Source organism: Methylomonas rosea, assembly GCF_024505055.1.
GTDB classification, from domain to species: domain Bacteria; phylum Pseudomonadota; class Gammaproteobacteria; order Methylococcales; family Methylomonadaceae; genus Methylomonas; species Methylomonas rosea.
Genome location: NZ_JANIBL010000010.1, coordinates 1 through 57671, shown reverse-complemented (window position 1 = coordinate 57671; position 57671 = coordinate 1). Strand labels below are relative to the sequence as shown.

General features: G+C 50.8%; 50 protein-coding genes and 1 pseudogene (1 of these 51 running past the window's edge). 27 read left to right on the top strand and 24 right to left on the bottom strand.

Annotation, left to right across the window (positions count from 1 at the left end; genetic code table 11):
• The 5 genes from NP589_RS04925 to epmB form a co-directional block, all read right to left on the bottom strand.
• Positions 1-18, bottom strand: partial view of a sigma-54 interaction domain-containing protein gene (locus NP589_RS04925; RefSeq protein WP_064007775.1) — the beginning only. The gene continues 936 nt to the left of window position 1, outside the view; only the first 18 of its 954 coding nucleotides appear in the window; the start codon lies at positions 16-18; the stop codon falls past the left edge of the window.
• An 11-nt stretch (positions 19-29) separates the two neighbouring features.
• Complete coding sequence (locus tag NP589_RS04920; RefSeq protein WP_020485298.1) at positions 30-755, bottom strand: sulfite exporter TauE/SafE family protein; 726 nt, start codon at positions 753-755, stop codon at positions 30-32.
• A gap of 89 nt (positions 756-844) precedes the next feature.
• Positions 845-1768: a diguanylate cyclase domain-containing protein gene (locus NP589_RS04915; protein ID WP_064037849.1), complete on the bottom strand. Its 924-nt coding sequence runs from the start codon at positions 1766-1768 to the stop codon at positions 845-847.
• A gap of 4 nt (positions 1769-1772) precedes the next feature.
• Positions 1773-5771, bottom strand: coding sequence for a PAS domain-containing protein (locus NP589_RS04910; RefSeq protein WP_256605986.1), 3999 nt, complete (start codon positions 5769-5771; stop codon positions 1773-1775).
• Between the two features lie 99 nt (positions 5772-5870).
• The gene (epmB, locus tag NP589_RS04905; protein ID WP_256605985.1) at positions 5871-6857 is read right to left on the bottom strand and encodes an EF-P beta-lysylation protein EpmB; all 987 of its coding nucleotides are present in this window, start codon (positions 6855-6857) and stop codon (positions 5871-5873) included.
• 73 nt (positions 6858-6930) lie between these two features.
• Here epmB and efp point away from each other — a divergent pair, with 73 nt between their 5' ends.
• Positions 6931-7500, top strand: coding sequence for an elongation factor P (gene efp / locus NP589_RS04900; RefSeq protein ID WP_020485302.1), 570 nt, complete (start codon positions 6931-6933; stop codon positions 7498-7500).
• Positions 7497-8489 (top strand): EF-P lysine aminoacylase EpmA, encoded by a 993-nt coding sequence (gene epmA / locus NP589_RS04895; RefSeq protein ID WP_256605984.1) that lies wholly within the window; start codon positions 7497-7499, stop codon positions 8487-8489. The genes efp and epmA overlap by 4 nt, the downstream gene beginning before the upstream one ends.
• A 77-nt stretch (positions 8490-8566) precedes the next feature.
• Here epmA and NP589_RS04890 read toward each other — a convergent pair whose 3' ends face one another.
• The 3 genes from NP589_RS04890 to NP589_RS04880 all read right to left on the bottom strand — a co-directional run bounded on the left by NP589_RS04890 (position 8567) and on the right by NP589_RS04880 (position 11252).
• Positions 8567-8842: a hypothetical protein gene (locus tag NP589_RS04890; protein ID WP_256605983.1), complete on the bottom strand. Its 276-nt coding sequence runs from the start codon at positions 8840-8842 to the stop codon at positions 8567-8569.
• Between the two features lie 264 nt (positions 8843-9106).
• Positions 9107-10897, bottom strand: coding sequence for an aspartate--tRNA ligase (gene aspS, locus NP589_RS04885; RefSeq protein ID WP_256605982.1), 1791 nt, complete (start codon positions 10895-10897; stop codon positions 9107-9109).
• A gap of 91 nt (positions 10898-10988) precedes the next feature.
• Positions 10989-11252, bottom strand: coding sequence for an FmdB family zinc ribbon protein (locus tag NP589_RS04880; protein ID WP_256605981.1), 264 nt, complete (start codon positions 11250-11252; stop codon positions 10989-10991).
• 113 nt (positions 11253-11365) lie between these two features.
• Between NP589_RS04880 and pyrC the strand changes: the two genes are divergently transcribed.
• From pyrC to hemJ, 6 genes are all read left to right on the top strand, one after another.
• Positions 11366-12403: a dihydroorotase gene (pyrC, locus tag NP589_RS04875; protein ID WP_256605980.1), complete on the top strand. Its 1038-nt coding sequence runs from the start codon at positions 11366-11368 to the stop codon at positions 12401-12403.
• A 204-nt stretch (positions 12404-12607) separates the two neighbouring features.
• Positions 12608-14188 carry an ArnT family glycosyltransferase gene (locus tag NP589_RS04870; protein ID WP_256605979.1) on the top strand — a complete coding sequence of 527 codons (1581 nt, stop codon included), beginning with the start codon at positions 12608-12610 and terminating at the stop codon, positions 14186-14188.
• A 76-nt stretch (positions 14189-14264) separates the two neighbouring features.
• Positions 14265-14990: a glycosyltransferase family 2 protein gene (locus NP589_RS04865; protein WP_256605978.1), complete on the top strand. Its 726-nt coding sequence runs from the start codon at positions 14265-14267 to the stop codon at positions 14988-14990.
• Positions 14991-15041: 51 nt separating this feature from the next.
• Positions 15042-15419, top strand: coding sequence for a lipid-A-disaccharide synthase N-terminal domain-containing protein (locus NP589_RS04860; protein WP_256605977.1), 378 nt, complete (start codon positions 15042-15044; stop codon positions 15417-15419).
• 127 nt (positions 15420-15546) lie between these two features.
• Positions 15547-15999, top strand: coding sequence for a DUF4124 domain-containing protein (locus tag NP589_RS04855; RefSeq protein WP_256605976.1), 453 nt, complete (start codon positions 15547-15549; stop codon positions 15997-15999).
• A 17-nt stretch (positions 16000-16016) separates the two neighbouring features.
• Entirely contained in the window at positions 16017-16442 is a 426-nt protein-coding gene (gene hemJ / locus NP589_RS04850; protein ID WP_256605975.1) for a protoporphyrinogen oxidase HemJ, read from the top strand.
• Here the strand turns inward: hemJ and murU are convergent.
• Together murU and NP589_RS04840 are read right to left on the bottom strand one after the other, a co-directional pair.
• A complete protein-coding gene (murU, locus tag NP589_RS04845) occupies positions 16439-17137 on the bottom strand; it encodes an N-acetylmuramate alpha-1-phosphate uridylyltransferase MurU (protein ID WP_256605974.1) in 699 nt (232 codons plus the stop codon). The genes hemJ and murU overlap by 4 nt on opposite strands.
• A complete protein-coding gene (locus NP589_RS04840) occupies positions 17134-18135 on the bottom strand; it encodes an aminoglycoside phosphotransferase family protein (protein ID WP_256605973.1) in 1002 nt (333 codons plus the stop codon). The genes murU and NP589_RS04840 overlap by 4 nt, the downstream gene beginning before the upstream one ends.
• A 95-nt stretch (positions 18136-18230) precedes the next feature.
• Here NP589_RS04840 and NP589_RS04835 point away from each other — a divergent pair, with 95 nt between their 5' ends.
• The 3 genes from NP589_RS04835 to NP589_RS04825 are packed head-to-tail and all read left to right on the top strand — an operon-like array spanning position 18231 to position 22902.
• Positions 18231-21056: an LPS-assembly protein LptD gene (locus tag NP589_RS04835; RefSeq protein WP_256605972.1), complete on the top strand. Its 2826-nt coding sequence runs from the start codon at positions 18231-18233 to the stop codon at positions 21054-21056.
• 7 nt (positions 21057-21063) lie between these two features.
• A complete protein-coding gene (locus NP589_RS04830) occupies positions 21064-22350 on the top strand; it encodes a peptidylprolyl isomerase (protein WP_256605971.1) in 1287 nt (428 codons plus the stop codon).
• 6 nt (positions 22351-22356) lie between these two features.
• Positions 22357-22902 (top strand): DbpA RNA binding domain-containing protein, encoded by a 546-nt coding sequence (locus NP589_RS04825; protein WP_256605970.1) that lies wholly within the window; start codon positions 22357-22359, stop codon positions 22900-22902.
• Between the two features lie 39 nt (positions 22903-22941).
• On the opposite strand, the gene NP589_RS04820 is transcribed toward NP589_RS04825, so the two are convergent.
• Complete coding sequence (locus NP589_RS04820) at positions 22942-25269, bottom strand: TonB-dependent receptor (protein WP_256605969.1); 2328 nt, start codon at positions 25267-25269, stop codon at positions 22942-22944.
• Positions 25270-25676: 407 nt separating this feature from the next.
• On the opposite strand from NP589_RS04820, the gene rnd reads away from it, so the two are divergent.
• Positions 25677-26825, top strand: a complete 1149-nt coding sequence (rnd, locus tag NP589_RS04815; RefSeq protein ID WP_256605968.1) for a ribonuclease D — start codon at positions 25677-25679, stop codon at positions 26823-26825.
• Between the two features lie 199 nt (positions 26826-27024).
• Here the strand turns inward: rnd and NP589_RS04810 are convergent, their stop codons facing one another.
• The 3 genes from NP589_RS04810 to NP589_RS04800 all read right to left on the bottom strand — a co-directional run bounded on the left by NP589_RS04810 (position 27025) and on the right by NP589_RS04800 (position 32809).
• Positions 27025-31116, bottom strand: a complete 4092-nt coding sequence (locus tag NP589_RS04810) for a bifunctional diguanylate cyclase/phosphodiesterase (RefSeq protein ID WP_256605967.1) — start codon at positions 31114-31116, stop codon at positions 27025-27027.
• Positions 31117-31141: 25 nt separating this feature from the next.
• Positions 31142-31798, bottom strand: coding sequence for a TMEM165/GDT1 family protein (locus NP589_RS04805; protein WP_256605966.1), 657 nt, complete (start codon positions 31796-31798; stop codon positions 31142-31144).
• 81 nt (positions 31799-31879) lie between these two features.
• On the bottom strand, positions 31880-32809 hold the full coding sequence (locus tag NP589_RS04800; protein WP_256605965.1) for a ZIP family metal transporter: 930 nt from the start codon (positions 32807-32809) through the stop codon (positions 31880-31882).
• Positions 32810-33085: 276 nt separating this feature from the next.
• Here NP589_RS04800 and NP589_RS04795 point away from each other — a divergent pair, with 276 nt between their 5' ends.
• The 3 genes from NP589_RS04795 to nadA all read left to right on the top strand — a co-directional run bounded on the left by NP589_RS04795 (position 33086) and on the right by nadA (position 35250).
• A complete protein-coding gene (locus tag NP589_RS04795; RefSeq protein ID WP_256605964.1) occupies positions 33086-33640 on the top strand; it encodes a DUF2780 domain-containing protein in 555 nt (184 codons plus the stop codon).
• 47 nt (positions 33641-33687) lie between these two features.
• Positions 33688-34077, top strand: coding sequence for a hypothetical protein (locus NP589_RS04790; protein WP_064007797.1), 390 nt, complete (start codon positions 33688-33690; stop codon positions 34075-34077).
• 78 nt (positions 34078-34155) lie between these two features.
• The gene (gene nadA, locus NP589_RS04785) at positions 34156-35250 is read left to right on the top strand and encodes a quinolinate synthase NadA (protein WP_256605963.1); all 1095 of its coding nucleotides are present in this window, start codon (positions 34156-34158) and stop codon (positions 35248-35250) included.
• A gap of 463 nt (positions 35251-35713) precedes the next feature.
• Here nadA and NP589_RS04780 read toward each other — a convergent pair whose 3' ends face one another.
• The 6 genes from NP589_RS04780 to NP589_RS04755 all read right to left on the bottom strand — a co-directional run bounded on the left by NP589_RS04780 (position 35714) and on the right by NP589_RS04755 (position 42802).
• Positions 35714-36883: a hypothetical protein gene (locus NP589_RS04780; RefSeq protein ID WP_256605962.1), complete on the bottom strand. Its 1170-nt coding sequence runs from the start codon at positions 36881-36883 to the stop codon at positions 35714-35716.
• A 185-nt stretch (positions 36884-37068) separates the two neighbouring features.
• On the bottom strand, positions 37069-38493 hold the full coding sequence (locus NP589_RS04775; RefSeq protein WP_256605961.1) for a DUF2252 domain-containing protein: 1425 nt from the start codon (positions 38491-38493) through the stop codon (positions 37069-37071).
• A 103-nt stretch (positions 38494-38596) separates the two neighbouring features.
• On the bottom strand, positions 38597-39880 hold the full coding sequence (locus tag NP589_RS04770) for a hypothetical protein (protein WP_256605960.1): 1284 nt from the start codon (positions 39878-39880) through the stop codon (positions 38597-38599).
• A gap of 57 nt (positions 39881-39937) precedes the next feature.
• Positions 39938-40930: an Lnb N-terminal periplasmic domain-containing protein gene (locus NP589_RS04765; RefSeq protein WP_256605959.1), complete on the bottom strand. Its 993-nt coding sequence runs from the start codon at positions 40928-40930 to the stop codon at positions 39938-39940.
• Positions 40931-41029: 99 nt separating this feature from the next.
• Entirely contained in the window at positions 41030-41383 is a 354-nt protein-coding gene (locus tag NP589_RS04760) for a hypothetical protein (protein WP_256605958.1), read from the bottom strand.
• Between the two features lie 117 nt (positions 41384-41500).
• Positions 41501-42802 carry an alpha/beta fold hydrolase gene (locus tag NP589_RS04755; RefSeq protein WP_256605957.1) on the bottom strand — a complete coding sequence of 434 codons (1302 nt, stop codon included), beginning with the start codon at positions 42800-42802 and terminating at the stop codon, positions 41501-41503.
• Between the two features lie 77 nt (positions 42803-42879).
• Here NP589_RS04755 and NP589_RS04750 point away from each other — a divergent pair, with 77 nt between their 5' ends.
• On the top strand, positions 42880-43143 hold the full coding sequence (locus NP589_RS04750) for a hypothetical protein (protein WP_256605956.1): 264 nt from the start codon (positions 42880-42882) through the stop codon (positions 43141-43143).
• 88 nt (positions 43144-43231) lie between these two features.
• Here NP589_RS04750 and NP589_RS04745 read toward each other — a convergent pair whose 3' ends face one another.
• Positions 43232-44566, bottom strand: a complete 1335-nt coding sequence (locus NP589_RS04745) for a YbaY family lipoprotein (RefSeq protein ID WP_256605955.1) — start codon at positions 44564-44566, stop codon at positions 43232-43234.
• Positions 44567-45010: 444 nt separating this feature from the next.
• On the opposite strand from NP589_RS04745, the gene NP589_RS04740 reads away from it, so the two are divergent.
• From NP589_RS04740 to NP589_RS04730, 3 genes and pseudogenes are all read left to right on the top strand, one after another.
• Entirely contained in the window at positions 45011-45685 is a 675-nt protein-coding gene (locus NP589_RS04740; protein WP_256605954.1) for a POTRA domain-containing protein, read from the top strand.
• Entirely contained in the window at positions 45658-45891 is a 234-nt protein-coding gene (locus tag NP589_RS04735; RefSeq protein WP_256605953.1) for a hypothetical protein, read from the top strand. The genes NP589_RS04740 and NP589_RS04735 overlap by 28 nt, the downstream gene beginning before the upstream one ends.
• Positions 45860-46902 (top strand): annotated as a pseudogene (locus NP589_RS04730) (IS3 family transposase); the annotation flags it as partial. The gene NP589_RS04735 and the pseudogene NP589_RS04730, both read left to right, overlap by 32 nt.
• Before the next feature lie 189 nt (positions 46903-47091).
• Here NP589_RS04730 and ylqF read toward each other — a convergent pair.
• Complete coding sequence (ylqF, locus tag NP589_RS04725; protein ID WP_256605952.1) at positions 47092-48009, bottom strand: ribosome biogenesis GTPase YlqF; 918 nt, start codon at positions 48007-48009, stop codon at positions 47092-47094.
• 285 nt (positions 48010-48294) lie between these two features.
• Between ylqF and gap the strand changes: the two genes are divergently transcribed.
• Together gap and pyk are read left to right on the top strand one after the other, a co-directional pair.
• Positions 48295-49308: a type I glyceraldehyde-3-phosphate dehydrogenase gene (gap, locus tag NP589_RS04720; RefSeq protein WP_256605951.1), complete on the top strand. Its 1014-nt coding sequence runs from the start codon at positions 48295-48297 to the stop codon at positions 49306-49308.
• 9 nt (positions 49309-49317) lie between these two features.
• Entirely contained in the window at positions 49318-50751 is a 1434-nt protein-coding gene (gene pyk / locus NP589_RS04715; protein WP_256605950.1) for a pyruvate kinase, read from the top strand.
• A gap of 70 nt (positions 50752-50821) precedes the next feature.
• Here pyk and uvrD read toward each other — a convergent pair whose 3' ends face one another.
• Entirely contained in the window at positions 50822-52987 is a 2166-nt protein-coding gene (gene uvrD, locus NP589_RS04710) for a DNA helicase II (RefSeq protein WP_256605949.1), read from the bottom strand.
• 101 nt (positions 52988-53088) lie between these two features.
• Between uvrD and NP589_RS04705 the strand changes: the two genes are divergently transcribed.
• Entirely contained in the window at positions 53089-53325 is a 237-nt protein-coding gene (locus tag NP589_RS04705) for a YgaP family membrane protein (protein ID WP_256605948.1), read from the top strand.
• 60 nt (positions 53326-53385) lie between these two features.
• Here NP589_RS04705 and NP589_RS04700 read toward each other — a convergent pair whose 3' ends face one another.
• Complete coding sequence (locus tag NP589_RS04700; protein WP_064037820.1) at positions 53386-53826, bottom strand: FxsA family protein; 441 nt, start codon at positions 53824-53826, stop codon at positions 53386-53388.
• 72 nt (positions 53827-53898) lie between these two features.
• On the opposite strand from NP589_RS04700, the gene cutA reads away from it, so the two are divergent.
• The 5 genes from cutA to NP589_RS04675 all read left to right on the top strand — a co-directional run.
• Positions 53899-54216 carry a divalent-cation tolerance protein CutA gene (gene cutA, locus NP589_RS04695; RefSeq protein WP_256605947.1) on the top strand — a complete coding sequence of 106 codons (318 nt, stop codon included), beginning with the start codon at positions 53899-53901 and terminating at the stop codon, positions 54214-54216.
• A complete protein-coding gene (locus NP589_RS04690) occupies positions 54198-56414 on the top strand; it encodes a protein-disulfide reductase DsbD (protein WP_256605946.1) in 2217 nt (738 codons plus the stop codon). The genes cutA and NP589_RS04690 overlap by 19 nt, the downstream gene beginning before the upstream one ends.
• A complete protein-coding gene (locus NP589_RS04685; protein ID WP_256605945.1) occupies positions 56411-56938 on the top strand; it encodes a TlpA family protein disulfide reductase in 528 nt (175 codons plus the stop codon). The genes NP589_RS04690 and NP589_RS04685 overlap by 4 nt, the downstream gene beginning before the upstream one ends.
• Positions 56939-57050: 112 nt before the next feature.
• Positions 57051-57512 (top strand): type II 3-dehydroquinate dehydratase, encoded by a 462-nt coding sequence (gene aroQ, locus NP589_RS04680; RefSeq protein WP_256605944.1) that lies wholly within the window; start codon positions 57051-57053, stop codon positions 57510-57512.
• Positions 57502-57671, top strand: a 170-nt coding sequence (locus tag NP589_RS04675; protein WP_504137417.1) for a DUF8684 domain-containing protein, incomplete at its 3' end; no start/stop codon positions are given. The genes aroQ and NP589_RS04675, both read left to right, overlap by 11 nt.

Below are 57671 nucleotides of genomic sequence, written 5' to 3'. Positions count from 1 at the left end.
AGGATCGAAGTTATCCACTGTAAAACCTCTCAAAACGTCATGATGTGTTCAACGCGCATAGGGTAGAGCCATGGGAAGGCTGCCAATAACGCAAAGATAATAAACAAGGCTGCCACCGCGTGTTTAAAGTGCCGGATTTTAGAAAGCCTCGCCAGTAATGAGGTCATTATACCGACACCCATCACGGCAGGTAAAGTGCCCAATCCAAAAGCCAACATCGTGAGTGCGCTGTGGGTAATGCTGCCCGTGGTAACTGCTAGTGCCAATGCCGTATAAATCAGGCCGCAGGGCAGCCAGCCCCACACCATACCAAACAACAAAGCTTGGGTGCGGTTTTGTACCGGAATCAATCGGCGGCCGAATGGTTCGATCAGTTTCCAGAAGCGTGCGCCCATTTTTTCTATGTAGGCAAAGTAAGGGAACCAACCGCCGAGGTAAAGTCCGGCACCTGCCATCACCACGGCCGAGAGGAGCTGCAAAAATCTGTGCGCTTGGCCTTGAGCAAAAGGTAGCGTTAAGAAGGCCTCCAGGACTCCAACTAAGGCGCCGGCCATCGCGTAGCTGAGAACCCTCCCGATGTTGTAATTCAACACGATACCGAACAGACGGCGTTTATCGTTGCGAAGTTCGGGTTTAAGACTGTAAGTTAGGGTGCCAATAATGGAGCCGCACATGCCTATGCAATGCAGGCTGCTGAATAAACCCATTACAAACGCGGCAAGATAGGAAGCATTAAAGTCGAGGTAAAGATGCATAAACAAAAAGCCGGGGTAATGAGGTATTGAGTGAATTAGCGAGGATTATAGACGCTTTCCGAAACGCTAACGACGCGCAGATCTTTAAATTAACCGCTGTTGGATAAGTTATTCGCGCAGATGCGATTTCTTCCTTGATGCTTGGCCTGATACAACGCGTCGTCCGCCGCTTTCAGTAAACTGGCAACATCGTCGAATGTGTGGGCCTGTAAGGTCGCAACGCCGATGGATATGGTCACGAAAGTGTTTGGGTTGTTCTGCGTATGGCGTATCTTTAGATTCTCTATGGTTTCGCGGTACTGCTCGGCACGCATTAGGGCGCCTATGCTGTCGGTGTTGGGAAGCAGGATGGAGAACTCCTCACCGCCCAGTCTTGCCACTAAGTCTTCGGGCCTATGGGTAATTTTTTGTAAGGCGCGCGCCACCGTTTTCAGGCATTCGTCGCCCATGGGATGCCCAAAGTAGTCGTTAAATTGTTTGAAATTGTCGATATCGGCTATTAACAACGAGAGCGGCATGCCCGTGCGTTTGGACTGATTCCATTGGCGTTCCAGGGCGGCGTCAAATGCTCTGCGATTGGGGATTTCCGTCAGTCCGTCCAGCGATGCCAGTTTTTCCAACAAATCGGATTTGGTTTTTAGCTGAATTTGGGTTCGTACTCTGGCTAACACAATGGATGGCGAAAACGGTTTGGTGATGTAGTCGCTACCGCCTATTCGAAAGCCATGCACCTCATCTTCTTCCGAATGTTTGGCGGTGAGGAAAATAATCGGAATATTGCGGGTTTTATCCGCCGACTTGAGCTGATGGCATATTTCATAACCATCCATGTCGTCCAGCATGATGTCCAGCAGGATCAGGTCGGGAAGTTGGCTGGTGGCGATATGTAAAGCCAGTTCGCTATGCACGGCTACTTTTACCGTGTAATGGGGTTCGAGAATGTTCTTGATAAGATCCAGATTTTCCGGGCTATCATCCACCGCCAGAATGGTATGCGTGTTTCTATTTTCCATTTTCCTATATCCCATGTTCCAGTATGTGATTGAGAGCTTGCGCGGCATCTACAAACTGGTAATTGGCAATTTGTTTTTTGATGGGCAATAAGGTTTGCAACAGGGCTTTTTCATCGATATGGCGCATAATCCGATCAAGTTGCTGGTCCGAGTCGGAATCGAAGGTTTGCAGTTTATCTATCAATATGGCCAATTGTTGTCGAGTTTCCAGTGTCGAATAGCGCGGTTCACCATTGCCGAGGCTCTCGCTGTTGGCCAAATTACTGTTGATACTACTGATAACCTTGGTCATCTCCAGTGTTGTCGCTGCAATATTGCTATCGATATGCGGGACATCGGCAATATTGGGGCGGAAATCTATTAGCGACTCTTCCAGCCGTACTAAGTGGCTTTGCAATTGTAGCGCGCCGAGCGAGCCGACCAAACCTTTCAAAGTATGGACTAATTGATATGCTTTGTCGTACTGGTTGTGTGTGAAGGCTTGGCCGATTTCGTTCATTGTATCCGCATGATTTTCAGCAAATTTTAGTAATACTTTTCGATAAACGGTTAGATTGCCGGCCGTATGTTGTAATCCGGCGAAGGTGTCTATGCCGTAAAGATAAGGCAGCGGATGACTTTCCGGCTCCTCGCTGTTCGGAGAGGTCAGGGTCTTTCCGTCAGCTCGGGGTAGAATCCACTTCGCCAGCGTGGCGTAAAGCGTCTCCGGCAATATCGGTTTACTAATGAAATCGTCCATATCGGCTTGAAAGCACCTGTTGCGATCATTGCTCATCGCGTTGGCGGTCATCGCTATGACCGGCAAGGTTTGGCAACCGGGCATGGCTCGTATCAGCTTGGTGGTTTGATAGCCATCCATTACCGGCATTTGCACATCCATTAACACGCAGTCGTAAGCGGTTTGTTGCAGTTTGCTCAAGGCAATTTCGCCGTTTTCGGCCACGTCGACTAGCAAATGCGCTTGTTCCAGCAGTTCGATGGCTACAATTCGATTTACCTCGTTATCTTCAACCAGCAAAACTCTGGCGCCGCTGATATGCTGCAATTTACTGGTATCGAGGGGGAGCTTTTGTTGGTATTGCGCGTTGCGTATCGACGCGAGGCTGGTGATGCCGAGTTTGACGCTAAAGGTAAACGTCGAGCCGAGGTTTTCTTGGCTGGAGACGCTTATCGTTCCGCCCATTTGTTCTACCAATTGTTTGGAAATGATCAGGCCCAAGCCTGTGCCGCCGTAATGGCGCGTAACACTACTGTCGCCTTGGCTGAATGCCTGGAATAGTTTGGCTTGTTTTTCCGCATTCATACCGATGCCGGTGTCGCTGATACTAAACTGCAAACAAGTCTGTTGCGCGGAGCGCCTAAGCTCGGTGAGCGCGACTTTTACCTCGCCATGTTCGGTAAACTTGATCGCGTTCCCGATCAGATTGATAAAAATTTGTCTTAGACGCTGTGGGTCGCCAACGACAGGGAGAAAAGTTTGAGTCTCTGGCGGGCGAATCAATTCTATGCCTTTGCTGGCGCAGAGTTCGGACATCGTGGAAAACACCTTATCCAGCATTTCTCCCAGTAAAAAAGGTACGGATTCCAGATGCATTTTTCCGGCTTCCATTTTGGAAAAATCCAGAATATCGTCAATGATGGTCATCAACGAGCGCGAGGCGGTTTCCACTCTTTCCAGGTAGTCGCGCTGTTTTGCGGTGATACTGCTGTTCAGACATAATTCAACCAAGCCGATAATGGCATTCATCGGCGTGCGGATTTCGTGGCTCATATTGGCGAGAAATTCGGATTTTACTCGTGTCGCCTGTTCCGCCTGCTGCTTGGCTTCCAGCAGCCTTTGCTCGGTTTGCAGCCGGTCGGTGATGTCTTGCATGGTGCCTTGAACGCCAGTGATTTTATCACTGAGGTCGCGAATAACTTGTCCACGCTGATGGACATGACGAACTTGGTCGTTACCGAGAACGATCCGATGTCTGAAATCGATACTGCCGCTACTGATCGCGTTTTGCATCGCCGTTTTAAAAAAGCTTTGGTCGTCCGGGTGAACCAGTGTGCTTAAAATGCTGGAAAAGGTGGGGGTAAAAACAACTTTACTGGTTGCAGTAATCCGATACATTTCGTCCGACCAGCTAAAGTGATTATCCGGCAAATGCCAATGCCAGTCTCCAATATGGGAAATACTTTGCGCATCCAGTAAGCGTTGTTTTTGGTCTTGCAGTGCATTGATGGCGCGGCTGCGTTCCAACTCGGCGGTAATTTGCAACGCAAATAATTTCAGGGTGTCTGTGGCAAAGTTGGTATCAGGAATTGGCCGACAGTAGGATACCGATATAAATCCGAAACTATTTTGTTGTTTGTCGAGCAATGGAATGCCCAGATAACCTTGAATTTGTTGGCGCCGCAGCCAGTCGGCGTCGGGGAATTGCTCGGCTACATTGTGTTCGACGCAACAAATAGCCCCAGCGGCAACCTCGCGGCAAGGCGAGTTATCCAGGCTAAATTCGCGATTACCGACAATTTTGCCTTTTGCGCAAAGCGATAGGCTGCGGGCGCGTCCACTGTCCAGTGTTTCGGCAATTAATGCAAAGTCGGCTCCCAGGGTTTCTACGGTCAATAGAGTCAGATTATCCAATAGCGAACTAGCATTTTGCGGCTGGTTACTGGATACGATATTCCTAATCACGCTAGTTTGCTGGCGCTGCTGAGTGATGTCGGTAACCAGACCCTGATAATCGATAATCCTGCCTTGCTCGTTGCGCACCACCATTTTTCGGTCTTGCACCCATTTTATGCCGCCGTTTTGGGTGACGATGCGATAGGGTTGATGCGCTATTTCGGAACAGTCCGGATCGTTGCGGCAGGTGCTTATTTCGCGAAGGAAAACCCCGACATCGTCGGGATGGACCAGGTTGAGATAAAACAGATTGCCGGTTATCAATTGTTCGACATTATAGCCGAACAGCTGGCGGGCATTCTCAGTGGCGAATTCTATCGGTAATCCTTCCGAATTATTCCATTTCAATACCACTGCGGCGCTCTGGCTAATAATTTGATAGGCGCGTTGCAGATTGTACTCCGACTGCTTACGCACGCTGATGTCTTGGTGCGTGCCGCATAGCCGGCTGGGGCCGCCGCTGACAGGGTCGTGGGCTACAACGGCGCCGGACCCTTGTATCCATACCCAATGGCCGAGTTTGTGGCGCATGCGAAATTCCACTACATAGGGACGGCCGGACTCTATGTGCTTGGCAACCACCTCTTTAACTCGTTGTCTGTCGTCCGGATGCAGGCGTTTGTCCCAGTCGCTGACATAGTTATCCAGTTCGTCATGGCTGAGGCCGAGCATTTCCAGCCAGCGTTGATTCACGGAATGTTTGCCACTTAGATAATTCCAGTCCCAATAGCCTAACTGGGCGCCGTCTATTACCAGGGCCAATTGTTCCTCAATTTGCTTCCGAGGTGTGATGTCGATATGGAACTGGATTAATTCGCTGTTGTTATGCGTGGACAGGCGGGTAAGCGAGATTTGCTGCCAAGTTTGATTTGGAAAGGCAAAGTCGCTAGCGGGCATAGCCTTGCCGGCCTTGATATGTTGGCATAAGGGACATGCTGTTTCGGCATGGTTGGTCGGGTGAAACCAGGCGTGTATAGCTTGTCCCGCTAATTCCCCTGGGGACTTGCCCACCGACAAAGCCGCAGCCTGGTTGGCATTACGAATGATGCCCCGATTATCCACCACGATGGCGGATTGGGCGATATGGTCGTAAAAGTTGCCGATTGGCGCCAGTCCGGATGACGGATGTTGCCGATTCGACAACAGTTCGCTAAAAATCAGCAAGACAGCCAGTCCAGGCAGCAAAACTATCAATACTTCGGTCAGTTCCCCAGAGCCATTTATGCTCTGATACAGCACAACGGTAATCTCGCATATCAACAGTAAACACACTGCTACCAGCACGAACCGGCGTATCTGATTGGCAGTGTTTGCGAGTTTATCTGTCATAGTTTGCTGATGTCGGGAATCAAACCGGGAGGGTCGGGAAAAATCTTAGCCCGGCTATCGGCAAATGTGAATCCATGTCGCCGGAAAACTGTCCGGTGGTCAGCAAATTGGGATTTTATACGCTGCTCCGGCCCGTTCTTTAACCAGTTTAGGAACCAGATAGCCGGGCAGATGGCTTTGCATATCTACTAGTAATTGCCTAGCGGCGGTTTCGGATACTTCAAAATGGCCGGTGCCGCTGGCGTGATCCAGCACATGCAGGTAGTAAGGCAAAATGCCCAGCTCAAACAGCTTCTCGCTCAGTGCGCAGAGCGTCGTGCCAGCATCGTTAATCCCCTTCAACAGGACGCTTTGATTTAATAAAGTGATGCCGTGGCGGCGTAAATCGCTACAAACCGCACCAACAGCAGGGCTCAGCTCATTAGCATGATTGGCATGAAATACCAGCACAATTTGTTGCGATAGGCTGGATAAGGCGTTCAACAGTTGTTGGGTGACGCGCATCGGCAACACGATGGGCACCCGGCTATGAATACGAATACGTTTGACATGTTCAATCTCCCCTAGTTTTTCCAGTAGCTGGCCGAGTTTTTCGTCATTTAGCAGCAAGGGGTCGCCGCCGCTGAGGATTACTTCGCTGATTTCCGGATGGTTGATAATGTAGCTAAGTGCTTGTTGGACTTTTTGTGTCGACAACTGCAACTCCGCATAAGGGAAATTGCGCCGAAAACAATACCGGCAGTGCACTGCGCAAGCGCCGGTGCTAATCAACAATACTCGGCCATGATACTTATGAATGATGCCGGCTTCGGCGACCGCGCCGAGATCGCCCACCGGGTCATGGCTGTAGCCCGGATAGTCGATCAGTTCGTTCTGAGTCGGCAGCACTTGTCTTAGCAAGGGGTCTTTCGGATCGCCGGGGCGCATGCAATCGGCAAAGCCGCGCGGGACACGAAGCGGAAAGGCTTTGAAATCCGGTAGCAATGCCACGCTGTCTGTTGGAATATGCAGATAGTCACAAAGGGCTTCGACGCTGGTAAATGCCTCGGCAAGTGCCTGTTGCCAGCCGGCGGTTTGGGTGTTCAATGCTGCTCCGGTTTCCGATTAAAAATCTTATCCATTATAATCGTCCGACTATTATTTGTTTCACGAGGAAAAAATGGCGACTTTTAGCACCAACGAGTTCAAGGGCGGTTTGAAAATCATGCTGGACAACGACCCTTGTTCGATTATCGAAAACGAGTTTGTTAAGCCGGGTAAAGGGCAGGCGTTCAATCGAGTCAGGATCAGAAATCTGAAAACCGGCCGGGTCATCGAGCGTACCTTCAAATCCGGCGATACCGTGGAAGGTGCGGATGTCGTTGATAAAGAAATGCAATATTTGTACAGCGATGGCGAGTTCTGGCATTTCATGGTGCCCGATACCTTCGAACAGTATCAAGCCGATAAAAACGCTGTATCCGACGCTATCAAATGGCTGAAAGAACAAGATGTTTGCACAATGACCCTGTGGAACGACTCACCGTTGTCGGTAACGCCACCGAACTTTGTGGAATTAACCATCACCGAAACCGATCCCGGCCTGAAAGGCGATACCTCGGGTGGCGGCGGCAAACCGGCCACGCTGGAATCCGGTGCCGTGGTGCGCGTACCCTTGTTTGTGCAAATCGGCGAAGTGATCAAAGTCGATACCCGTACCGGCGAGTACGTTTCCCGCGTTAAAGAGTGACGGTAAGCTGGCAGCCGAGCTGCCCAATTGAGCATTTGCGCACTCGCGCGCAAATGCTGGCGGCGATACGGCGTTTTTTCGAGGCACGGGATGTGCTGGAAGTCGAAACGCCGCTACTGTGCCCGGCTACCGGCACCGATCCGCAGCTGGATTTTTTCAGCAGTCAATTTAATTTCCCCCCCAACAGACCAACCCTGTTTCTACAAACGTCGCCGGAGTTCGCGATGAAGCGGCTGTTGGCCGCGGGCAGCGGCAGTATTTATCAGGTCTGCAAGGCGTTTAGGAACGGCGAAGCCGGACGCTATCACAATCCGGAATTCACGATTTTGGAATGGTATCGGGTTGGCTACGATTTGCGGCAATTAATGGTGGAAGTTGCCGAATTGTTGCAGCAGCTATTGCAGTCCTTTTCTGCCGTATTGCCAACCAAGCAAATCAGCTACCAACAGCTATTTTTGGATTCCACCGGCTTGGATCCTTTGATTTTTTCCGTTGAGGACTATCGAGACTGTGCAGCCGCGAATTCGCTTCCGGAGGCTGTTGAACTATGCGGGGACGATCATGCCTTATGGCTGGATTTCATTTTTAGCCATCGCGTCCAGCAGATGATGGATAAGGATACGATTTATCTGCTGCATGGCTATCCGGCCATCCAGTCTTCGCTGGCGCGCTTGAATGTCGATGATTCGCGGATTAGTGAGCGTTTTGAAGTGTTCATCAATGGCGTGGAACTGGGCAATGGTTTTTATGAACTCGCCGATCCGCTTGAACAGGAAGCGCGTTTTGATAAGGAAATTGCCTATCGGCTAAGTCATGGTTTGCCGGCGGTTGCTAAGGACGACGCATTTTTGCAGGCATTGAAATTCGGTTTGCCGGATTGCAGCGGGGTAGCGATAGGCCTGGACCGGTTGCTGATGATTGCTCTGGGCAGTGCGTCTATTAGTGATGTGCTGGCTTTTCCAGTCGCGCCCTTTGAGGCTAAATCTTGAAAAGTCTGAAAAAACTCCCCCTTCGCCGAAGGGGGATGTAGTCGGTAGGTTTCCCTAAAAACGATTAATCGATTTGCCTAGTAGGGCCAGCTTAGCGAACTTTTTTGTTGGTCCGGGTGGTCTGCGGCATCTAGCGCCGTTTGTATGTCGTCTTCGAAAAAGCGTCTAAGGCCGCGGCCAAGGCGATGCGCCAGCACGGGTAGAGCTTGATCTTTTTCCAGGTAAGCCACTGGTTCGCGACCCTTGCGATAATTGTTTAGCGCTCTTCTGACTGCGCCGCACAGATAGCACTCTGCACCCTCAGGAAGAGTGGCGTTCAAATCGCGAAGTAGATGTGGAGTTATTTTATTCATAGCATCCCCCTCCTCATTCGGAGTGTTGGGCGGTAATCCGTATGCCATGCGAAGATCCGCAACCGGGATCTGTTATTCAATAAAAATAACGTGATTAACTTATCAATATGGCAAAAAAAGTCAACGAGTATTTGGCGCGTTTTTTTGACGTATATCAATACCTTTGTTGACTGTTTGGCAAGGTATTGCCGGTGGTAAGCTTACTAAGATAAGTGTTTTAACAAGAAGAAAGGGCGGACAAGTGTGTCCGCCCTCAGATTTGGCTTAATCCTGCTTTTCGGTCTTGCCGGCAGGGTTACGCAGTCTGATGCCCAGTTCCTTTAACTGCTCGTCGCTGACCAAGGCTGGCGCATTGAATAACGGGCAAGCGGCCGTCTGGGTTTTCGGGAATGCAATGACATCACGAATCGAGCTGGCACCGGTCATCAACATCACCAAACGGTCCAAACCAAACGCGATACCGCCGTGGGGCGGCGCGCCGTATTTCAAGGCATCCAACAGGAAGCCGAATTTTTCGCGGGCTTCTTCGTGGCCGATGCCAAGAATGTCGAATACGGTTTGTTGCATCGCGGTGCGGTTGATCCGGATTGAGCCGCCGCCTACTTCGGTGCCGTTCAGTACCAAATCGTAAGCGCGCGACAAGGCCGTGCCGGGATTGGCGACCAAATCTTCCACAGAGCAGCTTGGCGCGGTAAACGGATGGTGAATCGCGGTGAAGCGTTGGGCTTTCTCGTCCCAGGCAAACATCGGGAAATCCACGACCCACAAAGGTTTCCAGGGGCCGGTCAACAGGTTGCGGTCCAAGCCTAATTTAACTCGCAATGCGCCCATCGCTTCGTTAACGATATGAGTTTTGTCGGCACCGAAGAAAATCAAGTCGCCGTTTTGCGCGCCGACTTTCTCCATCACTTTGGCCCAGACTTCGGCTGGAGCAAATTTGACGATAGGCGATTGCAAGCCTTCGACGCCAGCGGCCAAGTCGTTAACTTTGATATAAGCCAAACCTTTGGCGCCGTAAATGCCGACGAATTTGGTCAACTCGTCGATCACGCTACGGCTCAAGTCGCCGCCTTCCGGCAGGCGCATCGCAACTACGCGGCCGTTCGGATCGTTGGCCGGGCCGGAGAAGACTTTGAAATCAACGCCTTTCATTTCCTCGGCAATGTCCACCAGTTCCAGCGGGATACGCAGATCCGGGCGGTCGGAGCCGTAGCGGCGCATTGCTTCCGAGTAACTGATCACCGGGAATTGCTCACCCAGATCAACATCGATAATGTCTTTGAACAAGCGGCGGATCATTTCTTCCATAATCGCCATAATGTCTTGTTCATTCATGAACGAGGTTTCGATATCCAGCTGGGTAAATTCCGGCTGACGGTCGGCGCGCAAGTCTTCGTCGCGGAAACAGCGCACCACTTGATAATAGCGATCCATGCCGGCGATCATCAGCAGCTGTTTGTAGAGCTGCGGCGACTGCGGTAAGGCAAAGAACGAGTTTGGGTGAGTGCGGCTGGGCACGATGTAATCGCGAGCGCCTTCCGGCGTAGCCTTGGTCAGGTAGGGTGTTTCGATTTCGAAAAATTCGTGATCGTCCAAATACTGACGCAGATTGCGGGTGACGTCGCGGCGGACCTTCATTTTTTGTTGCATCGCGGTGCGGCGCAAGTCGATGTAACGGAAGCGCAGCCGAGTTTCCTCGTTGACTTCGATGTCGCTTTCCAACGGGAACGGCGGCGTTTCCGACTCGTTCAATACTTCGATATGCTTACCCAGTACTTCGATTTGGCCGGTGGACATATTCGGATTATGCGTGCCTTCCGGGCGGTCGCGGACGATGCCTTCGATACGCAGTACATACTCGCTGCGCACGTGTTCGGCAATCGCAAAGCTTTCGGCCATATCGGGATCGAACACCACTTGCACCAGGCCGGCGCGGTCTCTCAAGTCGATAAAAATAACGCCGCCGTGGTCACGGCGACGATGAACCCAGCCGCACAGGGCAACGGTTTGACCTAAATGTTGGGTGTTCAGTTCTCCACACTTGTGGCTACGCATAGTTGTTCTCGGGTTAATCAAAATACGGGGGATAGGTAAAAATTAGGACGTGCTAGTCGTTTCGGAAAAACTGGCAGCTACCACGGGTTTCCTAATGGTTATGGTTGGGGCAGCCGCTGCAACTGCTGGCTTTTTCGGGGGCTTTGTTTTCGCCGGCCACGTTTTTCTTGGTGCCGCTTTTGAAGTCGGTTTCATACCAGCCGCCGCCTTTCAGACGAAATCCGGCTGCGGAAATTTTCTTTTTTAATTCCGCTTCGTTGCAGGCAGGGCAAACGACCAGGGGCTCGGCACCCAATTTTTGCAGTGCTTCGTGTTCGTGTCCGCAAGCATTGCATTGGTATTCGTAAATAGGCATCTGCTTCTCCAGTTGAAAGTGTCTAAATCGGCTTACTAAGGGCGGGGTTTTAAATTTTCAAGGCCCTTAATGTTAGAATAACTGGCTATTTTAAATGAAAACGCCCGGAGATTATGGATAAATTGACCATCCGCCAACCCGACGATTGGCATTTGCACGTCAGGACCGGCAGTATTTTAAAAACCGTGATAGGTCATACGGCCAGGCAATTCGGTCGGGCCATCATTATGCCGAATCTGAAACCGCCGGTTACAACGGTCGCGCAGGCTTTGCTTTACAGACAAGAAATTTTGGCCGCTTTGCCGTCAGGATCGACATTCCAGCCCTTGATGACCTTGTATCTCACGGCAAATACCTCGGTGGAGGAAATCAAAAAAGTGGCCGATACCGAGCATGTTTACGCCTTTAAATTGTATCCAGCCGGTGCGACCACCAATTCCGATGCCGGCGTAGCCGATATTGAAGCCGCGTATCCTTTATTCTCGGCGATGGAGAGATACGGCGTGCCGCTATTAATCCACGGCGAAGTCACCGATGCTGAATACGATATTTTCGACCGGGAAAAAATCTTTATCGATAGTAAATTAAGCAAGCTTACCCGGCAATTCCCGGCGCTACGCATTGTTGTCGAGCACCTGACGACCCAGGAAGCGGTAGAGTTTGTCCAAGTCGCCGGCCCGAATGTCGCCGCGACTATCACCCCGCAACATCTGCTCTACAACCGCAATGCTATTTTGGCCGGCGGTATTCGCCCGCATTTCTACTGTTTACCTATCCTGAAGCGCGAACATCATCGCCAATCCCTAATAAGAGCGGCTACCAGCGGTAATTCCAAATTTTTCCTCGGTACCGACAGCGCGCCGCATTTGACCGGATTGAAAGAAAATAGCTGCGGTTGCGCCGGTTGTTATAGTGCGCATGCGGCATTGGAATTGTATGCCGAAGCCTTCGAACAGGCTGGCGCATTGGATAAGCTGGAAGGCTTCGCCAGTTTTTACGGCGCGGATTTTTACGGTTTGCCGCGCAACTCCGCGAGCGTCACTTTAGAAAAACAAACCTGGATCGTACCGGAGGCCTATGCCGATGCGGATGGAACTATTACGCCATTACGAGCCGGCGAGAGTCTGTCATGGCGCTTAGTCATCGCCTGATTCCTTATGATAAGTGGGGCAATTCAACCTGCTCAGCGGTTTGTTTCAACCGATCCTGTTGCCTTTTGGTTTCGACTTGAGATGTTTCGGGCTTTGCCGTCTGTAATGTTGCTGGCATGAAACTAGCTTAATCTTTTGGCATAACGCTGGCGTGATTCTGGTCGCTTGGATGTCCAGTGGTCGGAATCGATATTTTCTAGAACAATGACCATACCCGAAAAACTGATATACCGTTGGGGCATCCTGCCGCTTTGGCTGCTGCTGACCGCAACCGTTTATTTTCGCTCGCCAATACCCATCGATGAAACGCGCTATCTTAGTGTGGCTTGGGATATGTGGCTGCGCGGCGACTTTCTGGTACCGTATTTGAATGGCGAAACTTATAGTCATAAACCGCCTTTATTATTTTGGTTGATTCAAGCCGGCTGGGGGGTATTCGGCGTCAATCAGTGGTGGCCGAGTTTGGTAGGGCCGTTGGCAGCATTGGCAAATCTTTTGCTGACGCGGAAATTGGCGGAAAAACTTTGGCCGGAGCAGGCGGCAGCCGCTTTGTGGGCGCCGTGGATACTGATGGCAACCTTGCTCTGGACTTTATTCGCCACGTCAACCATGTTTGACATTCTGCTGACCGGCTGGGTGCTGTTGGGAATGCTCGGTCTGCTGGAAGTTATGCAAGGAGCTGAACGTAAAGGTTGGGTATTGGTTGCTGCAGCAATGGGCTTGGGCATTCTAAGCAAAGGGCCGGTGGTTTTATTGCATCTAATCCCAACCGCGGCTTTGGTAGCTGTCTGGGCACCGCGTCAGATTGTCTTCCCCCGCTGGTTTGGCGGTTTGTTAGTAGCAGTCTTGCTCGGAGCCGCTATCGCGCTGGTCTGGGCGATTCCGGCGGCCATGGCCGGTGGCGAGGAATATGCCAACGCAATCCTGTGGCATCAGACCGCTGATCGCGCAGTAAGCACCAAAATCCATACCCGGTCACTGTTCTGGTATCTGCCTTTTTTGCCGATGTTTTTGTTCCCCTGGTTGTTCTGGCCGCATTTCTGGGGCAGTTTGCGCGGGAGCCGATTTTTTAAGGATTGCGGCCTGCGTTTCTGTCTGGTTTGGCTGGTATCAACCTTTGTGGTGTTTTCCTTGTTGCCCAGCAAGCAGATTCATTATTTGATGCCGATGTTACCGGCCTTTGCGTTGTTGGTAGCCAGGGTGGTGGGGCAAAACGCAGAAAAGCCGAGGTTAGCCGGAGAGTGGTTATTGCCGGTGCTGTTCGGCGCAATCGGGATATTTTTAGTTTATTTGCCCAAGGTGCCGGGCTTGTCGAAATTGAATTGGGTCCAGACTGTGCAGCCTGCATGGGGTTTGAGCGTACTGGCTATTGCCATCATTTTAGCGCTGTCGGTTTGGATTAAACGCGGGTTGTCGATAGCAGCGGCATCCACGGCATTGGTGGCGGCGATTTTTGTCGGATTTATATTTTTCTTCCGCTATGCCGGCCCGGCATACAACCTGGCGCCTGCGGCAATGCAGGTAAAAAACTATAACGAACAGCACATCCCTTATGTCTATGTTGGCAATTACCAAGGGCAATTCAATTTCTTGGGGCGTTTAACCCAGCCGCTGCCGGTTATGCCTGGCGAACGGCTTGCCGATTGGGCGGCACAACACGCTGACGGCTATCTGATTTCCCTGGAAAAAAACAAGCCTAGCGACGCCGTATACCTACAGCCGCACCGGGAATATTGGCTGGTATTTCGGCGCGCGGGGCAGGCTGCTGACGTCAAGCCCCTATAACTCAAACCTGTACAAATTTCTTATCTGTGTATAAGCGTTTGATACAATTCACAACTTTTTCAACTTTTACCAAGATATGAAGATTTCTGTAGTGGTCCCCGTTCACAATGAAACGGACAATGTCGAATTGCTGATCGAGGAAATCCATCGCGCGCTGGGCGATGGGGAAGCCTATGAAATGATTTTTGTGGACGACGGCAGTACCGATGACACCGGCGTTAAACTGCAAGGTGCGATGCAGGAATATCCGACACTGCGAGTGTTGACGCATCAGCGCAGTTGCGGGCAAAGCCGCGCGGTACATACCGGTGTCTCGGCGGCGCGCTATCCATGGATAGCCACCTTGGACGGCGACGGTCAGAACGATCCGGCCGATATACCCAATCTGGTCGCGGCCTGGCATGCACAAAACGACAGCCAATTGTGGATGCTGGCCGGTTTTCGGCATAAGCGAAACGATACGGGTTGGCGGAAGTTCTCCTCCAAATTTGCCAACGCGGTGCGGCAGTCAATTTTGCATGACGCCACGCCGGATACCGGTTGCGGCTTGAAGTTATTTTTGCGCGATAAGTTTTTGGCTTTGCCGTATTTCGATCATATCCATCGGTTCTTGCCGGCGTTAATCAGAATGGCGGGCGGGCATGTCATTTCGGTGAAAGTGAATCATAGGCCGAGAAATTTCGGCACGTCGAAATACGGAACCTTGGATCGGGCCTTGGTCGGCATCGTCGATTTGCTGGGCGTGGTTTGGTTGAAAAAACGCCATAGCCTGCCGATTGTCAGCGAGATTCAGCGTGGTTAAGCGCTGCATGCAATCGGATCGTTCCACTACGCATTTTAGGAGTCGTTAATTATGGAAAATGAAAGTGGTATCGTTTATTTTTTTACGCATTTGGCCGATAAATGGCAGCACCATTTATCGATGATGGACTCGAATGACATCATTTGGCTGACTATCGGTTTGGTAGGGCAGGCCTTGTTCATGATGCGTTTTATCGTGCAATGGATACACAGCGAGCGGCACCAGAAGAGCATGATTCCTGTGAGTTTCTGGTATTTCAGTCTGTCGGGCGGTGTTATCGTGTTGGCTTACGGCATCCACCGAGTCGATCCTGTCATCATCATAGGACAGCTACCAGGCACTTTTGTGTACGCCAGAAACTTGATGCTGATTCGCCGCGAACATCGCGATGCGTTGGCGGAAATGACCGAGCAAGACCTGGGGACCTAAACGGTTTGACCGCCTGGAAAATTGCCTAGTCTGTTTTAGCGAGGGCATTTTTCCGAACTATTGAAAACAGACCCGATTTTTACCCTAAACTATGGCCCGGGCAAATGCTGTTTTGGCGAGGTGTGCGATGAGGGTGTTAATTTTGCTGGCGATGGTTCTGAGTTTTCACTCGGCAAGCGCGGAAGTATTCAAATGTATTGGTAAGGACAGTAAAACCGTTTATCAGGCCAAGCCTTGCCAAACCAGCGACAAAACCGTGCAGTTGGATATTCAAGCCAATGAAGCCCAAGAAGCGGCGGCCAAAGCGAAGCTGGAAGCCCTGCAAAACGAACAGGAAGCCGCCAAAGTAGCAAAGCAGGAAGCGGAAAGACGCGATGCGATACTGAAAAATCAAACCGAATCGACAAATGCTCTAAAGCAAAGCGCGATCGCGCAGCAGCAGCAAGTCGAAGCGGAACAACGCCAGGCGGCAGCCTTGGAAAGACAGGCGCAGCAAAGCAATAATCGGGTGCTGATTGTCGCGCCTCCCGCCGCTCTACCGGTTATGCCCGCGCCGGTGACCACCGAAATTTTACGTTAGTTAGCCCCTGGAACCTCATGCTCTGGTTAAAAGCCTTACATTTGATTTTTATGGTGACCTGGTTCGCCGGTCTGTTTTATTTGCCAAGATTATTTGTTTATCACGCAATGAGTGACGACAGTATTAGCAACGAACGTTTCAAGGTGATGGAACGCAAGCTGTACTACGGCATCATGACGCCGGGTATGATTGTCACCTTCATCTTTGGTGTTTGGATGTTAGGCGATTACGCCTGGATGCTTTATTCCGCCAGTGGTTGGCTGCATCTAAAGTTGGGGTTGTTGGGCTTGCTGGTGGTTTACCATTTGTTTTGCGGCAAGTGGTTGCTGGATTTCAAGCATGATCGCAACCGGCATTCGCATGTGTATTTCCGCTGGATTAACGAGATTCCGGTATTGTTCTTGGTCGCCATAGTCTTGCTGGCTGTCGTCAAGCCATTCTAATTAGCGACATCCTCGGTATGTCTGCTCGTGTCGCGAGCATATTGTTTACCCAGTTCAGCCAAGCGTTCCGGCGTGCCTATGTCCATCCACAAGCCGGAAAATTTCTCGCCGCTAATCCGATGTTCTTGCATGGCACGGTTTAACACCGGTCTTAGTTTTAACGGGGCGGCGGGGATGTTTGCAAACAGCTTGGGGTGATAAACGCCGATACCGCTGAAGGTCAGTTTGTTCAAACCTTGTTCCGCCAATAAACCGTCGGCATTCAGCGAAAAATCGCCTTCCGGATGATGCGGCGGATTGTTTATCATCACCAGATGGGCGAGATCAATGGCTCTGGTCCGCAGGTTGGTCAAGGGATAATCGCAAATAATGTCGGCGTTAAGTACCAGGAACGGCTCGTCGCCCAACAAAGGCAGGGCCTTGGCAATGCCGCCGGCGGTTTCCAGTGCGGTTTCGCCTTCATCAGAATACACAATCGATACATTCCAGCGCTTACCGCTTTCGCAGTAGTCTTTAATCTGCTCGCCTAGATGGGCGATGTTGATGACAATTTCGCCAAAGCCGGCGTTAGCCAGATTTTCTATGGTGTATTCGATCAGCGCCTTACCGGCGGCTTTCAGTAAGGGTTTGGGGGTGTGGTCGGTTAAAGGCCGCATTCTTTCGCCACGTCCGGCCGCTAAAATCATGGCCTTCATGCGGATACTCGGTAAGCCGGCATTACCTGTTCTCGCAGAAACTGCCGCATCTCGGCGAGCTCGGGGTAAATATCGCAAACCCCGGAGATGTAAGCCAAAGTGCGCGGGATGTCGGTCAGATAATTGGATTTGCCGTCGCGCAGATGCAGTCTGGCGAAAATGCCGACCGCTTTCAGGTGGCGTTGCATGCCCATCAGGTCGAACCAGCGTTTGAATTGCTTGAAATCGGCCTCAACCAATCCGGCCGCACAGAGGCGTTGGTGATAATCCCTAGCCCAGCTGATGACTTGTTGGTCCGGCCAAGCGATGTAACAGTCACGCAGCAGCGATACCAAATCGTAGCTGATCGGACCAACCACCGCGTCTTGAAAGTCGATAACCCCCGGTGAGTCGTGTTCCAACACCATCAGGTTGCGCGAGTGGAAATCCCGATGTACGCAGACTTGCGGTTGTTCGAGCGCCGAAGCGATCAGAATGTTGTTGAGGAGTGTCGCGAGCGTATTTGGAATCGCAATGCCCAGCAGTTTTTCCAAAAACCATTCGTAAAAAATAGCTAGCTCGCGGAGCAGAAGGGCGCTGTCGTAAGCCGGTAAGCCGCAATCAAGCGGATTTACGCCGGTTTGTAGTTTGAACAAGCTGTCCATGGCCTGGCTATACAGCAGTTCGGCGTCGCCGGTTTGTAAGCGGTCGAGAAAACTCGTTGAGCCCAAGTCTTCCAGCAACAGAAAACCTTGGCGACTGTTCTGTTGATAGATGTTCGGGATATGGATGTCACTTGGTTTCAGAAGCCCGGCGACGCGTACGAACGGCTCGGTATTTTCCTTGTCCGGCGGCGCGTCCATGGCAATGTGACAGCCGTCGCGGTGCTCAACTCGGAAATACCGCCTGAAGCTGGCGTCGCTGGAAGCCGGGGTAATTTGCTGTATATCAAGCGCGACGTCGTTATTGAGCCAATCGACAAGCTCCGCCAAGCGGCGGTCTGAGCTGGAAACGTACATTTTTATTAATTGCGGGTCAACCTAAGGTAAAATGATGGGAAGCATTTTATTCGATTTCCATTCCGCTAAGTCAATTTAGCTGCATTCGCCAAGACATGAATTATCGGTTTTATACAATTTCTTCAGCATTATTGTTTTTTACGGGCGTCGCCTCTGCTGCCAATAATGCGGCGTGGAATTGTGAACAAACCAAAAATGGCGAATGGACCTGTCTGAATCAAACACCCGCAGGCAATGAGCTCACAGCTCAGCCGCAAGTGATTAAACCTACTCCACCGGCGCAAGCCAAGCCCGCGCCGCCGGAAACGGTCGCGCAGCCGCCCGCTACGGTCGTGCCCGCACCCGTTCAGCAAGCGGTTAAGCCAGAGCCGGAGCCGGAAAAAATTAATGTGGTCGAAAAGGTGGTGGAAAAAGCCGTGGCCGAGCCGCAAAAATTGCGGGTTAAAGTAACTGAAAATCAAAAACCGGTGCTGGAAAAAGTCGAGACCAAGACCGAGACAGCCAATGCCAACAGCGGCAAAGTGCCTGGCTGGACCTGTAAAACCGGGGATGACAAGAGCGGCTGGAATTGTAATTTGGTAGGAGCCGATCCGAAAGGCGAGGCCCATGTCGTGGCCGAAGGTGGCGGCAGCGAAGAGTCCGGTTCGTATTTGTTTACGCCTACCTTTGATCGCAAACAGGAGCGGGATTTTCAAACCTTACGGGCCGAATTCGATAAAGATCCTTGGCAAAGCTGCGAAGTGTGGGGCGCGAAAAAACGCAAAATCAGAGCTACCTCCGCCGAGGTTCGCGATGCGGCGACGACCGATATCAATGCCGACTTTTCGGAAGTGTTCGACGGCGAAGTACTTAATTTTGCCGGTAACGTCGATATGGTGCGCGCCGATCAGCATTTGATCGCAGACAAGGCTAGTTACGATACGGTTGCGGAGACTCTGGACGCACAAGGCAGCGTGTTGTACAGCGAAGATCAGTTGGCGTTCTCCAGCGAGACCGCCTCCTTGAGTCTTGGTAAAGACGAAGCGCGCTTGCGGAAGGCGCAATTCATCGTCGCGGAGGCGCCGTTTCGCGGCAACGCCGAGGTGGTTTATCGCGAGAGTAAAGGCTTGTCCCGTTATAACGACGCCGCTTTTACCAGTTGTGCGCCGGGCAATCAGGATTGGATCGTGCATGCTTCGCGGATGAAAATTAACCGGGACAGCGGGCAAGGTTCAGCGAAAAACGCCTGGCTGGAATTTAAAGGCGTACCGGTGTTGTACACGCCGTATATTTCCTTTCCTACCGATAATCGGCGTTTGTCGGGTTTATTGGCGCCAACTTGGGGTAGTACGCAACGGAATGGTTTTGACGTTTCCGTGCCGTTTTATTGGAATATCGCCCCCAACTTCGACGATATCGTCACGCCGCGTTACATGAGTAAGCGTGGCGAGCAATTGCGCAATAAGTTCCGCTATCTGACCGATATGTCCCGAGGTACATTTTCTGCAGAATATATGCCCAACGACCAATTGGTCAACAAGGCCCGTTACTCGGCGAGTTGGAAAGATCAGACCAGCTTATTGCCGGGTTTGAGCTCCTTGCTGGATTTGAACTATGTGTCCGACAAAACCTATTTCAATGACTTAAACAATGCGCTGGGCTTCCAAAATACCAGTTATTTGCCCAGTACTGCGTTGCTGAGTTACGGCGGTGCTGTTGCCGGCACCGGCGTAGGCCTGTCGGTTGGCGCATACCATTACCAATCGGTGGATAAAACCATTCCCGATGCGGCCATGCCTTACGATATGCTGCCTCGCGTCAATTTCAACGTGGCCCGGGCGTTTGAAGGCTTGCCGGTCACGCTGGCGATGAATAACGAGTTCACCCATTTCTATCACACCGATTTGGTTAATGGTCAGCGCATCAATATTGCGCCTTCACTCAGTTTGCCGTTGGAAAGTAGCGCCGGATATTTCATCCCGAGAATCACCGGTCAATACACGCAGTATCAGTTAAGCAACCAAACCTTAGCCGGTCAGCCCAGCACTATCAGCCGGACCTTGCCGATCTTCTCGGTTAGCAGCGGTATGAATTTCGAAAAAGACCTTAACTTCGGTGGTTCGCAGTATCTGCATACCTTGGAGCCGCAGGCTTTTTACCTGTATATCCCGCGCAAGGATCAAAGCAATATTCCGGTTTTCGATACCGCTTTGTACGATACCAACTTTTACAGCTTGTTTAGGGAAAACCGCTTTGCCGGCGGGGACAGGGTTCAGGATGCCAATCAGGTCACATTGGCGACCGTTTCACGGTTTATCGATTCTAATACCGGCTTGGAACCTTTAAAGGTCAGTCTGGGACAGATTATGTATTTCCAGGACAGAACGGTAACGATGCCTGGACAGCCTACCGAAACCAGTAATACCTCGAATTTCGTCGGCGAGCTGAGCGGCCAATTCAGCAAACATTGGTCTTATATGACCGGTACCCAATGGGATCCGGAAGCTAACGGCTTCGCGCGCGGCCAAGTGGCATTAAAATACAATATGCAGCCGAACCAGATTGTTAACCTGGGCTATCGCTACCGTCGCAATCCCTTGGATAGTTTACAAACCATCTCGCAAACCGACGTGTCGTTCCGCTTACCTTTGTTTGGTGAATGGTATGGCTTCGGTCGTTGGCAGTATTCTTTGAATTTCGACAAAACCACGGAAAGTTTCATTGGTGTGGAACGGGAAAACTGTTGCTGGCGCTTCCGTATTCTGGGTAGACGCTTTATCAACGGTGCCAATACCATCGCTTTTATCGATCCTAGCACCAAGCCGGAAACCGCGTTTTTCGTACAGTTGGAACTGAAAGGTCTGTCCAGCTTTGGCGACAATGTCGATACCTTCCTGCAAACCAACCTGAAAGGCTATCGCAAAGCCAGCTATTTTGAGTAAGCAACGCATGATAAAAAAATGGTTAGTGATTTTCTGTTTGCTACTGGGTGCTTATATCGCTCCGGGTCAGGCCCAAGTATTGGACCGGATAGTGGCAGTGGTGGAAGAAGATGTGATTCTGGAACGCGAGCTCAATAACGAAGTGGCTGCCATTACCAACAAATTGAGCAGTAGCAATGTGGCGATGCCGCCCGAATTCGTCTTACGCAAACAGGTGTTGGAACGCATGGTGGTCGATAAACTGCAACGGCAACTGGCGGCTAAATCGGGCGTACAGGTCAGCGATGAGATGCTTAGCGCTTCAGTCGCTGATATAGCCAGCCGCAACGGCTTGTCGGTTGAAAGTTTTCGTAACGAGTTGGCCAAACAAGGCATGGAATACAAAGCTTTCGAGGATAATCTACGCAACGAAATTATCATCAATCAGCTGCGCGGGCGGGAGATCGGTTCGCGGGTCAAGGTCACCGATGCTGAAGTGTTGCATTACATGGAAACCCAGAGCAAAGCCGGGCAGAGCAACTCCCAGTATCATTTGGGGCATATTCTAATCGCGGTGTCGGAGGCGGCTTCGGCCACCGCGATTCAAAAAGCCAAGGACAAAGCCGATCAAGTCATCGCCGATTTACGCGGCGGCAAGGATTTCAAACAAGTCGCGGTGAGTGTTTCCGACGACGATAACGCCCTGAAAGGCGGCGATCTGGGTTGGCGCAGCATCGGTCAAATTCCTTCGCTGTTCACCGAAGTTGTCACGACGATGAACCAAGGCGATGTCTCCGAAGCGATTCGCAGTCCCAGCGGTTTTCACATCATCAAAATGCTGGAAACCGAGGGTGCCGGGCAGCATATCGTTACCAAAACCAAGGTCAGGCACATTCTGATTAAGACTAATGAATTGGTGGACGACGCCGAAGCGCAAAAGCGTTTGGTGGCGCTTAGAGAGCGGATCAACGACGGCGACGATTTTGCCAACTTGGCGCGCGCGCATTCCGACGACAAAGGGTCGGCGATTAACGGCGGTTCGCTGGACTGGGTCGGTCCGGGCGCCTTGGTGCCGCCTTTCGAGGAAGCCATGAACAAGCTGGCGATTAACGAGATTAGTCAGCCGGTGCAAACCCAGTTCGGTTGGCACATGATCCAGGTGTTGGGCCGCGAAAATCAGGATAACAGCGAGCAATTCAAAAAAGACAAGATTCGCGATGAAATCCGTAAGCGTAAAATCGAGGAAGAAACCGAGTTATGGTTGCGGCGCTTGCGCGACGAGGCTTTCGTGGAAATCGATCTGGATAGACTGTAAGGGAACATGAACGCTTTCTCTGTCGAAAGTCGTAAGGAAGACAAGTTTAAAAGACGCTTGCAGCGCATCGTCACCGAAGAAGACCTGACCCTGCATCGGGAGTTGATTCAACGTACCGCTGCCGAATTGGATATAGATCTACTGACTTGCGCTGCGGCCTTGGTTTATTTGAGCCAACCAAACTTGTATCCGGCCCATACACAACAGCCCAAGCTGTTGGTCCCTCTACCGCAGCCTCACAGTCGCGGTCCGCATGCAAACGGCAAAATGGTGCGTTATCGCCTGGCCGTCGGTAGTCAGCATCAGGTTAGCCGTGACGATATTCAGGCGGTATTGGTTGAAGAGTCCGGTGTAGATAAAAAGCGCATCGGGCGTATCGACATTCGCGATACCCATACACTGGTGGAGTTGCCGGACGGCATGCCGGCGGATATTTTTCAGTTATTGACCGAAGCGTCCATAGGACCGCATCGCCTCAATATCAAACGCATCAAGCCGAATAAATTCAGACAGACCCGTAACAACAATCAACTAGACGAGGAAAACGGCTAAGACATCAGCCGTTTTCCTGCGGCTAAGCGTAAGCGTGGCCTACATCGTCAGTCGAATACCTATCCAGGCCGCGCGCGGAGCGCCTACACCAACAAAGCGACTTTGTTGGTCGCCAGGCAATCCCACGCCGTCGAGCACATCGCCAGTATTGCCCCACGTGCCGAAATTGGCATATTGACGGTCGAACAAGTTGCTTACTTTACCGAACAGAGCGACGTTTTTGTTGAAGCGATATTCGCTACGTAAATTAAATACTACGAATCCGGGTAGCTTAGCGGTCAAATTGGCTTCGTCGCCGCGCAGATATTGCGAGCTGTTGTAATTCATATCCATTCCCAAAGTCCAGGCGGAGACAATGTCGAAGTCGGTGCTGAACTTGAACTGATGGGCGGGAATGCCGGGAATTTTATCGCCACCGTTCACTTGAATATTCCCGCCGTCATTCATAGGGTTGTTAGGACTGCTGCCCAGAAACGGGGTTTCGAAGCTGGCATCGATATAGGTGTAATGGCTAGACCAGCGCCAGCGCTCGTAAAAATTACCCGACAACCCCGCTTCCACACCTTGCCGTAATGTAGAGCCGACATTGTCGAAATAACCGACATTGCTGCCGACGCCGCCGGTACTTTTGAAAATGATGTCGTTATTGTTGATGGTGCGGAATAAAGCCAAATTCCAGTCCATATAGCCCGGCAGCAGGTTTTTTAAACGGCCACGCACACCGGTTTCGAAGGTATTGGCGACGACTTGTTTTAGAGGCGGATCGGATACGAAGGCATTAGGCAAACGGCACGGGTCATCAGGGTTGGCGCAGCTTAACTCCATCGGTGTCGGCACGCGCGACGATTCGCTGTAGTTACCGTAAAAAGTCAATTCCGGCATAAAGGCGTACGTCAATCCCGCCGCCGGATTGAAACGATCAAAGGAATGAGAGCCATTCAGGTCGTTGCCGTAATGGTCGCGCAATTTGATATGCGACTGGTTGTAACGGCCGGATACGGTCAGATCCAACTTGTCCGTCAGTGAATAGGTGTCGGTTAAAAACACCCCGTAGTGATCGGTCTCGGTAGTCAGACGGACATGCGCATCTTGCAGCAATACCCCGCCCCCGGAAACTCCTCGGTCGGCGGTTAACGAACCAAGCTGGGTGTCGGCATGATAGCGGGCGTTACCGTAGTCGAAACTGGCTCCGCCTACCAGGTGGTTGTTGCGGCCGAATATTTTGTGGTCGAAAGCGTTTTGCAAGGCGAAACCGAACGATTGTTGCAGCGTGCTGGAGGTGTTGATGGTGCCGCCCTCGACCGCTGGTGAGGCGGCTATATTATTGCCGCCGAGGTCGAACAAGCCCTCATCGTCCAACTCGCCGCCGGATTCTGCACACAAAAAGTCGTCTTCGCCAGCGCCTTCGTCAATACATTCGCCAAACTCGCTACCATCGCCGTTATACGTGCCGATCTTATTACGCCGATAATACATGGTGCCCGATAACTGATTTTGGTTGTTTAACCAGGTATCGCCGGCCAACGATACCAGCATCATCCGGTTACGGGTGATGTCAGGATGCGTAAATACTTGATCGCGGCCGAATGCCAGCATTTCCTGGGGTAGGGCGCCATTGCCGCGCAAAGTGTTGTCGCTGCCGGCGATGCTTAAATCCAGGCCAGATTTAACGCCGCGCCAGCTCAAGGTGCCGAAGCCTTGCTTGGCTTCGCTAGGCGAATGTGCGCGCCAGCCTTTTTCGTTGAAATACTTGGCGTCCAGGAAATAGCCCCAGGTCCCGTTGTTCCAACCGCTGGTGACCTCTTCGGAATGACGGTCCCAAGAGCCGCCTTGGGCCTCGAAACTATGGCCGGGCGCCGAGAATCCGGTCTTGGTGTTGATGTTGATCGAGCCGCCCAAGGCGTTCAAACCAAACGCCGGATTCGATGCCGGCTGTAAACTCATATTGTCGATGGCGCCGCTGGGGATTAAATCCCAATTGATCATGTCGCCGAAGGGCTCATTGAAACGAATACCGTTAACATACGTAGCCAGACCTTGCGGTAAACCCATTAACGGCGAAGCACTGAAGCCGCGGTATTGCACATCCGGTTGCAAGGGGTTGTTTTGCGCATCGTTGATATTCACGCTGCCTAGGTAGCGGTTCATGTAGTCCGCCAAAGACAGGGCTTGGGCTTCTTGCAATTTTTCGGCTGACACGGTTTGTACATTCGCCGGAATTTTATTGATATCGACGCCGCCGAATTGTAAAGGCGTTACCGCCACGACCTCCACTTCCTCCAGATTAGTCGCGACTTCCGCGGCTATGGCTTCGGCTAAGGGCAGCATGCTGAACAATGGCAGCACACCTAGCGCAACTTTTTTCATAACTTTACCTGAGTAATACAAAACAAAAGCGGCATGGTAAACAAGCTGGGCCGGGGGTTCCATTCCTGGAAATAAAAAGGAAAAATTCCTGTTTCGCATCGGGTCGGCAAATTTTGGAATATTTCTAATTGCAAGCTGCTTCAGCGGCATGCCTCGCACATCGTCAAAACTGTCATTTCGGCATATCGTCTGTGGGGCACAAGGGGAATGCGGAAATCCAGCGTGCAGGGGTCTCGATGCTTACCATTCATGGCACTGGATGCTCGCTTCCCCGCGGGCATGGCGGGATTTTTGATTCAGCTGAAGCAGCTCACTAGTCGGGAATATTTAAGTCAATAACGTCCCGACGGGGTAAAATACGCAGTCACGCCGTTTTTCGGCAAGCCCTGTTAATTGCCATAGCGACTATGACTATTCAATATATTAACCGCCCGGATCAACTCGATAGCCTTTGCCAACTAATCAGCCAGGAGCCATGGATAGCTCTGGACACCGAATTTCTCCGCGAAAAAACCTATTACCCCAAATTTTGTTTATTGCAAATAGCCGCGCCGGGCTGGGTGGCTTGTGTCGATCCCTTGGCGATAGCCGATTTAACCCCGTTGTTAGAGGCAATTTACAATCCCAATATTGTCAAAGTGTTGCATTCCTGCCGGCAGGATCTGGAAATTTTTTACCAGATTACCGGCAAAATTCCCGGGCCGATTTTCGATACCCAAATAGCCGCGCCGCTGCTGGGTTTTCAGGAAAACCCGGGTTATGCAATGCTGGTGTCCAGCTTTCTGAACGTCAATCTCAGCAAGGCGCATACTCGTACCGACTGGTCGGAACGGCCCTTGAGCGAGGATCAAATTCAGTATGCCGCCGACGATGTGATTTACCTGTGCAAGATCTACAAAATCATGTGCGAGCAACTCGAGAAATTGGGGCGCTCAAGCTGGTTGGAGAGCGATTTTGCCTTGTTGAACGATCCGGAGTTGTACCAATTATCGCCGGAAAATGCCTGGTTGAAGATTCGCGGCAAAAACAAACTGACCGGCAAGCAATTGTCCATCATGCAAAGCCTGACCGAATGGCGCGAACGTACCGCGCAGCAAGAAAATAAACCGCGCAGTTGGCTGTTGCAGGACGATTTGCTGCTGGAACTGGGCAAATTGCAACCCGTGACCTTGGCCGATCTAGCTAAGATTCGTAACATCAACGACCGTACCGTCAATCGTTACGGCAAAACGATTTGCGAATTGATCGATAGCGCCAAACAACGTCCGCCCAAACCCCTGGCTGAAAAAGATCAAGCCGGCAAGAAAACCCAGCAGCATGAAGCGATACTGGATGTACTCAGCGCAGTGGTCAGAATTCGCGCCGAGGAAAATTCCCTGAATCCCATCATCTTGGCTACCCGCAAGGATTTGGAACTATTACTGTCCGGCGACGAGGATTGCCTGTTGTTGCATGGCTGGCGTTACAACATGGCCGGCCGGGAGTTGCAGGGCTTATTGCGCGGCGACTTTACCTTGAGCTTGAAGCCTGATGGCGTGGTGATTAGTCCGGTTTAGGATGCAGCGAATGGGACGGTAAACTCGCCCGATACTGCTGATGTATCAACCCGTCAATAAGATCTCTGTGGCCGGCATTTCTGCATAAACCGAAAGCCGGTGTAGCCACCGGGCTCCCGCCTGCGCGGGAGCGAGTGCGATAACAAAGTGTCAGGTCAATACTGCATTGGCGTCGGCGAGCGATGGGAGTCCGCTATCTTTATTTACCAAATTGCTGTTCGAACAATGCCGCCGGCAGCGGTTTGGCAAACAAATAGCCCTGGCCGTAATCGCAACCGATAGCGCTCAGTAAATCGCGTTGCTGCTCGGTTTCCACGCCTTCCGCGATGACTTTTAAACCCAATTTATGCGCCATCACGATGATGGCTTCGCAGAGGACATAGTCGTTCGAGTTCGCTGATAAATTGCGGACGAACGACTGGTCAATCTTCAGATAATCGATGTCGAATTTTTTCAGATAGGACAGTGCCGAATAGCCGGTGCCGAAGTCGTCTATCGCTACTTGCATGCCCGCGTCGCGGAATGCCATTAAATGATTGTGCACGGCGAGATTGGCGTCCAACAGCAAGCCTTCGGTAATTTCCACCACAATACTTTGGCCGGACAATCCCAGTCGATCCAAATAGGTGAACCAGTCTTCGGGGGCATGCTCCGGGCTTTGGAACTGCACCGGCGATTTGTTGACGCTGATTTGGAATTCGGGATTGATAGCGGTCCGCCAAGTTTGCACTTGTCGCGCCGCGGTTTCGAATACCCAATCGCCGATTTCTCTGATTAAACCGGTTTCTTCCGCCAGCGGTATGAATTCCGCCGGGCTAATCAAACCACGCTTTGGATGATGCCAGCGTAGCAAAGCTTCCGCTTTGTGGACTTCGCCGTTCAGCAAGTCGACGATAGGTTGATAGCACAGCAAAAACTGCGCGTTGGCCAGCGCGATACGTAAGTCGCCGAGCATCGCGGCGCGAGCTTCCAGTGCGTCCTGTAAGGCTTTGGTAAAGAAGCGGTAGTTGTTACGGCCCTGATTTTTGGCGGCGTACATGGCCTGATCGGCATTTTTTTGTAATTGGCTTAAATCGGTACTGTCGTTTGGATAAAACGTGATACCGATACTCGCGGAGACATAAGCCAGTTCGCCGTCCAAGCTGAACGGCGCACTGAGTTTTTGCAGCAGGTTTTTAGCTATCGGTTCGGACACTTCGATGCAATCCAGCTCGCTTAAGATAATCGTGAATTCGTCGCCGCCCAAGCGAGCCACGGTGTCGGACTCCCGCACACAGGTCTGCAAGCGCCGCGCGGTTTCCTTCAGTAAGTTGTCGCCCATGTCGTGGCCCAGCGTATCGTTGATTTCCTTGAAGCGGTCCAGGTCGATAAACAACAGTGCAAACAATTGCCCCATACGGTGGGCTTTTTTGATTTCCAGTTCCAGCCGGTCGCGGAACATGCGCCGATTAGGCAGACCGGTGAGCGGATCGAAGTTGGCTTGCCGCCAGATTTGTTCCTCGGATTGCTTGCGTTGAGTAATGTCGGAAAACAGTGCAACCCGGCGTTGCGGCTTGCCTTCTGCGTTATAGATGGTGTTGATGGCCAGTTCTTCGACGAACAGGCGGCCGTCCTTACAGCGATTTTTTATTTCTCCACGCCAAGCGCCGGTAGTATCCAGCGCAGCCCATAGCTCTCGGTAAAACGTCGCATCATGTTCGCCGGAACTGAGGATATGCGGATTTTTACCGACAACCTCTTCCTGCGTATAGCCGGTCATCGTGGTAAACGCGGGGTTGACGCTGAGGATGGTATTATCGCTGTCCACCACTATCATAGCTTCGCTGCTGTTGTGGTAAACCAGAGCCGCCAATCTCAGGGTTTCCTCGATTTTGCGCAGCTCGCTGATATCGCGGGCAAAACCCACTGTACCCAGCAACTGGCCTTGCTCATCCATCACCGGCGCTTTATAGGTCTCGAACCATTTGCGTACGCCGCGATCAACAATTTCTTCTTCGACTATCAACTTATCCCTTAAAGCCAGCACGCGGCGGTCATCGGCGAGATAACTTTCGGCCAGTTCCGGTGGGGCGATGTCGAAATCATTTTTGCCCACCAAGGCTTCCGGATTTTCGGCGGCAAATACGTTGGCGAACTCCTGGTTGACCGCCAGCAATCTACTTTCGGTATCTTTCAGCCAAATCGCATGCGGAATGTTATCCAGCAATGCGCGCTGATAATATTCTTTCTGTTGTAATGCTTGCTCCGCACGATATTGATTACTGACATCGCGAAAACTCCATACGCGGCCAACAATGTTGTCGGCGATACTTTGCGGCTTGGAATAGCGTTCAAAAATCCGGCCGTCGCTGAATTCGATCAGGTCGTAACTTTCTTGATCCGGGTGATTGTAGAGCTCCTGGACTTTGTCGAAAAACTCGCCGGGGTTTTTTAGCTGCTTAATGGCTAAATTCAAAAGCGTTGTATCGTCTTTATCTTCTCCAACCGCAGTGTTCGGCAACTGCCAAAGTTCAAAAAAGCGCTGGTTGTAAGTAACGATTTGGCGTTGGAGGCTGACGACCAGAATACCGTCAGCCGTGGCTTCCAAGGTAGCCCTTAGCAAGGAAACCGATTGGGCCAATGCGTCTTCTCGGGCTTTATTCTCGCTAATGTCTTCGTAGCTGCCCAAAACCCCGATAATTTCATGATCGGAATTGCGTAAGGGTATTTTCGATGTGCGTAGCCAAATGGTATTGCCGTCAGGGGTGGTTTGCGGCTCTTCATAAGCCAGTTTGCCCGTACCCGATATGATTACCTGGCGATCATCCGCTTGATAAATAGGCGCTTGTTGAGCCCAATTGAGCTGATGGTCGTTCTTCCCGATTAAATCCTTTGAGCTATGTTGTCCGGCATCGCCGGCAAATAGCGCGTTGCAGCCCAAATAGCGAGAATCCAGGTCTTTCCAGAACACTCGGATCGGCAAGGTTTCCAGGATGGTCTGCAACAATAAATTGGATTCGGTCAGCGCTTTTTCAGATTTTAGCTGCTCGGTAATATCGAATAAAATGGCCAGATTATCTCCGACATACGATTCGCCCAAGGATACCGAGCCCGCAAGCACAGTACGCCGCTCGCCGTGTTTACAATTAATTTCCGCCTGGATGGTTTCGAAACTTTGTGTGCGACGGGATCTATCAGTCAACGCCAGCCAGGTTTCCATAATTGTCCGGCGGTAGACAGGGTCCGGATATGCTTTAGGCCACCAATCGTCAAGCGTTTTAATATCGTCCAGCGTGTAACCGAAAGCTTTGTTAAAAGCCGGATTTAGTAATGTGAAATTGCCTTTGGCGTCGTAAATGGCCTGGGGTACTGGGGAGTAGTCGATTATTGCCTTCAAACGCCGTTCGCTATCTGCCAGTCCTGCGGTAATCAGTTGCTGTTTGTGTAGGGTTAGCGCCAAAGTCGTGCCGGTCCAGGACAGTACCAATATATAAAACCATAGGTTCAGCAACTCGCTTTTCTCAAAGTCGTCGCCGAAAAAGCCCTGATGATGTGCGGCTCCGAATAGCGCTTGGATGGTAATCAAGCTGGCAATCAGTGTCACGCCATGACGATTGAAACGGAGGGCGGCCCAAATGGCAAACAGAAACATCCAGTAACCGCGGGAGATTTTTCCAAAGACAGGCTGGAAAGCATCGAGAAATACTACTTGACCGGCGAACAAGGTCAGAATGATCAGCAGCAATGCTTCCAGGCCGCGTTTTTCAGCAAACCATTGCTTTGGCCATTTCCGCCAAACCAATAATATGGGTGTGGCGGTGACAATGCCGAAAGCATCCGCCATCCACCAATGTAAAATCGATTGCGGCATAGCCGCTAATGGTATGAAACCGGCCTGATGTAAAGCCCAAGGGCCAATACCCGCACTGATTAACGAGCAAGCGGCGCCGGTTAGGGTTAACCAGATAAAGTGGCCTGGTTCGGTTAATTCTAAAGAAAAACGCTGGTGGCGTTTTAGTAGGTAGGCGGCTGTTACCGATTCCAGTGTGTTACCACTTGCAATTGCAAAAGACAGTGGGAACGAGTCGTCTACCATCAAGCCGGCGGCAAAAGCGCCCAGAAATATGCCTGACCAATAACGAAGGCCTTTCAGCAATAAAGCGGCCAATCCCAATCCGCTGGAAAACCACACCAAGGTGACATTGCCGGTTTCCGAGAAATAGGTGAGTACAATTTTAGCCAACAGGCAATAAAGCCCGGCCAAGCTGAGTATCGCCGGAAAGTCTAGCCAGCGGTAATTGGGAAATGCCATGAATCGCTTCACGTTTGGAGTTTGGCTAAAATTGCGGCAGTAAACCGGCGACAAGCAAGCTTTCGTAGGCTTTAAAAGCTGCTATTGCCGATAAAATCAGGAAAAACACCCCGCTGGCTTTATGCAGCAAGGACAAGGGTATTTTTTGCAACACAGTGCGCCCGGCCAAAACGCCTAATGCGGAGGTAAACGCCAGCGCCAGCGTCGAACCCAGCCAAACCGCAATCGGTTGCGCGGTACTGCTGAACGCCACGACGGCCAATTGGGTTTTATCGCCAAATTCGGCGACGGTAATCAATAAAAAGGTTGTAAAAAATATACCGTGGCCGCTTTTCTCGGCGATTTCCTCGTCGTCATCGTCTTCGTCGTGGTTGAGTAAGGCATGCAGACCGAAGGCGGCAAAGAGCAGGGCGACGGTGGCCGCGACCAGATATTCCGGTAACCATTTCGCAATCGCCGCACCAAAAACTACCGCCAAGGTGTTTAGCAGTGCGAACGCGGCGATAGCCCCCCACAGCACCGGAGCCGGTCTGTGCTTGGACGCTAAGGTCATGCATACCAATTGGCTTTTATCGCCGATTTCAGCGGCCGCGATCAGCGCAAAGCTGGTGCCGCCGGTCGCCAGCAGTTCCGTAAAGTTTAATGAGCTTATTTGGGTGATTAGTGGCGCGAGGTATTCCATTCTGTATCGAAGTGTTTGATCAGAAGATAAAAGCCCAAAAGGCTTTTGCCTTTTGGGTGGCCTGCTTTATTTAAGCGGTGTTTATGTCAGTATTTTGTCCAGGATCATCATGATGATGAAACCGGCCATCAAGGAAAACGTCGCGACGCGCGAGCGGCCCTTGGAGTGCGTCTCCGGGATAATTTCTTCGCTGATGACGAACAACATCGCACCGGCGGCAAAACCCATCGCAATCGGCAATATCGACGCAAACACCGTGACCATGGTAATGCCCAACAGGCCGCCGACCGGTTCCACCAATCCCGTAAAGGTGGCGATGGCGACAGCTTTCCATTTGTTATAACCCAAGCCGACCAATGGTAGAGCCACCGCCAGGCCTTCCGGCAAGTTTTGCAAGGCAATCGCAATAGATAACACCAAGCCGTTCTTCATGTCCCCGGAGCCAAAGCTGACGCCGACCGACATGCCTTCCGGGAAGTTGTGGATGGTAATAGCGATAATGAATAAAGATATTTTTTGCAACGAATCCAATGAATGATCGCTGACCGAATCAAAATGCAGATGCGGCAAACGACTGTCGGCAAAATGTAGGAACAGCGCACCGATCAGCATGCCGGCCGACACGATCCACAAGCCTTTACCGGGCCAGATTTGCTCGCCGTAATCCAGACCTGGCACCAACAAAGAAAACGCGGTGGCCGCCAGCATCACGCCGGCCGCGGCACCCAGCAAGCCATTGAACAGCCGGTCGGAAATGTTTTTAAAGAACAGGGCCGGCAAGGCGCCGATGCCGGTAGCCAGCCCCGCCAGAACGCTGGCCAGAAAGCCGATCACTACCACTTTGTCGAAAATCACGTATAGGCTGCCGAATACCAAGATTTGCGAGAGCAAAAATAAGCCGATAAACACGGCCCAACGCTGCATCAGCGGCAAGGTCATTACATGCAGGTATTGGGGATGGGCTTGCAAGCGAAGATAGTAGTCTTCGAGCGTTTTTTGAATATTCAGCATATTTTTACCTTTATTGTTCTTGTGGCTAAAGCTGGGATTATACTGAATTCATCCGAATTACCGATTTTTACCCACAATGTTTGCGGGGAGTTTCTCTGTTAACGCTAAAGCACGTCAGTCTTTGGATGGAAAACGCGCTGCCGTTCATATCCGGCGCATTGACCAGATAAAAGGGCGCAGGTTGTGTCCTAGGCCGGTTTCGATTTACAGTGCCGGTTTTGGCGGCCATGATGTGGCTTGATCCGGTGTTTCGGCAATTTTCAGGAGTTTGACAGAATGAAGGTTTTGCAAGGTTTTACAGCAGTTAGCACTCTCGCGGTCATCAGTGCTTGCGCACCCGTTCAACAGCAGGTTTCGGATCAGACTTTCGCCTTGGGCGGGCCGCAAACCGGCTATGGAGCGGGTGCTGCGGGTTCTATAGCCGGTGCTGTGGGGCAGGCGAGCCAGTTAGGGTTAATTGATATATTGGTCGGGCAATTGGGAATCAGTCCGCAGCAGGCTCTGGGTGGTGTAGGTTCAATTTTTTCCGTGGCGCAGCAACGCATGAATCCCGGCGACTTCTCGCAATTAAGCAATGCCGTGCCGGGGATGGACCGCTATTTGTCCTCGGTGCCGCAACAGGTTTCCGCATCAGGCTCGCAATCTTTGCTGGGCGCTGCGGGTGGATTAATGGGTGGGCAACTCGGCAGTCTGGCGAATTTAGCCGGATCGTTTCAATCCTTGGGGATGAATCCGTCCATGGTCAGCCAGTTTGTGCCGGTGGTTTTGCAGTATGTGCAAAACCAAAGCGGTGCCGGTGCCATGAGTTTGCTTCAGCACGCTTTATATTGATTCGCTTGGACTTCAATCTAATTTTTACAACGACAGACTAAAAAATCATGGAAATATTATTGATAGGCGCTGTGCTGATGATCTTCGCTATTTTGCTTTCCGCATGGCTGATGACTTTTGCCAAATGGTTTCCGATAAAAGGTATAGACGGCGAATTTTTGAAAGACTACAAAACCCTGATCAGGGCCCACGTGGACTTCGCGTTGATGGCGCTATTTTGCCTGGGCTTTTATGGCACCAAAGTGCCGTTGCCGGTGACGGCTTGTTGGTTGGTCGTGATCGGCGGTCTGACCAATCCCGGCGTGTTTGTGGTCGCGGCATTCGATCCGGATTTTTGGTCCAAGCCGATCTGGCGGGTTTACTCGGCTTTGAGTTTTGTGGTGACCACGCTGGGTTTTGGCTGGATCGGCATTACCTTGCTGCAATATGCTTGGTAAATCGGCTGGCGATGGAACCGACTGTTAAAAAACCTGCCCAAGGCTTTACAATTCTTTGTTTTATTTTCAGGTTAAAAAATGACTGCTGCCTTACCCATACATGATTACGCCTTGCTTGATGACGCGGAATGCGATGCCCGCATCGTTGCCGCCAAAGCCAAACTCGGCAAACGTTGTATCGTGCTTGGTCATCATTACCAACGCGATGAGGTTTTCAAACACGCCGATATTTATGGCGATTCTTTAAAGTTATCTCGGGAAGCAGCGCAATCCGAAGCCGAATACATCGTGTTTTGCGGCGTGCATTTCATGGCGGAAGTGGCGGACATTTTGTCGCGGCCGGAGCAGATAGCCATATTGCCGGATTTGGCGGCCGGTTGTTCGATGGCGGACATGGCCAATAAAGTCAAAGTCCAACAATGCTGGGATGAACTGGCAAAAATCATCGACGTGCAAAACGCGGTCACTCCGGTAACTTACATCAACTCCGCCGCAGATTTAAAAGCCTTTTGCGGGCAACACGACGGCATCGTGTGCACCTCGTCCAATGCCGAAAAAATCCTGAACTGGAGTTTTGCCAAACGCGAGAAAGTATTGTTTTTCCCGGACCAGCATTTAGGGCGCAATACCGGCTATCGGATGGGGATACCGTTAGAGCAAATGGTAACCTGGGATTTCAACAAACCGCAGGGCGGCTTGACCGAGCAGCAAATCCGCGATGCCAAGATTATTCTCTGGAAAGGCTATTGTTCCGTGCATCAAGCCTTTCAACCCGAACAGATCGATGCCTTCAAGGAAAAACATCCGGAAACCATCGTTATATCTCACCCGGAAGCCTGTTTTGAAGTGTGCGAAAAATCCGACTATATCGGTTCCACCGAGATGATTTTAAAAATCGTCCGCGAAGCCGAAGCCAATACCCGCTGGCTGGTGGCAACTGAATTGAATCTGGTAAACCGGCTGAATCAAGAATGCAAAGCCCAAGGCAAAAGCGTGCACTTTATGGCGCCGACCTTGAGCATGTGCTCGACCATGTTCCGCACAGATCCACAGCATTTATGCTGGGTGCTGGAAAACCTGGCGGCGGGCCATGTGGTCAACCAAGTATCCGTGCCGGCCGAGCAAGCAGCCTTGGCGAAAAAGACTTTGGATAATATGTTGTTGGCGTCTTAGTCCCGTAGAGACCATTAGCGAGAGCGCAATCACCGAGAAGGGATGTTTAAGAATCAGAATATCGCCTTGTCCCTCCTGAGGTTGTCGTAAAAGTCAAAATGTAGTTTGGGTTTTATTGTGCGTTGAGCCAGACCTACGTTTTAAGACAGCCTCTGGAGGGAGTAATGCCGTTAAGTTTATAGTTGGGGACATACTGAGCGAATTTTTTCGACCTTTAGCGCCCATAGTGCGAATAAATTTGCCTCTTTATGCCTTGATATTCTTAGCCTCCAGCGCTTTGTCCCGAGGCATGAATTAGCGTCTGTGGAAAGCGCTGCGATACGCGTGTACGCTTTAGCAAGCAATCTGGGTGTTATCCCCCGAAGCATGTTTGCAAAAGTATGCCATTCGGCTTGCAACATCGAGTTAATTTTGAAATGCCCGAGAATAGATTTAGCCTCCTTTTGGAAATGGGGCTAAATTATCACAACAGCATTCCAATCAAGCGCTTCAGAAGGTCTTCCAAAGAAATCATGGTGAGTAATAATGGCAATAAGGGCATCAGCATGGCGATAGTAGTTTGCATAACAGCCTGCCTGTCAAACGGGAGCATTCGCATATCGCGAATGACTTCGTAACTGTTATTCAAGTCCGCAAGTGATTGAATATCGCCACTGCCAATAAATGCTTCATCCATAGTTGAACCACCTCGCAGCCACTTGTTATCGAACTCGCGAACATAGCGGCTCGCCAAAACGCCATAGCTTAGCAATCCCTTGCGTTTGGCTCTGACCAGCGCTGGTGTGAATACACATAATGGCCCCAAAACCAGCAGCCAAAAAAACACTACAAAGAAAGCGATTTCCGGCTTGAACTCTGTCAGCACCGCGCCCGTATAGGAGATTCGCTCAGCCAGCATCGCCGACAATAAAGCACCTTGCGAGAACAACAGGGGCGCAAAAGAAGCCGCACTTGCACTGAGAAAACCCAAGCCACCGGCATGATCAGGATGGGTCGGAATGAGATGGAGATCAAGAAGAGAAACTTGCCACAGGAATCGGCACCAAACCAGGATTCGGAACAACCAGCGCAGAGTAATAAACTGATACACCGGAAGACTTATGTATGTCATCCAATAGCCTGCCGGAGACACTCCCTGCGTGTACCAGGCAGTGGCGTTCAATGCCCTTAGTTCGAAAAACACTGAATGCCCAATAGTCGTTACCAACAGCAAGATTAGAACTTCAATCAGGGGAGAATTACGCAATCGTAATGCCGATGCGATGCATGCATCGAATTGTGGCCGAACGTCGATCGTCACGATCTCGCGTTCGACAAATTGCAACACCACGGGTCTTAATCGTCTATGAACTACCCATTCCGCAACCAACATCAAAGGCAGAGCCAATAAAAACCGCACATGCAGTTCGATATCGTAGAAAAAGGGCATTTGAACGCCGGTCGCGGCTTGATTTGAGAGTACTGACAATATCAATAGAGGCAGCCAGGTTAACAATACAAAGAAAATAACTCGCCGTCTCAGCCAACCCAATGCACTTGTCGATAAGCGTCCGCGAATCAGCATTTGAAATAGCGGCCCACCCTGCACCAAAGAAAAATCATCTGGAATTTTCAACTGGTATTCATCGCTCATGGCACGTCCGGAATTAATTTTTTATTCGGCTAAGAAAGGCCTGAACAAGCTGATTTTACTCATGGTTCGACAAGTTCACTATTTATACCCTTGAAAATACGTGCGGGATCAACAAATAGCGTTCGCCTGTCGCAGAACTTAATCAGAGCGTCCTTAAGGTCAGATCTAATCATTACTGCAGTCAATTATGCATTTTCCTCGATTAGCGCTTCAACGCGTCCCGCGTTCACGGCGTCTACCAAGGCCTTGTAATCCTGTTCTGTCTGATCGGCATAAGCTAAACCAAAATCACCGATTGCATGATCAAAACGGTCCGATTTTCCCAGATAGCCGCTGATCGTTGCTGCGTCACCCGATCTGGCGTGAGCACGGGCCAATGTCCAGCCGCACAATTCCGCATATAGCATGGCCTGCTGTGCAGTAGCGCCTTCCAAAGGCGGCGCCATTTTCATATCGCGCAATTGCCGTACAAAAAAATCACGGCCACTGCTTTGTACCCGCGTCCAACCCAAAAAAATATCGCTGGAAGATTGCATCAGTCGTTGCCCCATCACCACGCGCTGGGCATGATTGTCATAACGACTCTCGCCGGCATAGCGTTCCAGAACGGAAGGACAGGCTTCCTTGAACTGCAATAACAAGGGATGATTCTCTTCGGAAAAAAATAGACCGATGAAACATCGTGTCCCTACGCTGCCTATACCGACTACTTTCACAGCAATATCTTCCAGGCGGTAACGATCAAAGAGTACCCGCCGATCATCGGAAAGCGATTGACGATAAGCTGAGATTGCGCCATGAACTCGCTGTTCCTGTTCATCGCCCTGCATATGAAAAAGTATCGGCGGCTGATCGATTAATTGGTGCCGTCCACCGACTGACGCGGCGATCTTGGTTACCAGTTGGTCGCCGATACGTTGTCTGGCTTTCTCGACTAATTGTTCGCGACGTTTTCTGAGCTTTTCATCTGGCGCCATGTCAATCAATGTCTGGCCATCCAGACGGTCATACCAAACCTCCAAGGGCTTCATTTTGGAATATTCCCGCAAATGCTCACGATAAGCTCGAGCACATTCAACGGCAACCGCCCTGGCTTCATCGTCATCCAGTTGCCCATCCCGAGCTGCAACAGCAAAACTGGCAGCCAGGCGTTTGATGTCCCACTCCCAAGGCGCAGGTAGGGTTTCATCGAAATCGTTGATATCGAAAATCAGGTTGCGTTCCGGTGTGGCGAACAGTCCAAAATTCAATAGGTGGCAATCGCCGCAAGCTTGTACCTTGATACCAGTGCTAGGCGTTGTAGCCAGATCGTGGGCCATGAGACCGGCGGAACCACGCAGAAAAGCGAACGGACTTCGCAGCATGCGTCCGTATCTTATTGGCACCAGCTCGGCTATTCGATCTCGATTAGACTCCTCGAGTATCTCAATGGGGTCTCGGCGACTTGGCGACGTGGGCCAAAGGGCGTGACGGGAGCGCGGCACCTGATCGCGTAGCGATTTACCTTCTGTCAGACGTTGAGCTCGCGATTTGAAGACCAATGATTGGGTATCTGGCGTAATGATTGATGCGGGGCTTGGTTTTTTTTTCTTTTTTTTATCACTTGCCATGGGCTTGTACTCCTGAATGAAATCTATCGATACCCCACCGTTCCGCATTGCCAGCTTGATAAACAGAATACTGCTTTGTACGGGAGCAGATAAAGGGGGCGACTTACTCAACTGTTTTGGTGAACTCGCAACGGTTTTTGACCAAATCCGCAGATTGCTGATGACCAATGCCGTGGGCAATCAGCGCTATCACACGATCATCCTGGGCGTAGCCCAAATGTGCCTCAAGCGGATTGGCTAAATCGCTGATACCAAATGCGTCGATGACATTGGCTATGTTGATGTTGACATTGGTAATCTTGGTGCATAAACGGGAGTCCAGATATTTATCGCTAAAGCCAGACGGAATACCGTAGCTGAGCAAATCGTTGGGATCGCTGAAGGCGATAATCGGTGTTAACTTGAATATACGGCTTGCGTATTTAGCACCGTCCGGCTGGCAATAGTTAGCACGCTGGCCGCTGATCTCCGGCAATTCTCTACCCAATTGCAACATAGGTAACTGGTTGGAGAGCATGAAAATCGGCATTTCTTTGTTGCGAAGCGCCTCAATAACCTTTTCGGCAACACCGACCTTGCGGATAACATCCGTGTACTGGGCTTTGTTGTCCAGAATATGTGCAATGCGCTGCATGCCGTCAATGGTGATTCGGCTTCCCAAACTGTGCGAGATGAACACATAATCATCATGAATAATGTGGTCAACCTTGGAATCGTCCAAGCCTGTACATGTGTGATTGCCGCTAGTGGGGAGGTCTTGCCAATCGCCGGTTGCCATCCAACAAATCGATTGGGAAAACGCGGCTAATATGGCTTCGCGCTTTTGCCCCAGATAGATGATGGGGTCCGGCCCGGTATCGTTACTAAATTTCTTCAACATATCATTGAGTTTAGCGCGACGGAATTCGTATTCTCCCGAATTATCGAAAGCCAACAATTGCTTTTCATCGCGGGTAATTTCCGACCAAGTTAACTCATAAAACATCAGTTCCTTATGGCTTTCTTCATTGAACAAATGCGTAATACGTAAATTGCCGAGATGTTTATCGGCAATCAAGGGAGCCGACAGGCTAATATTTTTTTGCTGCTCCGAACGGGCATTCAGATTCAATTGTTTCGCTAGTTTTTCAAGAAATTCAGTGGTATAGCCTGGAATATGATCGCCGACACCATGTACCATCAACACTTTGGTTTTACCCTGGGTTTTACTCAAGCCAGCGTCGATGCCTTTGAAAGGCTGGCCCCAGACTTGGCATATGCGCGTATCTTCGGCTTCGTTTTTTTGCAATAAGGCCTCGGCCACTCCTTTGCCAATACTGGAGCAGCCCGTCAAAAGCATGACTAAAGAGGCAACCGCTAAAAATCCTCGGGTTTGGCTAGTGGTCATTGGCAAAGAAACCTTCATGTTGTCCATCTCAAATAAGTCTGTGACAAAAAATTGCTGCTAGATTTGTTGCTCGACCGTCCGAATGCGCGTCGAAAAATCTGAGCGATGGTCGGCTGCATGGGCGAGATCGTTAATAAGAGCGCGCTTCTGTAACTCATCAAAAGGCTTACCGTTATCCAGGTGCCCCGTTTCGTAGAGATATTCTGGAAGATAGCCACTAAGCAATACTTTCCAGGAAAATGGCAGATGTTCGGCATTAACCCGAGTCCGCCACCAAATGGCTGTCGTACAGTTATCCAGTAGCGTGTTGTAAAACGTTGGCTGCTCATTAAGCTGGTTGATTTTGTTCATATACTCCAGAAACAGGTTTTTGGCGTTTTGATGGGAACCTTGTAGCCGATACCAATAAACGTGTTCCGGTGGGTTGTTTCGGTGATTGGCGCGCAAACCGATAACATCCCGTTCGTCGGCCACGACATAAATCAGCTCGTATTGACGAAAAAAGCCTTTTACCGTTGAGTAACCCTCACCGATTTCTTTGCGCGCTTCGATAGACACCGCCAAATAATCATCGCCAGCAAAATGAAAACTCAAAATAGTGTGAGCGAAGGCCGGCCCCATCCAATACACGGAAAATAAGTCGATTCCTTCCAATTTGTTTAAATCGAAGGTTTTGTCGTAATAATTCGGTTGATAATCGAATTCGCTTTTGTAGCTGAAGTTCCGAATGTTATGTACGGTAACCAGATTGCCGACAAAGCTGGCATGGGCCAAGTGTTGGGCGTCAGCTTGCCACTGCCTATCATTCGATGGCGCGATGTTCAGCCACCAAATCAAGATACCGGACAAACCGATAAAATAAACGGTTAATAGCGATCTGCGCCATTGACCCGCTAGCAAGCCAATGGCTGTGACGCAGCCTATTAACCCGAAAAATAAAGCCAAAACTTGCTGAAGTCCTCCTGTATGCGAATCGCCAAAATAAATGCTGCAAGCACCCCATAGCGTTGAGATCAATACGGCTACCAATGCAAACAAATACGCGATCATGCTTATTGAACTCCTTGCTCCAGAATTGGATTGCGCAAGCAAAACCGACACCCCCGGAAAGCGTGCCGCCCACCATAAATGGAAACAGCAAATCGGATTTCAGATCCAGGCGTTCCAGGCTGGCTTATTCAATTGCAGCCACGTCAGGCAACTCATCGATATTACGGGTTGGCCTGACAGCAAACGCGTTGCTAAATAAGGCCCTGCGGCCAATAACGATGACCCTTCCCAGGGTTTTGTCCCGGCAGTGGCGTAAGTAAAAGAAGCGTAAATATCTTTATTGTCTTCGGCTGCCACACCCAACCGAGCGTAGTCAATATCCATGTTTTCCGCAATATGCACTAAGCCGACCTGGAGCTGTTGGTCGACGTTATCGAACGGAACTTTGAGAAAACCCGCTGACAGTTCAGCCCAAAATGACTGGAATTTAAGCGGGTTTTGTAGTTTTGCCACTGGTTTTCTATTCTATGTATAAAAACACCCTATGCCGGTGGGCATTACCTAATATTGTTAGACACTAAAAACGGCCTTGCGTAAGCGATATTGTCCTGGTCAGAACCCCAATCATTTTTAATAGTTGTTTTCCAGCAAGCGATTAACTAACCGAGCAACTTCAGGCAGATTTAAAATCCCCATATGCGATGCCGAAAAGCCATATAGACGCTCGGCCTCGTCTTGCGCTTCGTCGCGTAATTGGCTGGACAAACTAACAGTGCCGTCACCAGATTGAGTGTCAATGAATGAAAACAACAAATGGTTAGCTATCGAATCCGGCAAACGTTTACGTATCTCCGAGTATTCCCCGCTATAGAATAATTGCTTCAGAAAATGGCTTCCAATCGCCAAATCTTCCCAAGAGTAGACGGGAGTTGGCGCATGATCGACCCCTAGTTTTGCCGCTGCATGACCATTCCAGGGAGTGGCAATTGAAATAAATAATGGAATAACTGGAGTTTTTGCATTTTCCAGATGTTTGAGAATAAAGCTCCTCGATACCAAGCCACCCATACTGTGCGCAACTACGGCAATTTTTTCGAAATGATACTGGGTATGCAACTGCTGCAGCATCTGTTCAATATAGCGTGCCACATTATCGATATAGGCTCCCGATGGATAGTAAACCACCCACGGCTGAAAATGTGTCTTATCCAATTGTTCGATCAAATAACTGAAATCGCGTGGCGTGCCATTGATGCCATGCACGAACAGCACGGGTATTTTATTGGCGGAATAAGGCTCTAAAAAATAAAGCCCTGCATTGCCATCGATCAAAAAATCCAGTGGCTTCCACAGACTTTGCTTAGCGACTTCCTCGGCAAAACGGGGCTGATCCAAACTTGCCAGGACGCCAGGTTTAGCCACCTGACCAAGCGAAATATCGAATTGATTTTTGCTGCTGCGGGCTTGCAGCTTGGAAATATCAACGGGCGATTGTGCTGGAGTGCGACCTTGTTCGGGTATCACCAAGCTAATATCGGTTTTGACGCCCCCTGGCTGGCAGTCAACGATGTTATCAAGCCTCGGAGCCAACGCCGGTTCGTCGAGTTGATAGACTAAATCCGAATTGACGTCTTTAAAAGCAGCCAAAACGTATCGGCCTGATGCGGTAGAAAAATACCACTTTCCAGGTTGATCTCTGACGAAATGGTCAAACAACCCCCAGTTGGCGCGATTATTAACGTCTCCGCCATTGAATTTAAACAGCGTTACGATCATTTTTTTACCATTGTCAAATTCAGGTTTTACTGTTCCATAAATTTGGCAATAGCTGGTGATTTTTTGATGCTGTTCTTTGACGGCCAATAAACCACAACCCGATAAATCGCAAGCCACGATTAAAACTATCCCAAGAAAAAGGTATCTTCTCAGCATTTTCCTGCCCCCCTGGTTATAAAAAGATTACCGGCTAAGTCGGTGAGTAAGAGTTAAGACTCTTGGTTGACAGCGTATTGCCCTCAATTGATTCCGTCTTCGTCGCTGTTTCGCAGGTTTATCGGTCTGGGCGTGACGATGCGGGTTGGGAGCGCAGCGTCTTCAGCGCCAACCGAGAGCGCCTGTTGTCCGAAGCCTTGCGCAGCGAAGCAGAATGGCAAAACCTCGTTTCGTATGAATACTCCAGCGTCGATGGCAGTCTAATCGACGCGTGGACTTCACAAAAAAGCTTGATCGGCGCCGCATCAGATAAGCATGAAAAACGCACTTGCCAACATTAAAAGAGGTAGCTTCATGTTAGTCCTAATTTGTTTAAAGGGAATCAGGAACCCTGCCCTGGACCGCGCCGCGCCAAAATAAGATGCGCAATCAGCGCAAATACAGCGACTCAAAACGCGCTATCACCTTATTGCCTGTAAGCAGCAGTAAATGTTCACCTTCGATACGGTAATGGGTAGTGGTATTTAGTGCCTCAAGTACTTTGGTTTCTAGTTCCATAGCAGGCGACGAGCAGGCCATCATGGTGCCGGCCATCTGCGAAAAGCGCAATTCCTGGCTTGAGTGTTTAAATGAGCCGGTAAATTGATTGCAGCCACTGAATCCGCTCACCCGCGAACCCTGGTTGGCCAGGATCATATGAATTTGGTTTGTCGCTGACGGCGATATGGGTATCTGTTGGTCGCCAATATTCAGTAGTTTCCAATAGGTGTTTTTTAGTTCGGCAATTGCCAACCCAGCGTTGGAGGCTGTTGGTTTACAGGCTTTTTCGGGTTGCGACGCGTTGAATTTTTCGATCACCATCTGCTCGATGACCGGCCCTTCCATGCCCGGACGTTGCTCAAGTCGTCCTTTAAACGTCACCCAAAGCGGCGAACCGGGCGTAACAGCCGATTTGCTGTAGTTGCGTTCTGCGGTCAGGTAGTCGCCCGTCATCACAACCGGCCAGCTTAGGCCGCTGGCGCATTCGGTGAACGTCGCAGCATCAGCCATGTATTGGAACTTACCGTACCATTGCACCGAATCGTTTAGCGGATCGACTTGAATGTTGCGGCGAAGATCGAGATAGGCAGGCGATTTTATGGGCTGGCCTGCGGCATCAAGCTGACGCAATGTGTCGTTATCAAGGATGGCAAATAGTGAGGTTTCAGTGCCATTGTTCAGGCGCAATACATTATCTGTAATTTTCCAGCCGCCGGCTTCGGCAAACAAGCCGTTGGGTTTCTCTTGGTAAACCCGGCGCAAACGGTACAGGCCATCACCACGCAAAGTCAGGGTTTGCATAATGCCAGGACAATCGGCACACGGCAGCGCTGCTGCAAAGCTGGCCGGTAGACTAAGGGGGGTCGGTAAGACGTTTGCTGATCTACCGGCGGCGCTTGCCGTAACGGCGTCAAGCAGCAGGTCGACCTGACTGAGCCGGTCGTCGGTTAACACCGGATAAAGGCGCGTGGTGGTAAAACGCAGGGTGCCACCGACAGTAATGCTCGCCCTCAGGTTATAACGGTGATTGGCATGGATGGCCGTCTTGGGTACTGGCAGAGTAAAGGCTATGGGGACCTGGCGGTCGCCAAAGTGCTCGCTAAATTCGGCCAACACCGGACTTTGCGCATCGGCCAGCGTCACGTCTTCAAGCTGCACCGACAACACCGCATCCGGCGGCATGGCGATGCGTTGGCGGTACGCAGCCGTGCCACTGACAGTCATAAACTCTTCAAGAGCTTGGTCAGTCCTTGCGCATCCGAAATTAAAAACCGTGACCAACCATGCCGTGCATATGAATATTTTGTGAAAAAGCGAGTTCATTTGTCTGCTCTGTATTACGTTGTCGAAATTATGCGCTGAAAGCCCGAACGCCGGCTATAAGAGCAGGTGCTTTGACAGGATTGTTAGCTGACGCCCTCGCTAGGCCCTGGTGAACATCAGCAAGGTCGCCTAAGCTGATACAGTAAGGTAAGCTGACGGCATAAATTCATGGCGATCAAGGCACTGTGGCGGCCAATTCAGCAAAAGTTTAGACCATAACAAACCTTGATGGGCTGATCCGGTCAAGCTCAACTAAGGCCGGATCTTTCTCGGCTACCGGTCCAATCGGCATAAAGCACACTAATGCAGTATTTAATGTTTTTGCTTAGGTTAACCTGGAGAACAATGCTGGCGCTGCCGTTCTTAGGCTTATGTGCCCCGGCGGGATTTGCCACGGTTCTTATTACCGGGCTTGAAGGCAAAACCGCATCCAACACCCGGCTGATGCTGTCTTTGGAAAAAGAAAAATGTGACACGCCCGAGTGGAAAATACGCAGCCTTTACGCCAAAGCAGAGCAGGAAATTGATCAGGCACTGCGCGCGCTGGGTCATTACCATACCAGCGTTAAAAAGTCCCTGGTGTTTAAAAACGACTGCTGGACTGCCGATTTTGATATTGCCGCAGGTCCTCAAGTGTTTGTCGACCAAGTCAGCGTCACCATTAACGGGTCAGCAAAAACCAACCTAGAGTTTCAAAAGTTACGGGACAACTTGTTAAAAATTGCCGGTAGCCCGCTGGATCACAGCCAATACGAAAAGATGAAAACCCGTATTGAAGCATTAGCCATGGAAACCGGCTATTTGCGCGGCAGCTTTACCGAAAAAAAATTGTTGATAGACAAACAGCGCAATAAAGCCCAAATCAAGTTGGTGTTTGATAGTGGGCCGCGCAAAGTGTTTGATGAAATCGTTGTGCATCAGGATGCCTTAAACCCTGCGTTCGTCGCCAAATATATCTCGATCAACAGCGGCGTTTTTATAACGGCAGCCAGTTGGCCAAGACCCATGCCAACCTTTTAAAAAGCGGTTATTTCGCCACAGTTGATATTGTTCCCGATACCTTGAGCGCCGAGCAAGGTGTGCCCGTCGCGATTAAACTGCAAGCCAAAAAACAGCATCATTACAGTTTTGGTGTTGGTTTTGATACCGATATCGGCCCGCTGCTAAGCGCGGCTTACACTAACCGCCGCCTGAATCACTGCGGGTCGCGCTGGCAAACTGGCTGAAGTGGGCAAACATCAGCGCCCCCTGACAGAGGTCGAATTAGAACTGGCCAAAGTGAAACGTGAGTTGGCTGAAGTCAAAATGGAGCGTGATCTCTTAAAAAAGTGCGCGGCCTACTTTGCGAGGACGTCGACGTGAAGTTTGGCCTGATTAAGGGATGGCGAGAGCAGTATCCGGTATTGGGGTTATGCCGGGTATTGGAAGTATCGGAAAGTGGTTATTATGCGTGGCTTAATCGTCCGGTTTCGCTTCGCAAACAAGCGAATGATCGTTTAGAAATTGAAATACAAGCCGCTCAGCAACGTACCCGAGGCACGTATGGTCCAGAGCGGTTGCAGCGGGATTTGGCCGACAATGGCACGCATATCGGAATTGACCGGATTAAGCGCATTCGACGGAAACTGGGGTTACGCTGTATCCAGAAGCGAAAATTCAAAGCCACCACGGATTCTCGACACAGCTTGCCGGTGGCGCCGAATCTATTGGAGCGGAATTTTAACGTGTTAGAGCCGAATAAAGCCTGGGTCAGCGACATTACTTACATTCCAACTGACGAGGGCTGGTTATATCTGGCGGGCATCAAAGATCTATTCAGCGGTGAATTGGTCGGCTACGCCTTGCATGAACGCATGACCAAGAATCTCGTGATGCAGGCTGTTTTTCGTGCGGTCTCTGGCAGGAAATCGATAAGGGCCTGATTCTGCATTCAGACCGCGGTAAGCCAGTATTGTGCGCATGAGTACCAGGCCTTGCTGACCCAACTAGGCATGCAAGCATCCATGAGTCGCAAGGGCGACTGTTGGGATAACGCGCCGATGGAGAGTTTCGGGGGATCGCTGAAAAATGAACTGGTTCATCATCGCCAATACCGTACTCGTATGGAAGCTAGGCAGGAAATCAGCGAATACATTGAAATATTTTACAACCGGCAACGGAAACAGGCCCGACTAGGCTACTTGTCTCCTGTTGCCTTTACACGGCAGTTTTATACTCAGAAATTGAAAGCGGCTTAACTCTTTGGACTCCACTATTGCCATCCGATGTCAAAAACGGCTTCACTCCAAATTAGGCTATATCAGCCCGGAAAATTTTGAAGCTAAAAAAGTCGCTTAGTTGAGTGTCCGTCAAATCCGGGCAAGATCAGTGGCCGGCTGTGCCTAAAGTACTTATCAGTCAACCGGATCGCCCTACCAAGTCCAGCCTTAATCCTGCCTGTTACCGCGCCGCTTTGCAGCTTTCTTGGCCTCTTTTTCTGCCCGAATAGCCGTCAATTCCACCATCTCCGCTTCTATCATCTCCGGCGTTTCCAATGTGATCTGGCCCAGCGTACCGGCGCGCAGTTCGTTTAGCAAAAGCTTCGCGGCTTTGTCCAGCTCGACCACGCCGCCGCTACGCAAGCAGCCGCGTTTGGTGCCGATGGCTTGCAGTAATGTCATTGCCTCGCTGGGTAGTTCAGTCAGCCGGTAGCGGGCTTTTAGATTCTCGGCATAGGCTTTGCCGAGGTATTCCAATGCATACAGTGCGATGTCGTCGTGTTGAAATGCGGTGTCTTTGATCGCGCCGGTCACTGCCAGCCGATAACCGCTGTGGCGGTTTTCTACGTTGGGCCAGAGCACGCCGGGGGTGTCGGATAATACGATGTTATTGCCCAAGTTGATGCGTTGCTGTTGTTTGGTGACAGCCGGCTCGTTGCCGGTTTTGGCGATGGTCCGGCCCGCCAGTACATTGATGATGGTGGATTTGCCGACGTTGGGGATGCCCATGATCATAGTGCGAATCACTTTGTTGGCAGCGGTTTTCTCCGGCAGCATCTTTGCGCATAAGTCGATAATCTGTTTGATTTTTTCCGGCTGTTGGGTGGTGACTGCCAGGGTTTTTACCGCCTGTTCCCGTTCCAGATAGGTTTGCCATGCTTTAGTCAATTCCGGATCAGCCAGATCGGTTTTGCTGAGCACGCGGATAGTGGGTTTATCGCCACGCAGGCCGGCCAACATCGGGTTTTGGCTGCTGTAAGGAATGCGGGCGTCGAGAATTTCGATCAGCAAATCGATGTCGGGCAAGGCGTACTTGATCTCCTTGCTGGCCTTGTGCATGTGGCCGGGATACCATTGAATTTGCATGTGTTGTGCTGCTGTTAGTGGACATTAAATAGGATTGTACCTTTTATTAACCCGATGCTATTTATTACTGGTGTTCCGGTCGGGTCGCCGAAGCCGGATGTTGAGTGCCCTTCAACAGGCATAGGACCCAAACGAGCTTAAAGACGATGAGTATGGATTTCTGCCAGCCGCAGCGCGCCGCAGCGGTAGACGTAGAGCGCTGGTTATTGCTACAATCCAGTCTATTTTTGGTGCTTTTGGCACATCTCGACGCAAGTCTTTCACACTCATCCCGGAGAAAACTCTATGGCAATTAAAGTTGCAATTAACGGTTATGGTCGTATTGGTCGCAATGTCATGCGCGCTTTGTACGAATCAGGTCGCACCAACGAGATCCAAGTTGTCGCTATTAACGACTTGGGCGATTCCAAAACCAACGCACACTTGACCAAATACGATACCGTACATGGTAAATTTCCATTCGATGTGTCTGTCGACGGTGATTACATCGTGATCAATGGCGACAAAATTCGCGTATTTGCTGAAAGAGATCCCGCTAAACTGCCTTGGGCTGAATTGGGCATTGATGTTGTGCACGAGTGCACCGGTTTCTTCACCAGCAAAGCCAAAGCGTCTGCGCATATTGCTGCCGGCGCCAAAAAAGTCATTATCTCCGCTCCTGGCGGCAATGATGTCGATGCAACCATCGTTTATGGTGTTAACCACCAAACCTTGAAAGCATCCGACACGGTTATCTCAAATGCTTCTTGCACCACCAACTGCTTGGCGCCATTAGTTAAACCTTTGATGGATACCATCGGTGTGGATCACGGTTTGATGACCACCATTCACTCATACACTAACGACCAAGTGTTGACCGACGTGTACCACAGTGACTTGCACCGCGCGCGTTCCGCTACTCAATCCATGATCCCAACCAAAACCGGTGCTGCTGCGGCGGTAGGTTTGGTATTGCCGGAAATGAAAGGCAAACTGGATGGTTTCGCGATGCGTGTTCCCACTATCAACGTCTCTGTTGTGGATTTGTGCTTCCAAGCGTCACGCAATACCACAAAAGAAGAAATCGACGGCATTTTACGCGAAGCGGCTGCTGGTCCATTGAAAGGCATTTTGGCGATCAACGATGAGCCATTGGTGTCTATGGACTTCAACCACAATCCACATTCTTCCATCTACGAAGCCGGTCTGACTAAAGTTACCGGTGGTAATTTCGTGAAAGTCCTGTCCTGGTACGACAATGAATGGGGTTTCTCAAACCGTATGCTCGATACCACGGTCGCTTTGTTCAACGCCAAATAAAGGGTTTACATGCTGTTACGAAGAACGAAAATCCTGGCTACGCTGGGACCTGCTACGGACAAGCCCGGCGTACTCGAAGAGTTGTTCGAGGCTGGAATCGACGTTGTAAGGCTTAATTTCTCGCACGGTTCGGCGCAGGATCATATTGATCGCGCCAACCGGGTCAGAGCTATCAGTAAACAAACCGGCCGCCGCGTTGGGATTCTGGCTGACTTGCAAGGTCCGAAAATCCGGATCGAGCGTTTCAAAGAGAATAAAGTCTGGCTGGAAGAAGGTCAGGACTTTGCCTTGGATATTAATCTGGGCAAACTTGACGGCGACAATACCCAAGTCGGTATCAGCTACGAGCCTTTGGCACGCGAAGTAAAACCAGGTACCCGTTTGTTGCTGGACGATGGCCGGGTAGTGTTGGATGTGGTCGACGTGATCGACAACACCCGCGTCAACACGAAAGTGGTGGTGGGCGGTGATTTGTCGAACAACAAAGGTATCAACCTGTTAGGCGGTGGCTTGTCCGCGGCAGCTTTGACCGACAAGGACAAAGAAGACATCAAAACCATCGCGGTGATTCAAGCCGATTACGTGGCGATTTCCTTCCCGCGTACTGCCGATGATATGCATGAAGCCCGTGAGCTGTTGCAAGCAGCCGGTTCTTACGCCGGCTTGGTTGCCAAGGTAGAGCGCGCGGAAGCGATGGACGTTATCGACGAAATCATCCTGGCATCCGATGCCATCATGGTAGCGCGTGGCGACTTGGGTGTGGAAATTGGCGATGCCAATCTGCCGGCTGCGCAAAAACTGCTGATTCAGCGTGCGCGCGAACTGAACCGGGCAGTGATTACTGCGACGCAGATGATGGAATCGATGATCGAGAATCCTATCCCGACCCGTGCGGAAGTATTCGACGTTGCCAACGCTATTGTTGACGGTACCGATGCCATCATGTTGTCCGCGGAAACCGCCTCCGGCAAGCATCCGGTGAAAACCGTGCAAGCCATGGTGCGCATCTGTCTGGAGACCGAAAAGCAGCCGAGTGTGACCAAATCAATGCATAGGATGACCGACAAGTTCGAGCGTATCGACGAAGCGATTGCGATGTCAGCGATGTACATGGCCAACCATACCAAAATAGCCGGTATCGCCTCCTTGACCGAGTCGGGTTCGACACCGCTGTGGATGTCCAGAATCAGCTCCGATATTCCTATCTTCGCATTCAGCAGTTGCGAGCGTACTTTGGGTCAGGTGACCCTGTATAAAGGGGTATTCCCAATTCCGTTTGCCAAGGAAAAGATGGAATCGGCCAGCGTGACTCAAAGCCTGATTAAGGCCTTGAAAGCGCGCGGTGTTGTGAAACCGGGCGATGCGCTGATCCGTACCAAAGGCGACTTGACCGGCGCCAGCGGCGGCACTAACTCCCTGAAAGTCATCACTGTCACCGACTAATTTTTAGTCGGCTTGCCTTGTTTCGCGGCGTTCGGTTTACCCGAACGCCGCGTTTTCAAAACGCTCTAAACTACGCCGCATCCAGCTTGGCGTAAGCCAGCATCAGCCATTTGATGCCCGCATTGCGGAAATTGATCTGTACCCGCTCTTGTTCGCCTTCGCCTTCCATTTGCAGGACCACGCCTTCGCCAAATTTTTCGTGCCTGACAGGCTGGCCCAGTTTGTAAGTACCCTTGCTGCCCAGACTTTTGGTTTGCGGTGCGCTATTGGCCGCCGGCCTGCTGACATTGGCGCGTAACCTGATTTCCTGAATCGACTCCTGCGGCAGTTCGCGCAAAAACCGCGAGGCACGCGGATAACTGTCTTTGCCGTAAAGCCGTCTTGACTCCGCGTGGGTCAAGTACAGCTGTTGCATGGCGCGGGTGATGCCGACATAGCAAAGTCGGCGTTCTTCCTGTAAGCGGCCGGCGTCGTCCAAGGCTTGTTGAGAGGGGAATAGGCCTTCTTCCAATCCCACCAGAAACACCAGCTTGAATTCCAGACCTTTGGCGGAATGCAGCGTCATCAACTGTACGCAATCTTCATCGACTTCACCTTGCATTTCGCCGGCTTCCAGCGCCGCGTGCGCTAAAAACATGTCCAGCTCGCCCATATTCTCGGCATTTTCGCTGTCGTAATCGAACAAGCGGGCGGCGTTGACCAGCTCTTCCAGGTTTTCCACTCGCGCTTCGCCTTTGTCTTGCTTTTCTTTTTTATACAGTTCGATCAGGCCGCTGGTCTCGACGACTTGTTTAACCGTTTCATGTAGGCTTAGCTCTTTAGTGGTTTCGCCAAGCGCAACAATCAGGTTTAAAAAGCCGCGCAAAGCATTGGCGGCGCGTGCCGGTAATTGATTGTGTTCAAGCATCGCCAAGGCTGCTTGCCATAGAGACAGTTGTTGTTCGCGCGCCAGGATGCGCATGTCGTCCAGAGTTTTGGCGCCGATACCGCGCGTTGGCGTGTTCACTACCCGTTCAAAGGAAGGATCGTCGTGCGGATTGGTTGATAGGCGCAGATAGGCGAGGGCGTTCTTGATTTCCATCCGCTCGAAAAAGCGCAGGCCGCCATAAACCCGATACGGCGTGGCAGTGGTCATCAAGCGTTCTTCGAATTGTCGGGATTGGGCGTTGGAGCGATACAGGATGGCCGTGTCGCTGCGCAATCCACCATCTCTAACCCATTGCCGGATTTTTTCGACCACAAAATACGCTTCGTCTTGCTCGTTGAATGCCGAATACAGAGAAATAGCTTGGCCTTCGCCGGCGTCGGTCCATAATTCCTTACCCATCCGGTTATCGTTATTGGCGATCAAGGTGTTGGCGGCCTTCAAAATATGGCCGCTGGAACGGTAGTTTTGCTCCAGGCGGACGATGCCGTGTTCCGGATAGTGCTTTTGGAAATTGAAGATGTTTTCGATTTTGGCGCCGCGCCAGCCGTAGATGGATTGATCGTCGTCGCCGACTACGAACAGGTTGTTGTTGCCCTCGGTTAATAGCCGCAGCCAGGCGTATTGAATGGTGTTGGTATCCTGAAATTCATCAACATGCACTTGCTGAAAGCGTTGCTTGTAAAACGCCAGCAAATCTTCGTTATCGCGTAGCAGTTCGTGGGCTCGCAGCAGCAGTTCGGCAAAATCCACCAAGCCGGAACGCTGGCACACGTCTTCATATGCCAGATAAACGTCCTTCATCTGCCGGTTGTAAAAGTCCCCGCTATCCTGCATATGCTTGGCGCGGATGCCTTCGTCTTTTTGCGCATTGATAAACCATTGCGCTTGCTTGGGTGGCCATTTGCTGTCATCCAAATTCAGGTTTTTCATCAGCCGTTTGATGATGCGCAATTGGTCGTCGCTATCCATCACCTGGAAGGTGTCCGGCAGCTTGGCTTGCTTGGCGTGTTGCCGCAGTAAACGGTGGGCCAGGCCGTGGAAAGTGCCTATCCACATGGCGTGGGCCGGGGTTTCGAGTAAATCTTCAATGCGGTGCCGCATTTCATTAGCGGCTTTATTGGTAAACGTCACCGCCAGAATGTTGTAAGGCGAAATCTGGTTGACCTGGATGTGCCAGGCGATGCGATGCACCAATACCCTGGTTTTGCCGCTGCCGGCGCCGGCCAACACCAGCATGGCTTGCATGGGGGCAGAAACGGCCAGACGTTGGTCGTCGTTTAGAGAGGTGATGATAGAAGAGGCGTCCATTTTTTATAACTTGCAGATTTTGAAGAGCTGTGTATATTTGCTTGCCTTTAAGGGAAAGCCGTGCGTCGGGACTAATAACTACAACACAGAGAGGATTGGAAATGAGCTTCGATTATAAACGTTTGATCAAATTTGAGCACAACATCGGCGAGAAAGATAAGAAAGTCCGTATGGTTTCGGGCGTGGTGTTGCTGGCCGTTTCATTGTTTACCGCCAGCATTCTGATGTTGTTGGTTGGGTTGGCTTTGGTTGCCACCAGTTATTCAGGCTGGTGCCCCGCATATTCCAGTATGGACAAAAATACCTTGGGTACCAATACGGCAGTCGATGGTCAATAAGCCATAGCAGCTAGCTCCGAATCCGCGCCTTTGGCGCGGTTCGGATTCAAAAACATCTTGTTAATCCTGTTTGTTGTATTCGCCTTCAATAATGGTTTGCGAGTTTCGCGCTTGCTGAAATACCGAGCCTACTTGGGATTGCAGCAAATGATGCTCAATGATGTACTGAGCAATCTTTCTGCGTAAAGTTGGAATTAGACAAGCGAAGCCCAGCATGTCGGTGAAAAATCCCGGTGTTAGTAATAGCGCTCCTCCCACCAGTAATATCGGTCCTTCGATCATTTCATAAGCCGGAATTTCGCCTTGGGCCAACCCTGATTGGAAGCGTTGCCAGGTAGCGAAACCCTGGCGACGCAGTAGCCAGGCGCCCAATACAGCGGTAAATACCACTAACAAAATAGTGGGGAAGGCGCCGATCAAGCCGCCGACTTGCAGTAGCACGTATATTTCCACAAACGGCACGATCAAAAAAGCGATAAACAGAATTTGCATGGTTTTCATGGTGAGCTCGGTTGCGGTAAAAAGCCGCTAATACTAAGAGCATCTTGGTGCAATTTCCAGGATAATGTCGCGATGTATCAATTGATTCTTTGTACCTGCCCGGACCTAGAGGTTGCCGACAAACTTGCCGGCACACTGATAACCCAAAAATTAGCCGCCTGCGTAAATATACTGCCCGGTGTGCGTTCGGTTTACGAATGGCAGGGCGAAATCGAAACCGCTCAGGAACATTTACTGCTCATCAAAAGTCATCAAGACCGCTATGCGGCCATTGAAGCGACGCTGAAAAGCCTGCATCCTTACCAACTCCCGGAAATTATTGCGGTCGCGATAGAAAGCGGCTCGCTGGACTATTTGAAATGGATAGACTCATGCCTTGGTATCGACTGATTTTATTATGTTTGTTGGCTGTTTTTGTGCGCACTGCGGCGGCGCTGGATAGTCAGGATTTTTTACCGCCCGAGCAAGCATTCAAGTTAACTGCCACCGCCGAAACCGCCGATAAAGTCGAACTGCACTGGCAGATAGTTGAGGGTTATCACCTTTATCGCGATAAAACCAAGTTCCAGTCGCAAACCGAAGCGATTCAGCTCGAGCAGGCAAGTATGCCGGAAGGCGTTACCGAGCATGACCCGAGTCTGGGCGAAGTGGTGGTGTATCGGAACGCGCTCGATGTCGTGTTGCCGCTGATTAATCAAAGCCGTGAAACCCAATTAAAGCTGCTGGTCAAGTACCAAGGGTGTGCGGATGTCGGTGTTTGTTATCCGCCGCAAAAAGTGCTGCTGGATGTAGTGTTGCCTGCGGCTCAGCCCTCTGCAAACAGTGGGGCGCTTAACCAGTTTGTCAAAGGTCTAAAGGGCTTGACGCCTGGTTTGTTTTCCGAAGAATTATTGCCGCCGGAACAAGCGTTTCAGTTTTTTGCCAGCCTGAAAGGCCCGCATACCTTGCAAGCAAGCTGGCAAATTGCCGAAGGTTATTATCTGTACAAGGATAAGTTGTCGGTTAAATTGCAGGGTGCCACGCAGACGCAATTAACGCCTTTACAGCTTCCTGAAGGGGCTGCGTACCACGACGCTGAGTTTGGCCAGGTGCAAATCTACCGTAACCAGATCAGCGCCGACGTACCGCTACTACGCGGAAGTTCGGCAGCCGAGACGATCAAGTTGCTGGCAAAGTTTCAAGGTTGCGCCGACCGTGGGGTTTGCTATCCGCCGATGCAAGCCGAAGTGAGTCTGGACTTGCCGTCTGCGGACGCCTTGCCGCAAGCCAAACCGGCCGCGGTTGCCGAATTGTCGGAGCAGGACAAAATCGTCAATGCCTTGCGGCATGATAGTTTAGCGCTGACGTTATTCAGTTTTTTCGGCTTCGGCTTGTTGCTGGCATTTACGCCGTGCGTGTTTCCGATGATTCCGATTTTATCCGGGATCATTGTCGGTCATGGTGACCAAATCGGTACGCGCAAGGCCTTTTTGCTGTCTTTGAGTTATGTTTTTGCTTCGGCCTTGATGTATACGCTGTTCGGTATCCTGGCGGCTTTGTTCGGCAGCAATCTGCAAGCGACATTTCAAGAGCCTTGGGTCATCGCAGTGTTTTCGGGTTTGTTCGTGGTGTTATCGCTGTCGATGTTTGGTTTTTACCATTTGGAGCTGCCTAAATCGCTGCAGTCTGCCTTGCATCACTCCAGCGATAAGCATCGCGATGGTTCTTGTCTCGGTGCCGGTATCATGGGGGCGCTATCGTCGCTGATCGTCGGGCCTTGCGTGGCGGCACCACTGGCGGCGGCATTGATTTATATCGGTCAAACCGGCGATGTGGTGTTGGGCGGTTCGGCATTGTTCGTGATGGGGCTTGGCATGGGCGCGCCGTTGTTATTGCTGGGCGCATCAGCTGGAAAACTGCTGCCCAAGGCGGGTGATTGGCTTAATGCCACCAAAGCGGTATTTGGCGTGGCGATGTTGGCCGTGGCGGTGTGGATGTTGTCGCGTATTTTGCCGGCAGCGGTGACGATGTTTTTGTGGTCTTTATTGTTGATCATTCCCGCTATATTTCTTGGGGCCATCGATCCGCTGCCAACATCTGTCACGGGTTGGCGCAAGCTTTGGAAAGGGCTGGGTATCATCATGCTGGTGTTTGGCATATTGCAGCTGATCGGCTTGAGTGCCGGAAACAGTAATCCGCTGCAACCGCTACAGGGTATGGCTTTGAATGCCCAAGCGCAGCTGGTTGAAGGTCTTAGCTTTCAGCGGGTGGCGTCGGTTGCGGAATTGGAGCAACGCATCCAGCAAGCATCGGCGAGTGGCAAACCGGTGATGCTGGATTTCTATGCCGACTGGTGTATTTCCTGTAAGGAGATGGAGGCTTATACCTTCACCGATGGACAGGTAAAGCAGCAATTGGCTAATTTTGTGCTGTTACAAGCCGACGTTACCGCTAACAATGAGGCGGATAAAGCCTTGTTAAAACGCTTCGAGCTGGTTGGGCCGCCGGGCATTATATTTTTCGGTGCCGATGGCCGGGAACGGGTCGCGCAGCGCGTGATAGGCTATCAGGATGCCGCTACTTTTCTAAAAACATTGCAGCAACTATGAATAAAAAAATCATACTGATAGTCGCCGCCATTGCCTTTATTGCGTTAGTGGCGGGTCTGTTTGCCAGACAATATTTGGCAGTCGCCGAAACCAATAAGCCGGCCCCTCAATTGAACTTTAGCTTACCGGACCTGGCGGATAAGCCGCAGTCTGTCACGCAATGGCAAGGGAAGATATTGATTATCAACTTCTGGGCAACCTGGTGTCCGCCATGTTTGAAGGAAATTCCTGAGTTCATAAAGCTTCAGGATGAATATAAAGACAAAGGCGTGCAGTTTGTCGGCATAGCCATTGAGGATAAACAGCCGGTAGAAGATTACCTGAAGCGTATCAAGATCAATTATCCGGTGTTGATTGGCGGCGAAGGTGCAACGATGTTGGCCCAACAGCTGGGTAATGTAATCAATACCGTGCCGTTCACGGTAATCATTAATCAACAAGGGCAAATCATGCATCATCAGTTAGGCGAATTGACGCGAGAGAAAGTGTTGGAAGTGATTGGACCGTTGTTGACGACAAAATGACTGAAAAGTCGCTAAAACGCGGTCTAATGAAGTGAAAAGCGGTTTATCTGGACAAAAACCTACAAATTAGGCAGAATTCCTATTTATTTAGTATTTTTGTTCAGCATCGGCAATGGCAAACCTCACTGTTCTCAATGGACCCAATTTAAATTTGTTAGGCGTTCGAGAACCAGGGCTATACGGTAATAGAACATTGCAGAGCATTCAGCAGGCAATGGAGCAATTGGCCCAAACGCTTGGGCATCAATTAAGCTTTCTGCAAAGCAATGCCGAGCACGAAATTGTTGAACACATACATCAAGCGTATCGGCAGGGTGTCGATTTCATCATTATCAATCCTGCTGCATTTACCCATACCAGCGTGGCCATTCGCGATGCCTTGCTGGCAACCAAGATTGCATTCATAGAAGTACATTTATCGAACGTGCATGCCCGTGAGCCTTTCAGGAAGCATTCGTATTTTTCGGATATCGCCGTCGGCGTTATCTGCGGATTGGGGGCGAACGGTTACGAATTGGCTTTGCAAGCCGCTCATCAGATATTACTAGAGAGAACTCAGAACAATGGATATTAGAAAAATAAAAAAACTGATTGATCTTATCGAGGAATCGGATATTGCTGAAATAGAGATTCGCGAAGGCGAAGAATCAGTGAAAATCAGCCGTTATTCGGCGGCGGCGCCCGTGCAGTACGCAGCGCCTGTTGCAGCGCCCGTGGCGGCTGCGCCTGTTGC

What these genes read in the sequence shown, in the direction of transcription:
- NP589_RS04920 (WP_020485298.1), bottom strand. Translation starts at nt 755, where the DNA reads ATGCATCTTTACCTCGACTTTAATGCTTCCTATCTTGCCGCGTTTGTA.
- NP589_RS04915 (WP_064037849.1), bottom strand. Translation starts at nt 1,768, where the DNA reads ATGGAAAATAGAAACACGCATACCATTCTGGCGGTGGATGATAGCCCG.
- NP589_RS04910 (WP_256605986.1), bottom strand. Translation starts at nt 5,771, where the DNA reads ATGACAGATAAACTCGCAAACACTGCCAATCAGATACGCCGGTTCGTG.
- efp (WP_020485302.1), top strand. Translation starts at nt 6,931, where the DNA reads ATGGCGACTTTTAGCACCAACGAGTTCAAGGGCGGTTTGAAAATCATG.
- NP589_RS04890 (WP_256605983.1), bottom strand. Translation starts at nt 8,842, where the DNA reads ATGAATAAAATAACTCCACATCTACTTCGCGATTTGAACGCCACTCTT.
- aspS (WP_256605982.1), bottom strand. Translation starts at nt 10,897, where the DNA reads ATGCGTAGCCACAAGTGTGGAGAACTGAACACCCAACATTTAGGTCAA.
- NP589_RS04880 (WP_256605981.1), bottom strand. Translation starts at nt 11,252, where the DNA reads ATGCCTATTTACGAATACCAATGCAATGCTTGCGGACACGAACACGAA.
- pyrC (WP_256605980.1), top strand. Translation starts at nt 11,366, where the DNA reads ATGGATAAATTGACCATCCGCCAACCCGACGATTGGCATTTGCACGTC.
- NP589_RS04870 (WP_256605979.1), top strand. Translation starts at nt 12,608, where the DNA reads ATGACCATACCCGAAAAACTGATATACCGTTGGGGCATCCTGCCGCTT.
- NP589_RS04865 (WP_256605978.1), top strand. Translation starts at nt 14,265, where the DNA reads ATGAAGATTTCTGTAGTGGTCCCCGTTCACAATGAAACGGACAATGTC.
- NP589_RS04860 (WP_256605977.1), top strand. Translation starts at nt 15,042, where the DNA reads ATGGAAAATGAAAGTGGTATCGTTTATTTTTTTACGCATTTGGCCGAT.
- NP589_RS04855 (WP_256605976.1), top strand. Translation starts at nt 15,547, where the DNA reads ATGAGGGTGTTAATTTTGCTGGCGATGGTTCTGAGTTTTCACTCGGCA.
- hemJ (WP_256605975.1), top strand. Translation starts at nt 16,017, where the DNA reads ATGCTCTGGTTAAAAGCCTTACATTTGATTTTTATGGTGACCTGGTTC.
- murU (WP_256605974.1), bottom strand. Translation starts at nt 17,137, where the DNA reads ATGAAGGCCATGATTTTAGCGGCCGGACGTGGCGAAAGAATGCGGCCT.
- NP589_RS04840 (WP_256605973.1), bottom strand. Translation starts at nt 18,135, where the DNA reads ATGTACGTTTCCAGCTCAGACCGCCGCTTGGCGGAGCTTGTCGATTGG.
- NP589_RS04835 (WP_256605972.1), top strand. Translation starts at nt 18,231, where the DNA reads ATGAATTATCGGTTTTATACAATTTCTTCAGCATTATTGTTTTTTACG.
- NP589_RS04830 (WP_256605971.1), top strand. Translation starts at nt 21,064, where the DNA reads ATGATAAAAAAATGGTTAGTGATTTTCTGTTTGCTACTGGGTGCTTAT.
- NP589_RS04825 (WP_256605970.1), top strand. Translation starts at nt 22,357, where the DNA reads ATGAACGCTTTCTCTGTCGAAAGTCGTAAGGAAGACAAGTTTAAAAGA.
- NP589_RS04820 (WP_256605969.1), bottom strand. Translation starts at nt 25,269, where the DNA reads ATGAAAAAAGTTGCGCTAGGTGTGCTGCCATTGTTCAGCATGCTGCCC.
- rnd (WP_256605968.1), top strand. Translation starts at nt 25,677, where the DNA reads ATGACTATTCAATATATTAACCGCCCGGATCAACTCGATAGCCTTTGC.
- NP589_RS04810 (WP_256605967.1), bottom strand. Translation starts at nt 31,116, where the DNA reads ATGGCATTTCCCAATTACCGCTGGCTAGACTTTCCGGCGATACTCAGC.
- NP589_RS04805 (WP_256605966.1), bottom strand. Translation starts at nt 31,798, where the DNA reads ATGGAATACCTCGCGCCACTAATCACCCAAATAAGCTCATTAAACTTT.
- NP589_RS04800 (WP_256605965.1), bottom strand. Translation starts at nt 32,809, where the DNA reads ATGCTGAATATTCAAAAAACGCTCGAAGACTACTATCTTCGCTTGCAA.
- NP589_RS04795 (WP_256605964.1), top strand. Translation starts at nt 33,086, where the DNA reads ATGAAGGTTTTGCAAGGTTTTACAGCAGTTAGCACTCTCGCGGTCATC.
- NP589_RS04790 (WP_064007797.1), top strand. Translation starts at nt 33,688, where the DNA reads ATGGAAATATTATTGATAGGCGCTGTGCTGATGATCTTCGCTATTTTG.
- nadA (WP_256605963.1), top strand. Translation starts at nt 34,156, where the DNA reads ATGACTGCTGCCTTACCCATACATGATTACGCCTTGCTTGATGACGCG.
- NP589_RS04780 (WP_256605962.1), bottom strand. Translation starts at nt 36,883, where the DNA reads ATGAGCGATGAATACCAGTTGAAAATTCCAGATGATTTTTCTTTGGTG.
- NP589_RS04775 (WP_256605961.1), bottom strand. Translation starts at nt 38,493, where the DNA reads ATGGCAAGTGATAAAAAAAAGAAAAAAAAACCAAGCCCCGCATCAATC.
- NP589_RS04770 (WP_256605960.1), bottom strand. Translation starts at nt 39,880, where the DNA reads ATGACCACTAGCCAAACCCGAGGATTTTTAGCGGTTGCCTCTTTAGTC.
- NP589_RS04765 (WP_256605959.1), bottom strand. Translation starts at nt 40,930, where the DNA reads ATGATCGCGTATTTGTTTGCATTGGTAGCCGTATTGATCTCAACGCTA.
- NP589_RS04755 (WP_256605957.1), bottom strand. Translation starts at nt 42,802, where the DNA reads ATGCTGAGAAGATACCTTTTTCTTGGGATAGTTTTAATCGTGGCTTGC.
- NP589_RS04745 (WP_256605955.1), bottom strand. Translation starts at nt 44,566, where the DNA reads ATGACTGTCAGTGGCACGGCTGCGTACCGCCAACGCATCGCCATGCCG.
- NP589_RS04740 (WP_256605954.1), top strand. Translation starts at nt 45,011, where the DNA reads ATGCTGGCGCTGCCGTTCTTAGGCTTATGTGCCCCGGCGGGATTTGCC.
- ylqF (WP_256605952.1), bottom strand. Translation starts at nt 48,009, where the DNA reads ATGCAAATTCAATGGTATCCCGGCCACATGCACAAGGCCAGCAAGGAG.
- gap (WP_256605951.1), top strand. Translation starts at nt 48,295, where the DNA reads ATGGCAATTAAAGTTGCAATTAACGGTTATGGTCGTATTGGTCGCAAT.
- pyk (WP_256605950.1), top strand. Translation starts at nt 49,318, where the DNA reads ATGCTGTTACGAAGAACGAAAATCCTGGCTACGCTGGGACCTGCTACG.
- uvrD (WP_256605949.1), bottom strand. Translation starts at nt 52,987, where the DNA reads ATGGACGCCTCTTCTATCATCACCTCTCTAAACGACGACCAACGTCTG.
- NP589_RS04705 (WP_256605948.1), top strand. Translation starts at nt 53,089, where the DNA reads ATGAGCTTCGATTATAAACGTTTGATCAAATTTGAGCACAACATCGGC.
- NP589_RS04700 (WP_064037820.1), bottom strand. Translation starts at nt 53,826, where the DNA reads ATGAAAACCATGCAAATTCTGTTTATCGCTTTTTTGATCGTGCCGTTT.
- cutA (WP_256605947.1), top strand. Translation starts at nt 53,899, where the DNA reads ATGTATCAATTGATTCTTTGTACCTGCCCGGACCTAGAGGTTGCCGAC.
- NP589_RS04690 (WP_256605946.1), top strand. Translation starts at nt 54,198, where the DNA reads ATGCCTTGGTATCGACTGATTTTATTATGTTTGTTGGCTGTTTTTGTG.
- NP589_RS04685 (WP_256605945.1), top strand. Translation starts at nt 56,411, where the DNA reads ATGAATAAAAAAATCATACTGATAGTCGCCGCCATTGCCTTTATTGCG.
- aroQ (WP_256605944.1), top strand. Translation starts at nt 57,051, where the DNA reads ATGGCAAACCTCACTGTTCTCAATGGACCCAATTTAAATTTGTTAGGC.